Origin of the sequence: Formosa haliotis (genome assembly GCF_001685485.1) — a bacterium.
Lineage (GTDB): Bacteria > Bacteroidota > Bacteroidia > Flavobacteriales > Flavobacteriaceae > Formosa > Formosa haliotis.
Window position 1 is genome coordinate 4,199,558 of sequence record NZ_BDEL01000001.1, and the last position, 57,671, is coordinate 4,257,228.

General features: G+C 34.3%; 51 protein-coding genes, 1 tRNA gene and 1 pseudogene (2 of these 53 running past the window's edge). 34 read left to right on the forward strand and 19 right to left on the reverse strand.

Annotated elements, in window-relative coordinates; translation table 11 throughout:
• On the reverse strand, window positions 1-517 hold the 5' portion of the coding sequence (locus tag A9D35_RS17795; RefSeq protein WP_066225500.1) for a transcriptional regulator. The gene continues 80 nt to the left of window position 1, outside the view; only the first 517 of its 597 coding nucleotides appear in the window; the start codon lies at window positions 515-517; the stop codon falls past the left edge of the window.
• A gap of 191 nt (window positions 518-708) precedes the next feature.
• Here A9D35_RS17795 and mscL point away from each other — a divergent pair, with 191 nt between their 5' ends.
• The 11 genes from mscL to A9D35_RS17850 all read left to right on the forward strand — a co-directional run bounded on the left by mscL (window position 709) and on the right by A9D35_RS17850 (window position 11,042).
• Window positions 709-1,158, forward strand: coding sequence for a large-conductance mechanosensitive channel protein MscL (gene mscL / locus A9D35_RS17800; RefSeq protein WP_066225502.1), 450 nt, complete (start codon window positions 709-711; stop codon window positions 1,156-1,158).
• Window positions 1,159-1,380: 222 nt separating this feature from the next.
• Entirely contained in the window at window positions 1,381-1,986 is a 606-nt protein-coding gene (locus A9D35_RS17805; RefSeq protein ID WP_066225503.1) for a glutathione peroxidase, read from the forward strand.
• Between the two features lie 4 nt (window positions 1,987-1,990).
• Window positions 1,991-3,142 carry a trans-sulfuration enzyme family protein gene (locus tag A9D35_RS17810; protein WP_066225505.1) on the forward strand — a complete coding sequence of 384 codons (1,152 nt, stop codon included), beginning with the start codon at window positions 1,991-1,993 and terminating at the stop codon, window positions 3,140-3,142.
• Between the two features lie 46 nt (window positions 3,143-3,188).
• Window positions 3,189-3,905, forward strand: a complete 717-nt coding sequence (bshB1, locus tag A9D35_RS17815; protein ID WP_066225509.1) for a bacillithiol biosynthesis deacetylase BshB1 — start codon at window positions 3,189-3,191, stop codon at window positions 3,903-3,905.
• 77 nt (window positions 3,906-3,982) lie between these two features.
• Window positions 3,983-4,058 (forward strand) — tRNA-His (locus A9D35_RS17820).
• A 202-nt stretch (window positions 4,059-4,260) separates the two neighbouring features.
• The gene (locus A9D35_RS17825; RefSeq protein WP_066225511.1) at window positions 4,261-5,010 is read left to right on the forward strand and encodes a Crp/Fnr family transcriptional regulator; all 750 of its coding nucleotides are present in this window, start codon (window positions 4,261-4,263) and stop codon (window positions 5,008-5,010) included.
• A 324-nt stretch (window positions 5,011-5,334) separates the two neighbouring features.
• On the forward strand, window positions 5,335-6,729 hold the full coding sequence (locus A9D35_RS17830; protein ID WP_066225512.1) for a CmpA/NrtA family ABC transporter substrate-binding protein: 1,395 nt from the start codon (window positions 5,335-5,337) through the stop codon (window positions 6,727-6,729).
• A gap of 27 nt (window positions 6,730-6,756) precedes the next feature.
• On the forward strand, window positions 6,757-7,863 hold the full coding sequence (locus tag A9D35_RS17835) for an ABC transporter permease (protein WP_066225514.1): 1,107 nt from the start codon (window positions 6,757-6,759) through the stop codon (window positions 7,861-7,863).
• A 17-nt stretch (window positions 7,864-7,880) separates the two neighbouring features.
• The gene (locus tag A9D35_RS17840; protein ID WP_066225516.1) at window positions 7,881-8,726 is read left to right on the forward strand and encodes an ABC transporter ATP-binding protein; all 846 of its coding nucleotides are present in this window, start codon (window positions 7,881-7,883) and stop codon (window positions 8,724-8,726) included.
• A gap of 10 nt (window positions 8,727-8,736) precedes the next feature.
• Window positions 8,737-9,570, forward strand: coding sequence for an ABC transporter ATP-binding protein (locus tag A9D35_RS17845; protein ID WP_066225518.1), 834 nt, complete (start codon window positions 8,737-8,739; stop codon window positions 9,568-9,570).
• Between the two features lie 164 nt (window positions 9,571-9,734).
• Complete coding sequence (locus A9D35_RS17850) at window positions 9,735-11,042, forward strand: alginate export family protein (protein ID WP_066225519.1); 1,308 nt, start codon at window positions 9,735-9,737, stop codon at window positions 11,040-11,042.
• Between the two features lie 166 nt (window positions 11,043-11,208).
• Here A9D35_RS17850 and A9D35_RS17855 read toward each other — a convergent pair whose 3' ends face one another.
• Complete coding sequence (locus A9D35_RS17855; protein WP_066225520.1) at window positions 11,209-12,627, reverse strand: TlpA family protein disulfide reductase; 1,419 nt, start codon at window positions 12,625-12,627, stop codon at window positions 11,209-11,211.
• Window positions 12,628-12,792: 165 nt separating this feature from the next.
• Here A9D35_RS17855 and A9D35_RS17860 point away from each other — a divergent pair, with 165 nt between their 5' ends.
• A complete protein-coding gene (locus A9D35_RS17860) occupies window positions 12,793-14,412 on the forward strand; it encodes an ABC-F family ATP-binding cassette domain-containing protein (protein WP_066225522.1) in 1,620 nt (539 codons plus the stop codon).
• Window positions 14,413-14,554: 142 nt separating this feature from the next.
• Here A9D35_RS17860 and A9D35_RS17865 read toward each other — a convergent pair whose 3' ends face one another.
• Window positions 14,555-14,791: a putative signal transducing protein gene (locus A9D35_RS17865; RefSeq protein WP_066225525.1), complete on the reverse strand. Its 237-nt coding sequence runs from the start codon at window positions 14,789-14,791 to the stop codon at window positions 14,555-14,557.
• A 184-nt stretch (window positions 14,792-14,975) separates the two neighbouring features.
• On the opposite strand from A9D35_RS17865, the gene A9D35_RS17870 reads away from it, so the two are divergent.
• The 6 genes from A9D35_RS17870 (at window position 14,976) to A9D35_RS17890 (ending at window position 19,978) form a co-directional block, all read left to right on the forward strand.
• Window positions 14,976-15,167, forward strand: coding sequence for a cold-shock protein (locus A9D35_RS17870; protein WP_038528380.1), 192 nt, complete (start codon window positions 14,976-14,978; stop codon window positions 15,165-15,167).
• Window positions 15,168-15,452: 285 nt separating this feature from the next.
• The gene (locus A9D35_RS18740; protein WP_159427078.1) at window positions 15,453-15,626 is read left to right on the forward strand and encodes a hypothetical protein; all 174 of its coding nucleotides are present in this window, start codon (window positions 15,453-15,455) and stop codon (window positions 15,624-15,626) included.
• Between the two features lie 73 nt (window positions 15,627-15,699).
• Complete coding sequence (locus A9D35_RS17875; RefSeq protein WP_066225527.1) at window positions 15,700-17,034, forward strand: 2TM domain-containing protein; 1,335 nt, start codon at window positions 15,700-15,702, stop codon at window positions 17,032-17,034.
• Window positions 17,034-17,348, forward strand: a complete 315-nt coding sequence (locus A9D35_RS17880; RefSeq protein WP_066226237.1) for a 2TM domain-containing protein — start codon at window positions 17,034-17,036, stop codon at window positions 17,346-17,348. The genes A9D35_RS17875 and A9D35_RS17880 overlap by 1 nt, the downstream gene beginning before the upstream one ends.
• Window positions 17,349-17,500: 152 nt before the next feature.
• Window positions 17,501-18,256, forward strand: coding sequence for a LytR/AlgR family response regulator transcription factor (locus A9D35_RS17885; protein WP_066225529.1), 756 nt, complete (start codon window positions 17,501-17,503; stop codon window positions 18,254-18,256).
• Window positions 18,257-18,364: 108 nt separating this feature from the next.
• Window positions 18,365-19,978, forward strand: coding sequence for a lipocalin-like domain-containing protein (locus tag A9D35_RS17890; RefSeq protein ID WP_066225531.1), 1,614 nt, complete (start codon window positions 18,365-18,367; stop codon window positions 19,976-19,978).
• A gap of 1 nt (window position 19,979) precedes the next feature.
• On the opposite strand, the gene A9D35_RS17895 is transcribed toward A9D35_RS17890, so the two are convergent.
• Window positions 19,980-21,155: an LETM1-related biofilm-associated protein gene (locus tag A9D35_RS17895; protein WP_066225533.1), complete on the reverse strand. Its 1,176-nt coding sequence runs from the start codon at window positions 21,153-21,155 to the stop codon at window positions 19,980-19,982.
• Window positions 21,156-21,303: 148 nt separating this feature from the next.
• Between A9D35_RS17895 and A9D35_RS19535 the strand changes: the two genes are divergently transcribed.
• The 3 genes from A9D35_RS19535 (at window position 21,304) to A9D35_RS17910 (ending at window position 23,875) form a co-directional block, all read left to right on the forward strand.
• Window positions 21,304-21,954: a DUF4331 family protein gene (locus tag A9D35_RS19535; RefSeq protein ID WP_066225535.1), complete on the forward strand. Its 651-nt coding sequence runs from the start codon at window positions 21,304-21,306 to the stop codon at window positions 21,952-21,954.
• Between the two features lie 20 nt (window positions 21,955-21,974).
• A complete protein-coding gene (locus A9D35_RS17905; protein WP_066225537.1) occupies window positions 21,975-22,532 on the forward strand; it encodes a DUF4331 family protein in 558 nt (185 codons plus the stop codon).
• 71 nt (window positions 22,533-22,603) lie between these two features.
• On the forward strand, window positions 22,604-23,875 hold the full coding sequence (locus A9D35_RS17910; protein WP_235817922.1) for a tetratricopeptide repeat protein: 1,272 nt from the start codon (window positions 22,604-22,606) through the stop codon (window positions 23,873-23,875).
• Between the two features lie 222 nt (window positions 23,876-24,097).
• On the opposite strand, the gene A9D35_RS17915 is transcribed toward A9D35_RS17910, so the two are convergent.
• The 3 genes from A9D35_RS17915 to A9D35_RS17925 form a co-directional block, all read right to left on the reverse strand.
• Entirely contained in the window at window positions 24,098-24,910 is an 813-nt protein-coding gene (locus A9D35_RS17915; RefSeq protein WP_066225538.1) for an anti-sigma factor, read from the reverse strand.
• Window position 24,911: 1 nt separating this feature from the next.
• The gene (locus A9D35_RS17920) at window positions 24,912-25,442 is read right to left on the reverse strand and encodes an RNA polymerase sigma factor (protein ID WP_066226240.1); all 531 of its coding nucleotides are present in this window, start codon (window positions 25,440-25,442) and stop codon (window positions 24,912-24,914) included.
• A 93-nt stretch (window positions 25,443-25,535) separates the two neighbouring features.
• Complete coding sequence (locus tag A9D35_RS17925) at window positions 25,536-26,123, reverse strand: superoxide dismutase family protein (RefSeq protein ID WP_066225540.1); 588 nt, start codon at window positions 26,121-26,123, stop codon at window positions 25,536-25,538.
• Window positions 26,124-26,889: 766 nt separating this feature from the next.
• Between A9D35_RS17925 and A9D35_RS17930 the strand changes: the two genes are divergently transcribed.
• From A9D35_RS17930 to A9D35_RS17965, 8 genes are all read left to right on the forward strand, one after another.
• Entirely contained in the window at window positions 26,890-27,390 is a 501-nt protein-coding gene (locus tag A9D35_RS17930) for a cytochrome c (protein ID WP_066225542.1), read from the forward strand.
• Window positions 27,391-27,400: 10 nt separating this feature from the next.
• A complete protein-coding gene (locus A9D35_RS17935; RefSeq protein ID WP_066225545.1) occupies window positions 27,401-27,982 on the forward strand; it encodes a fasciclin domain-containing protein in 582 nt (193 codons plus the stop codon).
• Between the two features lie 26 nt (window positions 27,983-28,008).
• Window positions 28,009-29,979: a Sec-dependent nitrous-oxide reductase gene (gene nosZ, locus A9D35_RS17940; RefSeq protein WP_066225547.1), complete on the forward strand. Its 1,971-nt coding sequence runs from the start codon at window positions 28,009-28,011 to the stop codon at window positions 29,977-29,979.
• Between the two features lie 127 nt (window positions 29,980-30,106).
• Complete coding sequence (locus tag A9D35_RS17945; RefSeq protein ID WP_066225549.1) at window positions 30,107-30,727, forward strand: hypothetical protein; 621 nt, start codon at window positions 30,107-30,109, stop codon at window positions 30,725-30,727.
• Window positions 30,728-30,758: 31 nt separating this feature from the next.
• On the forward strand, window positions 30,759-31,196 hold the full coding sequence (locus A9D35_RS17950) for a nitrous oxide reductase accessory protein NosL (RefSeq protein WP_066225551.1): 438 nt from the start codon (window positions 30,759-30,761) through the stop codon (window positions 31,194-31,196).
• Between the two features lie 3 nt (window positions 31,197-31,199).
• Complete coding sequence (locus tag A9D35_RS17955) at window positions 31,200-32,435, forward strand: nitrous oxide reductase family maturation protein NosD (protein WP_066225553.1); 1,236 nt, start codon at window positions 31,200-31,202, stop codon at window positions 32,433-32,435.
• On the forward strand, window positions 32,429-33,136 hold the full coding sequence (locus A9D35_RS17960; protein WP_066225554.1) for an ABC transporter ATP-binding protein: 708 nt from the start codon (window positions 32,429-32,431) through the stop codon (window positions 33,134-33,136). Before A9D35_RS17955 ends, A9D35_RS17960 begins: the two co-directional genes overlap by 7 nt.
• The gene (locus tag A9D35_RS17965; RefSeq protein WP_066225556.1) at window positions 33,129-33,911 is read left to right on the forward strand and encodes an ABC transporter permease; all 783 of its coding nucleotides are present in this window, start codon (window positions 33,129-33,131) and stop codon (window positions 33,909-33,911) included. Before A9D35_RS17960 ends, A9D35_RS17965 begins: the two co-directional genes overlap by 8 nt.
• 184 nt (window positions 33,912-34,095) lie before the next feature.
• Here A9D35_RS17965 and A9D35_RS17970 read toward each other — a convergent pair whose 3' ends face one another.
• From A9D35_RS17970 to A9D35_RS18005, 8 genes are all read right to left on the reverse strand, one after another.
• Window positions 34,096-34,797, reverse strand: coding sequence for a sulfite exporter TauE/SafE family protein (locus tag A9D35_RS17970; protein ID WP_066225558.1), 702 nt, complete (start codon window positions 34,795-34,797; stop codon window positions 34,096-34,098).
• A complete protein-coding gene (locus tag A9D35_RS17975; RefSeq protein ID WP_066225560.1) occupies window positions 34,798-35,244 on the reverse strand; it encodes a FixH family protein in 447 nt (148 codons plus the stop codon). It abuts the gene before it with no gap.
• Between the two features lie 24 nt (window positions 35,245-35,268).
• Window positions 35,269-36,693 carry a cytochrome c oxidase accessory protein CcoG gene (ccoG, locus tag A9D35_RS17980; RefSeq protein WP_066225562.1) on the reverse strand — a complete coding sequence of 475 codons (1,425 nt, stop codon included), beginning with the start codon at window positions 36,691-36,693 and terminating at the stop codon, window positions 35,269-35,271.
• Window positions 36,694-36,723: 30 nt separating this feature from the next.
• A complete protein-coding gene (locus A9D35_RS17985) occupies window positions 36,724-37,611 on the reverse strand; it encodes a cbb3-type cytochrome c oxidase N-terminal domain-containing protein (RefSeq protein ID WP_066225564.1) in 888 nt (295 codons plus the stop codon).
• Window positions 37,608-37,802, reverse strand: coding sequence for a cytochrome C oxidase subunit IV (locus A9D35_RS17990; protein WP_066225566.1), 195 nt, complete (start codon window positions 37,800-37,802; stop codon window positions 37,608-37,610). Before A9D35_RS17990 ends, A9D35_RS17985 begins: the two co-directional genes overlap by 4 nt.
• Before the next feature lie 14 nt (window positions 37,803-37,816).
• The gene (gene ccoN / locus A9D35_RS17995; protein ID WP_066225568.1) at window positions 37,817-39,997 is read right to left on the reverse strand and encodes a cytochrome-c oxidase, cbb3-type subunit I; all 2,181 of its coding nucleotides are present in this window, start codon (window positions 39,995-39,997) and stop codon (window positions 37,817-37,819) included.
• 12 nt (window positions 39,998-40,009) lie between these two features.
• Window positions 40,010-40,195 carry a cbb3-type cytochrome oxidase assembly protein CcoS gene (gene ccoS, locus A9D35_RS18000; protein ID WP_066225570.1) on the reverse strand — a complete coding sequence of 62 codons (186 nt, stop codon included), beginning with the start codon at window positions 40,193-40,195 and terminating at the stop codon, window positions 40,010-40,012.
• Between the two features lie 81 nt (window positions 40,196-40,276).
• Complete coding sequence (locus A9D35_RS18005) at window positions 40,277-42,661, reverse strand: heavy metal translocating P-type ATPase (RefSeq protein ID WP_066225572.1); 2,385 nt, start codon at window positions 42,659-42,661, stop codon at window positions 40,277-40,279.
• Window positions 42,662-42,755: 94 nt separating this feature from the next.
• On the opposite strand from A9D35_RS18005, the gene A9D35_RS18010 reads away from it, so the two are divergent.
• The 5 genes from A9D35_RS18010 to A9D35_RS18030 all read left to right on the forward strand — a co-directional run bounded on the left by A9D35_RS18010 (window position 42,756) and on the right by A9D35_RS18030 (window position 51,405).
• Complete coding sequence (locus A9D35_RS18010) at window positions 42,756-43,433, forward strand: Crp/Fnr family transcriptional regulator (protein WP_066225574.1); 678 nt, start codon at window positions 42,756-42,758, stop codon at window positions 43,431-43,433.
• A 150-nt stretch (window positions 43,434-43,583) separates the two neighbouring features.
• A complete protein-coding gene (locus tag A9D35_RS18015) occupies window positions 43,584-44,708 on the forward strand; it encodes a vWA domain-containing protein (protein ID WP_066225575.1) in 1,125 nt (374 codons plus the stop codon).
• A 94-nt stretch (window positions 44,709-44,802) separates the two neighbouring features.
• Window positions 44,803-46,263, forward strand: a complete 1,461-nt coding sequence (locus A9D35_RS18020; RefSeq protein WP_066225576.1) for a sigma 54-interacting transcriptional regulator — start codon at window positions 44,803-44,805, stop codon at window positions 46,261-46,263.
• 464 nt (window positions 46,264-46,727) lie between these two features.
• Entirely contained in the window at window positions 46,728-47,198 is a 471-nt protein-coding gene (locus A9D35_RS18815; RefSeq protein ID WP_174545279.1) for a hypothetical protein, read from the forward strand.
• Between the two features lie 373 nt (window positions 47,199-47,571).
• Window positions 47,572-51,405 (forward strand): DUF7619 domain-containing protein, encoded by a 3,834-nt coding sequence (locus A9D35_RS18030; protein WP_159427079.1) that lies wholly within the window; start codon window positions 47,572-47,574, stop codon window positions 51,403-51,405.
• A 114-nt stretch (window positions 51,406-51,519) separates the two neighbouring features.
• Here A9D35_RS18030 and A9D35_RS18035 read toward each other — a convergent pair whose 3' ends face one another.
• The 4 genes and pseudogenes from A9D35_RS18035 to A9D35_RS18050 form a co-directional block, all read right to left on the reverse strand.
• Window positions 51,520-52,629 (reverse strand): polysaccharide lyase family protein, encoded by a 1,110-nt coding sequence (locus tag A9D35_RS18035; protein WP_141675579.1) that lies wholly within the window; start codon window positions 52,627-52,629, stop codon window positions 51,520-51,522.
• A 78-nt stretch (window positions 52,630-52,707) separates the two neighbouring features.
• Window positions 52,708-54,354 (reverse strand): M1 family metallopeptidase, encoded by a 1,647-nt coding sequence (locus A9D35_RS18040; protein WP_439951248.1) that lies wholly within the window; start codon window positions 54,352-54,354, stop codon window positions 52,708-52,710.
• 20 nt (window positions 54,355-54,374) lie between these two features.
• Window positions 54,375-55,691 carry a M28 family metallopeptidase gene (locus A9D35_RS18045; RefSeq protein ID WP_066225579.1) on the reverse strand — a complete coding sequence of 439 codons (1,317 nt, stop codon included), beginning with the start codon at window positions 55,689-55,691 and terminating at the stop codon, window positions 54,375-54,377.
• 39 nt (window positions 55,692-55,730) lie between these two features.
• Window positions 55,731-57,671 (reverse strand): annotated as a pseudogene (locus A9D35_RS18050) (bifunctional alpha,alpha-trehalose-phosphate synthase (UDP-forming)/trehalose-phosphatase) (it continues 268 nt past the right edge of the window).

Sequence of the window (57,671 nt, forward strand, 5' to 3'; positions counted from 1 at the left end):
TGTTACCTTGTGTGCTTTGTGTTAATTCGGCCAATTCCATTTGGTTGGCTTGCGGATGTGTAAAAGCTAGTTTTAGTAAAGTTGCCGAAGTGGGTGTCCATGTGTTCATGGTTAATAACGCTAATTCCAGCATTATATTTATGGCCGAATCAAATTCTGGTCGGTTTGATTTTATAGCCATATTTATTTTTTTTAACTGCTCAAAGCACTCTCCAGAATTTATAAAAGCACTGCCATTTGCTTGGGTAATATGGTCTGCATCGTATGTTTTTTCGCCTAAACCAATAGCGATTCGTACATCTATAGTTTTAAATTGTTTTAAACTCGCTTTTATAAGTATTGCAGCTTTTAAAGCCTCTTCTGGTGGTACTTCCAATTGAAAGCTATCGCCTCGGTATATTTCCCAATGTTTAGGAGTGCTTCCATAAGTGCTCAATTCCGTTTTTAATTGGGTTAGCCAATCTTTGGTGTCGTGCGCTCTAGAATTTATAATATCCCCTGTAATAATACTCGTCATAGTTATGGCTTTGTATCAAATATATTCTAATTCTTTTTAAATTCAAAAAATATTAGCTTAAAAACTAATATTTAAAATTATAATTGTAATAGCTAATAATTTGGCTTATAATTAAAAAGGCTAATAGTAACTTGATGTAATTGCTGTTGTTAAACAGCAGATTAAAAAATATATTTGTTAAAAAAGAAATTATGAAGTTAATACAAGAATTTAAGGAGTTTGCTGTAAAAGGAAACATGATTGATATGGCTGTGGGTATTATTATCGGGGCCTCATTTAATAAGGTTATCGATGTGTTGGTAAAAAAAATATTTATGCCACCCTTATCTTTACTCTCGGAAGGAATTAATTTTCAGGACAAAGTTTGGGTCCTTCGCGACGAAGTAAAAGATGCTAGTGGAGAGGTTGTAGTCGAAGCTGTGTCGTTAGGCTACGGCGCTTTAATTGAGGCCTTTTTAGATTTTTTAATCATAGGATTTACGGTGTTTATAGTAGTGAAATTCATGAACAGACTGCGAAAAAAATCACAAGACCCTAAAGATAAAACTGTAGAGACTCCTAAAGATATTCAGTTATTATCGGGTATTACAGATTTAATGAAAGAACAAAATGCATTATTAAAATCTAAACTTAAAGAATAAAAAAACAACTATAATAACATGTATCATAGCTGTTTTCTTCACAGGTAATTAATAGCATTTTTATATGGTAATCTTTAAAAATTAAAGATGTCATAATCAGATTGTACATTCAAATGTAGGTTAGATAGGTTAGGCGTGCAATACCCAATTTTGGGTATATTTTAGCAGTTATGATAACTTAGGTTTTATAATTAAGATTAAATATTTTTATACCTTTAGCTAATGAAAACATTAGTCGTACTTATGCTTGCTATTATGGTATGTAGTTGTAAGCAAAACACAAAAGCACAGCCTGAATTAGCAATTCATGAATCGGGTATAGAAGTTAAAAATATCGAAGCCACAGCTGTAGAGACCATTTATCAATTTAAGGTAAAGGATTTGTATGGGAATCCGTTTGATTTTTCAACTTTAAAAGGAAAGAAAATCATGGTGGTAAATACCGCGAGTAAATGTGGTTTAACTCCGCAATACAAAAACCTTCAAGAGTTATATAAAACGTATAAAGATGCCAACTTTACAATAATAGGTTTTCCTGCCAATAATTTTAAATCGCAAGAGCCGGGGAGTAATGCTGAAATCGCCGAATTTTGTGAGGCAAATTATGGAGTAACTTTTCCTATGATGAGTAAAATTTCTGTAAAAGGAAACGATATGGATGAGGTGTACAAATTTTTAACTCAGAAAAGTAGAAATGGTTTAGAAGATTCTGAGGTAGAGTGGAATTTCCAAAAGTATTTAATTAATGAAGAAGGGCATGTTGTACGTGTCGTTTCACCAAAAACATTACCTACAGACGAATCAATTATTTCATGGATTAAAAGCTAAAAAAATGACTAAAAAAATAGGATTACAAACCATTTGTACCCATGTGGGAGAAGTGAAGGACGAACAGTTTAAAGGAGCTGTTTCGCCAATTTATATGTCAACCTCTTACCAGTTTGACGATGTAGATGTAAAACGATATCCGCGTTATTTTAATACGCCAAATCAAGAGAGTTTATCGAAAAAAATTGCTGCTTTAGAGCATGCAGAAGCAGGAATGATTTTTGGTTCGGGTATGGCTGCTATTAGTACAACCTTATTAGCATTTTTAAAAACTGGTGATCATGTTGTGGTGCAAAATACATTATATGGCGGTACCAGTAATTTTATACGCGAAGAATTTCCGAAGTATGGTATCGAGTTTTCGTTTACAAAAGGGTATGATGTAGCCGATTTTGAAGCTGAAATAAAAGAAAACACCAAGGTACTTTATATAGAAACACCTTCAAATCCGTTACTAACAATTACCGACTTAAAAGGGATTTCCAATTTAGCGAAAGCGAAAGGATTATTGTCTATAATAGATAATACCTTTGCTAGTCCAGTGAATCAAAACCCAATCGATTTTGGGATTGACATTGTAGTGCATTCAGCAACAAAATATCTTGGTGGACATAGCGATATCTTGGCAGGAGCTGTAGCATGTTCAGATCTGCATATGAAAGCTATTTGGAATGTGGCTAAAAATTTAGGTGGTAGTTTAAGCGACTTTATGGTTTGGATGTTAGAGCGTAGCATAAAAACCTTAGTTCTTCGTGTTAAAGCTCAAAACAGAAATGCTAAGAAATTGGCGAAGTTTTTAAGCAGTCATCCAGATGTAAAAAATGTCTATTATCCAGGGCTGAAAAGTCATCCGCAATACGAATTAGCAAAATCCCAAATGCGTGGTTTTGGCGGGATGTTATCTTTCGAGCTTAATGAAAATTTAGATGCTTTGGCTTTTCAAAAAGCCTTAAAATTAATAAAATCATCCATGAGTTTAGCAGGTGTAGAGAGTACTATGTTATCACCTTATTTAACCTCTCATGCCTTATTAACACAGGAAGAACGTGATAGTATTGGGGTTACCAACGGATTGATTCGTTTTTCGGTAGGGATAGAAACTAAAGCCGACTTGATAGACGATATAGAACAAGCCATTCAACAAGTGAAAGCATAGAGTAGCATTTCAGGTTCAAAGGAAGTGCTTAAAAAATATAATATAAATGAAATTAGATATACTTGCTATTGGAGCGCATCCCGATGATGTTGAACTGGGGTGTGGGGCAACCATAGCTAAAGAAATTGCCAACGGGAAAAAAGTTGGTATTTTAGATTTAACGCGAGGAGAATTAGGAACTCGAGGAACCGTCTTAACTCGCGCTGCGGAAGCAAAAGATGCAGCCGAAATATTGGGGGTGTCCATTCGAGAGAATTTAGGATTTGCTGATGCGTTTTTTGTGAATAACAAAGAACATCAATTAGAAATTATTAAAATAATTCGGAAATATCAGCCGGAAATTGTGCTGTGTAACGCTATAGACGACCGGCATATCGATCATGGAAAAGGAAGTAGTTTGGTAAGTGATGCTTGTTTTTTAAGCGGATTAAAAAGAATTGAAACCACACTAGAAGGGGAGCAACAACTACAATGGCGGCCAAAACATGTTTATCATTACATACAATGGAAGCCTATAGAGCCTGATTTTGTAGTGGATGTTACTGGGTTTATGGAAACGAAAGAACAAGCCGTTTTAGCGTATAAAACGCAATTTTTCGATCCGGCGAGTAAAGAGCCAGAAACACCAATATCTAGTAAAAACTTTACCGAGAGTGTAAATTATCGCGCAAAAGATTTAGGACGCCTCATTGGGGTGGAATATGCAGAAGGCTTTACATCAGAGCGTTATGTTGCCGTTGAAAATTTATTTAAATTAAAATAAAAATTTTTTAAAAAAAGGTTTGGAATATCTGTTATTTCGTTTAAATTTGCACTCGCATTACAGAATGCACGTCACATGGTGGTTGTAGCTCAGTTGGTTAGAGCATTGGTTTGTGGTACCAAGGGTCGCCGGTTCGAATCCGGTCTTCCACCCAAAAAGCAAAAGCCTTTCGATTTTTCGAAAGGCTTTTTTTGTGGAGTTAATTTTGTTAATTTCATTAATTTCATAATTATCCGATCTTAAAGTTCTAATTATTTAATTTTTTAATAGAATATTGCGAAGCTCATAAAAATGTACACAGTATGGTGTAAACTAAGTATAATTACTTAATTTTATATCAAATACTTATTTTTTAATGACATTAATCGCTTCACATCAAACTTTTAAACGGCAAGCACTTTCTAGTGTAGCGTGTGGAGCGTGTATCAATGAAAATTGTTTAATAAAGCGAAATTTTCAATCGCTCTCCGATTCTAAATTTGTCGACCAGAAAACCACATTACGCTGTAAAAAAGGGCAGCAATTTATTATGGAGGGAGCACCAGTTCACGGTTTATATTTTGTGATGAAAGGCAAAGTAAAGGTGTTTAGAACTGGGATTAATGGTAAAGAGCATATTGTTCGTTTTTCTAAAGAAGGTGAAATAATTGGGCATCGCGGTTTTGGTACAGAAGAGTGTTATTCTATAGGAGCTATTGCGTTAGAACATACCGTTTTGTGTTATTTTTCGAAAGATGTCTTACAGGGCATATTACTTGAAAACCCTCGGTTTGCCTACGATATGATGTTGTTTTATGCTAACGAACTGAATAGAAGTGAGTCTAAGGTGAAATCCTTATCGCAAATGACTGTTCGTGAGCGTGTCGCCGATATGTTACTGTATATAAATCGAAAATTTGGTTCGACTAATGGCTTCTTAAATCTTCCTTTAAGTAGAAAAGAGTATGCCGATTATACCGGAACTTCCGAAGAGCAAATTATAAGAATTTTTTCAACTTTGAAAAAAGAAAAGTTAATTAATGCTAGCGGAAAAAAAATAGGGATCAACGATATTAATCGTCTTAAAAATGAAATTAGCGAGCACAATTTCTTCTTAGATAGCTAGTTTTATATTTTCAATTGTTTTACTATTTAGTTTATTTATTCAAAACTCACGAAGGGTAAATGGTCTTGTTGTATTCGTGTGTTTCTTCACTTTTTCAAATAATTACGTAGTTTTTTTACTAAAATATCTTTTTCTAAGTACATCTTATTTTGATTGTATTTTACTGTAAATCAGTATTTTGTATTGAAAATATGTTTTTTGTCAGGTTTTTATATGTTGTAAAAAGTGGTTTGTTTATGGGGTATCTCATGAAATAGATTTAAGACTACTTATATATTTGTTGAAAACTAAGTATTACTACTTAATATTATTAAACCAATAGATATGAAAACAGTATTAAAAAAATCGCTCTTTATTTTACCATTAGCCATTATGCTAGGGTCTTGTGGAGGAAAGGACAAACAAAAAACAATAGCCGAAAATGTAACTCCTGAAGTTTCAAAAACTAAATCTTTAGCGATTGAGAAGCCTCAATTAACTTTCGGGTTTATCAAATTAACAGATATGGCGCCTCTAGCTATTGCTAAAGAAAAAGGTTTCTTTGAAGATGAAGGCCTTTTTGTGTCGGTAGAAGCACAATCTAACTGGAAAAATGTTTTAGATCGTGTGATCGATGGGCAATTAGATGGTTCGCATATGTTAGCAGGACAACCTATAGCGGCAGGAGCAGGGTTTGGAAGACAAGCAGAATTAGTAACGGCCTTTTCAATGGACTTAAATGGAAACGGTATTACAGTGTCTAACGATGTATGGTCTAAAATGAAACCCAATGTTCCGATGGATTCAGATGGTAAGCCTGTTCATCCTATAAAAGCGGATGCTTTAAAACCTGTAATAGATGAATACAGGAAAGAAGGTAAAGCATTTAAAATGGGAATGGTGTTTCCGGTATCGACCCATAATTATGAAATAAGATATTGGCTAGCAGCTGCAGGAATAAATCCGGGGATGTATACGGCCGACAATGTTCAAGGACAAATTGATGCTGAGGTTTTATTATCGGTTACTCCACCGCCACAAATGCCAGCAACGCTAGAAGCAGGAACCATTTTTGGATATTGCGTAGGAGAGCCATGGAACCAACAAGCCGTATTTAAAGGTATTGGAGTACCTGTAGTTACCAATTATGATATCTGGAAGAATAATCCTGAGAAGGTTTTTGTAATGACAAAAAAGTTTGTAGAAGATAACCCTAACACTGCAATTGCAGTAACCAAAGCATTAATTAGAGCTGGTAAATGGTTAGATGAACCAAGCAACAGAGCAGAAGCTGTTAAAATTTTATCGATGTCTCAATATGTAGGTGCAGACGAAGCTGTAATTGCAAACTCTATGACAGGGACTTTTGAGTTTGAAAAAGGAGATAAACGCGATATGCCAGATTTTAATGTGTTTTATAAGTACAATGCAACCTATCCGTTTTATTCTGATGGTATTTGGTTTTTAACTCAAATGAGAAGATGGGGGCAAATTCCAGAATCAAAATCATCAGACTGGTATGCTGAAACCATTAAAGATATTTACCGTCCAGATATTTGGAAAAAAGCGGCTGCGCTGTTAGTTGAAGAAGGTCATATTCCAGCTGCCGATATTCCTACAACCGATGGGTATAAGCCAGCTACAGCAGATTTTATAGATGGCACTTTGTACGATGCGAAACATCCAATTGAGTATATAAATAGTTTTAAAATAGGAAACAAGGACGAACCTATTCAGTAATTAAGTAATCATTTAAAGTACGTCATCATGAAGCAAAGCATAACATTAGGAAACGTTGGTAGATTTATGGGCTTGGGGTTTTTAGGCACCTTAAAAGATTTGTTCACAGGGAATTTACAACGTGAAGATTTTATAAGCTTTTTACGAAAAGTTATAGTTCCACTAGCCTCGATACTCTTATTTATAGGTTTATGGCACCTGGGCGCAAAGGCATTATACCAAAGAGAAGCAAATTTTAAAATTGAAAAAGCCTTAGCAGATCAAGGGCCAGAAGCCGCAGATGCTATGCGTGCTTGCATTGCATCTGGAGATCTTAGTTGCCAGCCTAATACCTTACCAGCACCTAGTCAAGTTTGGGATTCGTATAAATCTTTATTAAAAGATCACAGAGCAATTAGCGCAGATAAAGCCGAGTTTAAACAAAAAACAGCAGCCTTAAACAAAAAACGTGTGGCTGCCGGCGAAGCACCAATAACATATACAGGAAGACCATCATTTATCGATCAGATTATTATGAGTTTAAAAACAGTATTTGCTGGGTTCCTTTTAGCCTTGGTAATTGCTGTGCCGCTAGGAGTATTAATAGGATTAAGTCCTACCTTAAAAAGCGCTTTTAATTGGTTTATTCAAATTTTTAAACCGGTTTCGCCAGTTGTTTGGTATTTGCTAGTCTTCATGATTGTAAAAACTATTTTAATAGATTCTAACGACGATAGTTCCTTTATCATCTCGTTTATAAGTGTTGGGTTTTGTTCTATGTGGGCAACCTTAGTTAATACGGCTATGGGCGTGTCTTCGGTAGATAAAGATTATTTAAATGTGGCTAAAGTTTTAAAACTAGGGCCAATTCAAAATGTGTTTAAAGTGATTTTACCTTCGGCTTTACCTTTAATTTTTACAGGTTTAAAAATTACCTTATCGGTGGCCTGGATGGTGTTAATCGCCATAGAATTATTAGCGCAAAGTCCAGGTTTAGGATCGTTTGTTTGGGAAGAATTTCAGAATGGTGCCAACGATTCAAATTCAAAAATTATAGTCGCTATGTTCGTAATTGGAATCATCGGGTTTCTATTAGATCGCATAATGCTTACCATTCAAAATGCCGTGTCGTTCAATAAAAATGAAGGTATTTAATCTGAAAAAATAAAGTTATGGCATATTTAGAATTGAATAATATTTATAAATCTTATGGGCAGGCTCACGATGCCACCGAAGTGCTTTCAAACATTAATTTAACTATTGAAGAAGGCGAGTTTGTAGCCATTGTAGGGTTTACGGGAAGTGGAAAAACCACATTAGTAAATTTAATAAACGGACTTGTAGAACCAACAAAAGGGGAGGTGTTATTTAAAGGTGAACCGGTGTCTGGAACTAGTCACGAACGCGGTGTTATTTTTCAGAATTACTCGCTTTTACCCTGGTTAACTGTAGGACAAAATATTTATATGGCAGTTAAAGAAGTGTTTCCAAAGATGAAAAAATTAGAATTACAAGCCTTAGTTGCCGAGTATGTGGAAATGGTAAGTTTAACCCCGGCAATTAATAAACGTCCAAAAGAATTATCTGGAGGAATGCGTCAGCGTGTTGCCGTAGCTCGAGCTTTAGCGATGAAACCCGAAATGATTATAATGGATGAACCGCTTGGCGCTTTAGATGCTTTAACGCGGGGAAACCTTCAGGATGAAATTTTAAACATCTGGGGCAAAGATAAACGTACCGCCTTGTTAATTACCAACGATGTAGATGAAGGTATTTACATGGCAGATCGTATTATTCCGTTGCGGCCAGGACCCAATGCCACACTTGGTCCAGAGTTTAAAATAGATATTGAACGCCCTCGCGATAAAACGGCTTTAAACGATAACCCGAATTTTAAATCGACTCGAAATGCAATTATCGAATATTTAATGGATATCGGGAATCAAAGAAAACAGGAGGTAACCCAAGAGTATATTTTACCAGATTTACAACCAAAAAGTTTTGTCGGACACTTTTAAAATTGAAAACATGAATACAGAATCAACTATAGAACCACAAATGATGCAAGGCGAAAATGGTATTGTTTACCCTTCGGCTAATGTGATGTTAGATTTAAACAATCTGAAAAAAGTGTACCCAACTCCTAAAGGCGATTATACCGTTTTAGAAGATTTAAATCTTCAAATTATGAAAGAGGAATTTGTTACCATTATCGGGCATTCGGGATGTGGAAAAACAACCATGCTTTCTATGATTGCAGGTTTAAACGATATTTCGGGCGGATCCATTTCTGTTTTAGGAAATAGAATTAAAGGTCCTGGTCCAGATCGTGGTGTTATTTTTCAATCGCCAAGTTTAATGCCTTGGATGACTGCGCTTCAAAATGTAATGTTAGGCGTAAATCAAGTTTTTCCCGATGCTACAAAAGCGCAACGTAACGATATTGCTAAATACTACCTTCAAAAAGTAGGTTTAGAAGATGCCTTTCATAAAAAAGCATCGGCATTATCGCAGGGGATGCAGCAGCGCGTGGGTATAGCCAGAGCTTTTGCCATAAAACCTAAAGTGTTGTTATTAGATGAACCTTTTGGAATGTTAGATTCTCTAACACGTGGCGAGCTACAAGATATTTTAATAGAAATCTGGAATAAAGAAAAAATTACAGCTGTAATGATTACGCATGATGTAGATGAAGCCATCTTTTTGGCCGATCGTGTGGTGATGATGACCAGCGGACCTAAAGCTAAAATAGGGGATATTTTAAATATCGATTTTGAGCGTCCAAGAACTCGAAAGGCCGTGCTTGAGCATAGCGATTATTACACCTATAGAAAACATCTTATCGACTTTCTAGAGCATTAAAAGGGAAGTCAATTCAGTTAAACCGTTATAATTTAAGTCAGCCTAATTGTAGTTAGGTCCCTTTGGTGTGTCAAATATTAAGCATTCCAAAATAAAAAATACTTGTGCGATTAAAGTGAGCACAAAACAACCAATAATAAAAACAATCAACCAAAAAGAAAATAATGAAAAAGCAATTATTAATTTTAGCGCTACTACTTAGCGGATTTCAAAGCATTCAAGCACAATTTACTTTAGATGGCGAATTTAGGCCACGAACAGAATACCGCCATGGTTATGGTAGTATTTTTCCGGAAGACGCAGAACCAGGTTTTGCTATTAGTACAAGAGCCCGATTAAATGCGGGATATAAAACAGAAGCTTATAATTTTTATTTAAGTCTGCAAGATGTTTTAGTTTGGGGAGAAAACAGGCAAATAGATCCAGTAGATGTAAATAATTCGTTTGCCATTTTTCAGGCTTGGGCCGATATTCGTTTAGGAAACGGATTCTCTACAAAATTAGGACGTCAAATCTTGTCTTACGATGATCAGCGTATCATGGGAGGATTAGACTGGGCGCAACAAGGACGTAACCATGATGCGGCATTAATTCGCTATAAAAAGGACAGCTTTATGTTCGATGTAGGATTAGCTTTTAATCAGGATTTAGATAATGCAACGGGTAATGTTAGCGGATTTGTTAGTGTTGGAAATGAATATACCGAAGACCCAAATTTCTTCACATATAAAGCCATGCAATATCTGTATTTAAAGAAGGAATGGAAAGGATTTTCTGCAAGTGTTTTGGCTATGAATAATACCTTCCAAAACTTTGTGTTAGTTGATGGCGTAAGGACGTATGATGGTTATGGGGTAAGTAGTTTACAAACTATAGGAACGCATTTACAGTTTAAATCTGGTGCTTTTGGATTAGAAGGAAATGCATTTTTCCAGACAGGTGAGCGTGTGAATGAATTGGCTGTAAAAGGCGCTTTTTTATTAGGATTAGATGCTAGTTTTAAAGTTACAGAAGGTATAGGTTTAGGTGCCGGATTAGAAGTGATTAGTGGTAACGATGCCGATGCAGGAGAAACTGGAGCATTCTTTCCGTTATACGGAACAAACCATAAATTTAATGGGTTTATGGATTATTTCTACGTAGGTAATCATGCCAATTCAATAGGTTTAGTAGATATTCATTTAAGTGCAAATTTTGCTTTTAATGAGACCTCGAGTTTAATGGTGAAGATTTTAAATTTTAAGGGTGAACAAGAATTACCTAGTGGAGATAGTTCTTTAGGAACAGAAGTAGATTTAGTATATTCTAAGGCATTTAAAGGATTTGCGTTAAAGTTAGGATACTCGCAAATGTTTGCTAACGATGGTATGTACGAGTTAAAAGGTGTGCCAAAAGATGAAGCTTCAGACATTCAAAACTGGGCTTGGGCCATGTTAGTGATGAAACCAAAATTCTTGAATGGGACTAATTAAATTCTAAAAAGGAGGCTGTTTAAAGCGTTTTGAAATTCATTATTCTGAATGTATTTCAGAATCTCATTAAATTATTAACCCATAATATGAGAAGCTGAATCAAGTTCAGACTGACAAAAACTCAACTTCTAGACAGCCTCATTTTTTTCGATTATTAAACTTTGCTTTATTGGTTAAGCATGCCTAATAATTGTTCTTCAAAATCTTTAGAGAACATATTGGTATTGCTATTAATAATAGTTCTGTCTGCATTTATAAGCATAACTCTATTAATAGAATTTAAAGCTAAAATTTGTCTTGAAATATCTGGATTTTTAAAATGATATTCATTTTTAAGCGGATATTGATATTGTTGTAAATAGTTCACCCAGTTTACATCATCTTTATCAATATTCATGGCAATGAAATCTATTTCAGGATACTTTTTCATGAGTTCCTGAACTTTTTTATGACTATCTAAAAAGTGATTTTTAAGATTAAAAGACCAAAAATAAATAACAGTTGGTCGTTTTATAAAATCGCTTAAATGTAATTCTTCATTCTTATTGTTGGTAACAATAGTATTGGGTAGGAGGTTACCAGGTTTCAAGTTTTTAAGAGATGTAACCAGTTTTTTTATGTATGCGTCATTTTCTGGCGAAGTACTTTTTTCGAGATAAGAATTTAAATATGGTGTAAAATCATCTATCCGATTACATGAATTTATATATCGTAAAGCTGCAAAGTTTAAAAGGAAATTTTTAATCGATGAGTTAGTCACCAAACTATCTATTACCTCGAGTTTATCTAAATTGTAATGCAGCGATCTTTTATTGAAAACACTATCCTTAGAATGGTTAAAATGTCTTTGTAAAGCTAGATTATTTACATTGTATTTTAAAAAAGTATAATACGGGAAATAGTCTTTTAAGTCGTTGTCGTTATAATCAATTTTAGAGCGGTAATCGTAAAAATCTTCGGGTAAAGATTGTAAATTTTTTAATTCATTATTGCCGTAATAAGCAAAAGGATAAAGTTCTTTCTGAGCATAAAAATTATAGTCAATATTAGCTTGAGCAATTTTTTTGAATAAATCCGATGTTGTGTATTTAGATTCAAATTCGTCTAAATTTTCTTGAAGTACAGATTTAATAGAATCTAAATGTTTTTCGAAAATTTCTGGAGACGACTGACTAAGTCTTAATACTTTATTATTAATGCGTTCGTTTTCTAAGAACATATTAATAAGATAATTATTTTCTTTGGCGCCTTTTCCTGTAAAAACTAAAGATTCATCAAAATCTAAATTGTTAAGTCTAAAAATAATACTGTCGTTAGGTTCAAGAAAAATCATTTGAATTTCTCCGCCATGCGAAAAGGTGTATAAACCAGACTCTACCGGGTTTATTTTATATAAAAATCGATTATTTTGGTCTAAATCGACCGTATCTAAAACTTTGTTTTCTCTAGAAATAATAACAAATTTATCGCTCGGATTAATTATTTCTCCACCTAAAAAGGCCGAAGACCCAGTACCGTTTTTAGAATTTTTATTGCAGGCCGTAAAACATATTGAAAGTAAGATAATTAGGTAAAGGTGCTTCATAGATTAGGACGCTCTTAATATAAAAGAAACAAGATTGTTAATAACAAAAATATGGCATGCAGTCAACTTGGGCTGTTAATGGCTTGTTAAATATTATTAAGATGTTATTTCTTTCGTGTAATGGATGATATTTTCTACTTTTGCAGCAAATTAAAAAAACAATTTATGTTATCAGTTTCAAATCTTTCCGTTCAGTTTGGGAAGCGTGTACTTTTCGATGAAGTAAGTACAGTTTTTAATCAGGGAAATTGCTACGGGATTATTGGTGCTAATGGTGCTGGAAAATCTACTTTTCTTAATATTATAGCAGGCAAGCAAGAGCCAACTTCTGGACACGTCCATTTAGAAGCAGGAAAGCGTATGTCGGTTTTAGAACAAAACCACAATTTATACGATGAGCATACGGTTTTAGAAACGGTTATAATGGGGAATAAACCCTTATTTAAAATCAAGACCGAAATAGATGCTTTATATGCTGATTATACAGATGAAAATGCTGAAAAAATTGGAGAGCTTCAAGTCCAGTTTGAGGAGATGAATGGTTGGAATGCCGATAGCGATGCTGCAGCATTATTATCTAACTTGGGTATCAATGAAGATTTTCATTATACCCTAATGAAAGACCTAGATGGTAAGCAAAAAGTACGTGTGTTATTAGCTCAAGCCCTTTTTGGAAATCCAGATGTGTTGATTATGGATGAGCCTACCAACGATTTGGATTACGAAACCATTACGTGGTTAGAGAATTTTATTGCTAACTTCGATAACTGTGTAATTGTTGTATCGCACGATAGACACTTTTTAGATGCGGTATGTACTCATATTTCCGATATCGATTTTGCTAAAATCAATCATTATTCTGGTAATTATACTTTTTGGTACGAGTCTTCTCAATTAGCAGCAAGGCAGCATGCACAACAAAACAAAAAGGCTGAAGAGAAAAAGAAAGAATTAGAAGAATTTATTCGTCGTTTTTCTGCAAACGTTGCAAAAAGTAAACAAGCAACAAGTAGAAAGAAAATGATTGATAAATTAAATATAGAAGATATTAGACGTACAAGTAGACGTTATCCTGCTATTATTTTTGAACGTGATAGAGAAGCTGGAGATCAGATTTTAAACGTAGAAAATCTTTCGGCATCGATAGATGGTGAAGTACTTTTTAAAGATATAAACCTAAATTTAAATAAAGGCGATAAAGTTGTGGTATACTCTAAAGACTCTAGAGCAACTACAGCATTTTATCAAATATTAAATAATAAAGAGCAACCAGATTCAGGATCTTTTGATTGGGGAGTAACAACAACACAATCCTATTTACCTTTAGATAATAGCGAGTTCTTTAAAAATGATTTAAGTTTAGTAGACTGGTTACGCCAATGGGCTACTACCGAAGAAGAACGCGAAGAAGTATATGTTCGTGGATTTTTAGGTAAAATGATTTTTAGTGGAGAAGAAGCCTTAAAGAAATCGAATGTATTATCTGGAGGAGAAAAAGTGCGTTGTATGTTAAGTCGTATGATGATGGTTAGAGCGAATGTTTTAATGTTAGACGAACCTACAAACCATTTAGATTTAGAGAGTATTACAGCATTTAATAACTCTTTAAAGAACTTTAAGGGTACGATATTATTTTCTACTCACGATCATGAATTTGCACAAACGGTAGCTAACCGTGTTATAGAATTAACGCCTTCTGGTATTATAGACCGTTACACTACGTTTGATGAATATATGCAAGACCCTAAAATAAAAGAACAGCGTACAAAAATGTACACTGTTTAATAACTTATAAAAAAGCTGTATTAGACTTAGAGGTTTCGTCAATATGAATTTTATTCAGGTTCTCACATGTTTGGTTATCCAAGTGATGAGATTTTGAAATACATTCAGAATGATGAATTACAATATTTTTTAGACAGTTTTTTTATGCCTCTAATTCTGAAGTTACCGCGGTAATAATTTTTAAAGCCGCTTGTTCTTCTTCTTTATTAACAAAAATTTCTTGTTGCCCTTGAATCGAAGAGCCAAATCCTGCTAGTCTTCCAGACTCACTTTCGTCTTTTATTATAGCATTAATATTTGCTGTTTCTAGTTCGTTTGTTAATCGCTGAACCAGTATGAAGCTTCCGGTAAACACCTTTACATAGTTAGAATCTTTCATAATTTTAAGTCCTTAAAGTTGATTATTAAAGATACGAACTTTTAAATAAAATTTAAAAAACTATTTAAATCATTCAGTAAAATTGAAGATTTTCTTTTATTTCTAAAATAAAAATGAAAACATAGCTGAATATCTCATATATAATCTTACATTTGTATCAATTATAATTATTTAATTTATTACAATGAACAAAGGAACAGTAAAATTCTTTAACGACTCAAAAGGATTTGGATTCATTATTGAAGACGACACAAACAAAGAACATTTCGTACACATCTCTGGATTAATTGACGAAATTCGTGAAGGAGATGCAGTAGAATTCGATTTACAAGAAGGTAAAAAAGGATTAAACGCAGTAAATGTAAAAGTAATCTAATACTTCTGGTAAGTATATACTTTTTATGATCTTAAAACCTATCAATGTATTGATAGGTTTTTTTTATGCCTTATACCGAAGTCCTCTACAACTCTTTTTATAATCTTATAAGTTTAGCTAATAGGTTTTTACTTCTTAAATACTTCTTGTTTTTATCAGATTACAAGGGGCATGAGTGCTAAACTACAGTTCAGACTTTAAAAACTACAGTTCGGTAATTACTTTTTTTTATTACATGTCTTTCCATAGATATTTGTTTCATAATAATTTTAAAACCAATATAATATGAAACATTTAGTTTATCTCGCAGTGTTTTTGGCAAGCTTAATTACCCAAGCCCACCAAAACCTTAACTCAAAACAGAACCCTTCCTTAGTAACTGCTCATAATTTAACCGAGAAGGAGTCGCATTTTCACTATTCTTTAGAACTTTTTTCTAACTTTAAACAGGACATTTAATTTTATCTAATGTCTATAGAAAGATCTCTAAAGCACAAGTAGAAAGCATTAGGTTATTAATTTTAGAAGTATCATGACAGAGTCAGTAAAAAATATAGTTATAACATTTGGATTAGGTTGCGTTATTTTCTTAATCGGGAATATTTTCTTTGATGGGTTTAATTTCGAATCGGTAAGCGATTTTTTTATCGACTTTATATTTTATCAGTTATATGCTTTTGTGTTAGGCTATTCAAATATGACATTTTTTGCTATGCTAGCTAAGCGACCATGGCGAAAGGAACAAGGTGTTTTAAGAATAATATTAGGATTTATAGGCGCGGCCCTAATTACCTTATTAGGCTTGTTTGTATTGCATGGTTTTACCAGTATGGTGTATCATGGCAATACTTTTTCCGAATTTATTGCTCATGAAAAACTATCGCATTATAGCTTTGGTTTTTGGGTCACTATAAATATTGTTATTATTTATCATTTTGTGTATTACTACAATGCATATCAGCAACGAAAAATTAAAGAGCAGAAGGTAATTGCCGGTACCGCAAGTGCACAATTCGAGAGTTTAAAAAACCAAATCGATCCACATTTCTTATTTAATAGTTTAAATGTATTAAGTGCCTTAATCGAAGAAAATCCAGACAATGCGCAACGCTTTACGGTTTCATTATCTAAAATTTACCGCTATGTTTTAGAGCAAAAAGATAAGGAGTTGGTAACGGTAGAAGAGGAATTAAGTTTTGCTAAAACGTATATGAATTTGCTTAATATGCGATTCGAAAACAGCATCATCTACTCGCCACCAGTACATTTTGATAATCCAGATGCTAAAGTCGTGCCGCTCTCTTTGCAATTGTTATTAGAGAATACGATAAAACACAATATAGTAAGTGAGCAAAAACCCTTAAAAATAAGCATTACTGTAGAAGATAATTATTTAATAGTAACCAATAATTTACAAAAGAAAGACGTATTAAAAACCCGAGAGGGCGTGGGTTTACAAAATATTGTAAATCGTTATGCTATTCTAACTAAACGACATGTTTTAGTAAGTGAAACGGCAGATGCTTTCAGTGTTAAAATACCAATATTAACCAAACAAATTTCAATTATGGAAACAACAAAACAACAATATAACGAACAAGACGCGTATTACCGCGCAAAAAAACGCGTAGAAGAAATAAAAGGATTTTATGGAAATTTAGTCTCTTATTGTGTTGTCATACCTTTTTTAATATTTATAAATTACAAAACCTCGTGGGGCTTTCAATGGTTTTGGTTCCCAATGTTGGGTTGGGGAATGGGCCTAATTTTTCATGCTTTTTCTGTGTTCGGATATGGAAAAACATGGGAAGAACGTAAAATTCAAGAAATTTTAGAAAAAGAAAAACAACAAAAAAAATGGAACTAATGGAACAGTCATATTTTGAAAAAGAACGATACGAACGAGCTAAAAAACAAGTAAAACGCATCAGAGGTTTTTATTCACATGCCTTAGTTTACATTGTCATAAATCTCATGTTAGTCGTAATAAACATTCAGCATTTGGAACCCGGAGAGAGTTATTTTCAATGGCGTAATTTTATAACTCTAGGGTCGTGGGGTATAGGCTTGCTCGCTCATGGTTTATCTGTATTTCTACCCACTTTAGTAATTGGTAAAAATTGGGAAGACGAGAAAATTAAAGAACTCATGGAAAAGGAGAAAAAACATACTTGGGAGTAATAGTATATTAAAATTTTAGAACTATTTTGGGCGTATTTTTCTCCGCTACCGCTTCAAAAAACCGCGCTTTCCGCGCTACATGGTAGCTTGCTGCAATCGCTCACGCGAGGATACCCGAAAAATTTAGTTTAATACACAAAACTCAGTTTATAATGAAAGTCATTATTATAGAAGACGAAAAACCATCAGCACGGCGCTTGCAACGCATGTTGTTACAACTAAACCTAGAGGTAGAAACGATGTTACATTCTGTAGAAGCTTCCATCCAGTGGTTTCAAGAGAATACCCATCCCGATTTAATATTTTTAGACATCCAGCTTAGCGATGGTTTATCGTTCGAAATCTTTGATGCTGTTACCATTCAATCAGCAATAATTTTCACCACGGCTTACGATGAATATGCACTTAAAGCATTTAAATTAAATAGCATAGATTATCTGCTTAAACCCATAGATGAGGACGATTTAATACAAGCTGTAGATAAGTTTAAAATGCGAATTCCTAAACAGGAGCAAGTGGTTTTAAATTTTAACGATATAAAAAATTTGTTAGTTAACCCTCTAGATAGATCATATAAAAAGCGGTTTTCTGTACAAGTTGGTCAGCATTTAAAACTTATAAATAGCGACGATGTAGAGTGCTTTTATAGCGAAAATAAAGGGACGTATGTGCATACCCAAAACGGAAGAAATTATTTGTTAAACACAACTTTAGATCAGTTAGAAAATGATTTAGAACCCGAAACTTTTTTTCGCGTTAACCGTAAGTTTATTATAAATATTAATGCAATAGGAGACATGTTAAACTTTACAAATTCTAGATTAGAAATAAAATTAAAGTCCTTTAGAGGAGATCAAGTTATTGTTGCTAGAGAACGTGTAAAAACGTTTAAAGATTGGTTGGTGTAAAATATACGTAATTACTTAACAGTTAGGCTTTAAAACGAGTAGCTTGGCAGATTTTTTTTTATAGTAAGTTGTAAAACAACTACATTTAGTCTTTAAAAATCAATCGCTATGAAAACCAACCTAACCACTTTACTATTAGTATGTTTAGTCTGTTATTTTACACAGGCCCAAGACTGGAAAACTTATCCTTATTCACCAGAAGGCAGTTTAATATCCTTTCCCAAAGATGAAGGAGCTCATACTGCCGAAGCCGTTGAATGGTGGTATACAGCAGGCGAAGTTGTAGGAGAAACTTCTGGTAAACATTATGCCTATATGTTAAGTTATTTCGATTATAGTTATGGAGGTTTTGATGGGTTTAGAATTTTTAACCTTAGAGATTTAAGTACGGGAGCATTTTATCAAAGTACCCTTCCTTTATACTATAAAACCTTATCTACCGAGGCTTTAAGCATCGAGGCTGCAGTGGTTTTAGGAACCACTGAAACGTGGAGCAATACCGTTGATGGAGATAATAAAATTATCCCTTTTGAATATACCGTTAAAGCCAGTTCTGATGCTGGTAGTATAGACTTTTTGTATGAAAGCGTTAAGCGACCTCTAATTATTGGTGGTACAGGGAAGATCGATCAAGGATCATCTAAATATTCGTATTATTATTCTCAAACAAAGAATGAAGTATCTGGTAAAATTACCCTAAACGGTATAACAGAGAATGTTATAGGAACAGCCTGGATAGATAGACAATATGGTAATTTTAATCCGTTATCTAGTGAAAAGTATGAGTGGTTTAGTCTACAGCTTTCTAATGGAATGGATTTAAATCTCTGGAATATTTTTACTCCAGAGAATACCGTTCCAAACAATTCTAAATATAAAATTCTTTCGGCTTATGTTAATGAAGACACACGGTTTACCATTCACGATTTCAACATCGAGCGATTAGCGTTTAACTGGATGCCTGATGAAGCTAAGTGCTATTCTAAAAAATGGCACTTAACGGCAGCATCTAAAGGTATAGATTTAACCATAGAAAACCGATATACCGATGCAGAAATTCAATTGCCTTTTAGGTTTTACGAAGGGGCAACCACTATAACAGGAACAATTAATGGTGTGGAGGTTACAGGAATAGGTTTCTCAGAACTTGTGCATTCTTACGAGCACCCAGAAATTTCCATCTCTAGTTTGCCAGACCAAATGTATACCCCGGGGATTCCAGTAACGTGGGAGTTAGAAAACCCAGACGATGGCCGGCCAATATATTACGATATTTTATTTTCTACTGATGAAACGAACTTTATGGAAATTGCTTCAAATCTAACCGACACTAGCTTTACCTGGGACTCGCCTACCTTGGAACAAGGAGACACGGTGACCTTTAAAGTAGTTGCACATTCTATAGATAATGCCTTAATAAGTGAAACAACTTCTGACCCTTGGGTGTTTTCAACCTTATCTGTAGAAGAATCAGTTTTAAACCAAATTAATATATTTCCAAACCCCGTTCAATCGCAATTGCATTTACATGTACCACAACAATTAAAAAATTTAAACGTACAGGTTATAGATATTAGTGGACGTATTGTTTCTCAGATTAAAGTGCCTGCAGGCTCTTCTAAAATAGTTGCTATAGATACTAAGAATTTTCATTCAGGGTTTTATTACTTGCATTGTATAAGTAATGGCGCAAAAAAGAGTTTTAAATTTATAAAGAAGTAAATTACTCGTCTTCTATACGGTTATCATCAAAGGCAGCAGGTAGTAATTTCGGAATAAATTTAATTACAATTGGTAACAAAATAGCACCTCCAGGAAGCAAGAATATAGCTAGGCTAGGTATGGTTTTAAAAATATCTAACAATTGCTCATTTACTTTTTTGTGTTCCTGTGGGGTTAAATCGCGTACGGTAGATTTTGTTAAAAGCACCATTAATTCTTTGCTTCCTCTTAATTCTTTTAAAAGTCTATGACGGTTTCTTGAGATTAGTTTACTAACCATTTGTGTAGACCTGTGGTAAAAACTTTTTACCACATTTTTAGAACTTAGTAAAGGAATGTTACTTCGGTTATCGTTAAAAAATGCATTTATAGTATATAACGAATCAGCTCGTTCTTTATCTGTTATATGAAGCGAGAGGCTTAATGTATTTAAAAATTCAACTTCTATAGGTTCTATGGTTTTGTCGCTCCAGGCTGCCATACAAGCAATATCGAAATAATATAGTGTATGCTGATCGCCATTTGCCATGGCAAGGGCTTCATTAAAAGTTAAGGGTTTAGTTTGTTGATACCGGATGGAGGATTCAAACAATTCAATTAAACTATTGTCGTAACTACTTTTAAAAGATTTTAAATTTAAGGCATGAAGCACAATTGTAATTATAGAAGATTCTAGGTGCTCTAAGTAAGATTTCGAAATTTTATTTTGTTCTAGAAAATGCTGGTAGGCTATTATGTCAATATACAACAAGACGTTTGTAATGTAGTGATTAAAGTTTTTTGTAATCACGTTGTCATTAATTTGAACGCGCTTATGCATTATTTTTTCAACCAAAATCTCAACAGAATCTCGCCCCAATATATCATCTAGAAAAGACGATTTATTTTCGTTTATGGCCGAATAAAACTCAACGATACTCTCAAATAATGGTTTTGCGGTATTACTTTCTTTATGGATATGTATAAAGGCTATAAAAAAGTTTACTTTACATAGCTCTTCTTCAGTTAAATCTGCATTTATAATATAGTCGTTTACAACTTTTATGTTATAACCATAAATAAATCCAGTTTCACGAAAAGCAGTATAGAAATTTTCATCAGAAGGATTATCTAATAACGTTTGTTGCGATAATTCTTTAATTAATTTCTTAATCCAGCCACTTGCCGATGGGTTCATTCAAATTGAGTTTAATGATGCAAATGTAATTTTTAAAGGTTAATCCTGCAATTAATTGTATTAACAAAATTTTAACAAAACCGATCTATTCATTTTTGCGTAGGTATGTGTGAGAATCAAAAAAATCATTAACTAAATCTCAAACATTATGAAAACAATGAAAATTATTTTAGGAATCGGAGCGTTGTCAATAGCCGGATTCTTTATGGTAGCAGCCGATCATATCGATGCGCCAGCAGTACAGGGAGGTTCAAGCGATATTACCGACTTTTATGCCTTTCAAGGAGAAAACACAGACAATTTAGTATTTGTTGCCAATGTCCAAGGATTATTAAGTCCGTCGGCTTCAGAAAAAGCTATGTTTAGTGAAAACACCTTAATAGAAATTAACATCGATACCAACGATGACAAAATTGAAGATTGGGTTATTCAAGCCATTCCTCGCGATGGGAAAATGTATTTCTTCGGTCCTGTAAAACCATCGGCAACAGGATTAACAAGTAAAATTGAAACTATGGGAACTTCGGCTATGGTAGATATTACACCTTACGGCTCTGAAGCTATAATTGCGAACAGTAATGGAATGTCATTTTTTGCAGGTCCAAGAGACGATCCTTTTTTTATGGATTTCGCACAATACACCGAAATTATTAATGGAAATGCCTCCGGCTTTAACGCCATGGGGAGCGACACTTTTGCAGGAACCAATGTTATGGCTGTAGTCGTAGAAGTACCAAAAAATATGATTGGTGGTTCTGGAACTATAAACACTTGGGTAGAATCTAAAACAAAACAATAATCAATTAAAAACTTACACATATGAAAACTTTAAAATATTTAATTGTAGCAGTAGGGGTTTCAATACTTTCTTTTAACTGTTCTAACGACGACGATAATATGATGGTAGATGAATCGGGTCCTGATTTTTCTGGAATCTACATGCAAGCCGATCAAATGGGGCGCCCAGCAGTAAACACGGTTTTTGTGTCGCCTTCGGCCAAAGATCAATTCAATGTTACTATTCCGTCTAAACAAGGAGCCGCTTTTCAAAGCATGTTTCAAACCAATTTAGAAGGTTTAAGTCCGGCCTATGCTATGCCCGGTGATAAAAATGCATTGGGATTAGATGCGGCAACATTTACCAGTGTTTTAGCAACCGATGTGTTAACCGTGTCATTAGATGGAAAAACTACATTTTACGACGGTACCAATGTATTAACGGGGCGCGCTTTACAAGATGATGTTATTACGGTAGAATTGTTATTAATTTTTGGAGGAGAAGACTTTTCAGAAAATCCAGGATTATCTAACGACAATGTAGATGCCAACGATAAGGCGTTCTTAAGTTCATTTCCGTACCTAGCCTCAGCTTGGTAGATACCTAATACGCCAATAGAACGAATTTAGATTGGTTCTATTGGTTTCTTACTAACACAAAACACACCATCATGAAAACAATTCAATACATACATTTATTGGTATTAGCACTAATTTGTTTTAGCTGTAATCATACCAAAACGACTCAAAAAATAGCTCAATCGAGCGACTATAACACCTATGTAGAAGTAGAAGATACTAAGGCGCTGGCAAGTGTGCAAGCTGATTATGCGTTTTGGAGGGATAAGTTAATTGCGCATCCAAATCAGTTTCCATATTTATCGAAGAAGGCAGCGTCTTTATCTTCTATATTTAAAATTACAGGAAATATAGATTATTTAGTAGAAGCCGAGCGTGATTTAGTTGAAGCGAATCAGCGCACGAACTATAAAAACTCGGCGTATTTAAGAGCCTTGGCGAGAACCTATATTTCGCAACATCGTTTTAAAGAAGCTTTAGAACTTTTAGAAAAGGCTGAAAAGGAAGGTGAACATTTAAAAGGAACACAACATATGCTTTTTGATGTACATTTAGAATTAGGAAATGCTACGGAGGCCAAAAAATATTTGCTAGCTGTTCAGGATTTTACTGATTTCGATTATGTAATTCGATTGGCAAAATGGCAAGATCACCAAGGCGATTTAAAATCGGCAATAACATATATGGAAAAGGCTTTGCAAATGGCCGAATCATCTAATAATATAGCGTTAAAACAATGGGTATATACTAATATAGCCGATTTTTATGGTCACGATGGGCAGGTTGAAAAATCTTATCGGTATTATTTAAAAACCTTAGCTATAGAACCGTCTGATGCTTATGCGAAAAAAGGCATTGCATGGATAGTCTATTCTCACGATAAGAATCCTACAGAAGCTTTACGTATTTTAAACAAGATATCACAGTCTCATAAAACTCCAGATTACGAGTTATTAAAGGCCGAAATTGCAGAGTACATGGGAGATAATGTTTCTAAATCCAATTATCTGAATGCGTATTTAAAAGCTGTAAAAAATGATAAATACGGAGATATGTACAACGCATATAATACATTAGTATATACTGACGATTTAGAAATTTTTGATGCTGCCTTGAAATTAGCAGAACAAGAGGTTGAAAATAGACCAACCCCAAATGCTTACGATTTGTTGGCTTGGAGTTATTTTAAAAATGGCCAGACTAAAAAAGCACTATATATCATTGAAAATCATGTAAAAGATAAAAGTTTCGAACCTACTATTTTATACCATATGGCTCAAATTTATAAAGAAAATGGTAATGTAAAAGAGGCTAAAAATTTAAAAAAGAATTACTTACCGCTACTTATGAGTTGGGTCCATTAGTGGCAAAACAAGTTAAGAATATTTAAAAAAGAAATGGTTTTTTGGTGGTTTTTGTTGAGAAGAGGGTTTGCTATTATGGCAAACCTTTTTTTGTGTAATAGCTGTATCACTCGATATCCGAATGAATAAAAAAAGCTCAGAATTAAGATGACATTTTTAACCCTGAGCATTTAATTTTAATATTAAAGATTTCTTATAGTATTTTAATTTTTTTATGATTATTTACGATACAGATTCTACAGTTCCTAAAGTGTAAAGTTGTTCTAGAGTAGGAGAGTCGCTTCCTCCAGCTGGTTCTAATGTAATACCAAAGGCTTCAGAAGCATTTGTGTTTTCAATAGTAAAAATCTTATTATCATCTGATGCGAAATCATCTAAAGTTCCTAAACTTGTTGGTGTTAACGGATTTAAAGTTAAAGACCAAACTTGGTATACTTTACCTTGCGGTGGTTCTGGTAAACCTTGAACGTCTAAATAAATGGTATTGTCATGTTTATCCCAATAGACTTTTGCGTAAGATTCTGGCGAAACGGTTTGCCCTCCTAACGGAATGGCTAAAATATTTTTATCTCTAAGAATAGTATTTAATTTTTTTACTTCTTTTAAATCTTTATTAGCAATATCAATTTGTTGTTCTAAAAATTGTTTGTCGGTTTCCACAACATTCATTTTAGATTGTAATTCTGTGTTCTGCTCTATAGCCCAAAATAATCCTCCAGCTAATAAAATGGCCGCTGCCCAACCCGTGTAAGTAAACCAAAGTGTTCTGCTATTAGATTTCTGAATGGAAACAACTTTAGATGACGTGTTTGGTTGACGAATTTTTTCAGCTATCGTATTAAAATCTAATGTACTGTCTTTTGGAGCAGTGGCCGCAGTTAACTTTAAAATGGCCGCTTCAATGTGTAGCACTTCATTTAAAACTTCAGGATGTTTTTGCATCATGGCATATACTGCCTTATTTTCTTCATCAGAAAGTGCGCCAGCAACATAGAGTTCTAAGATTCCGGAATTTATGTAGGTGTTAATATCCATATTAGTTTAAAACCATTGCGCGTAATTCGTTAATACAATTTCTATTTCTCGTTTTTATAGTGCCAATAGGCATGTCTAAAGTTTCTGAAGCTTCTTTTTGAGTATAGCCCTTAAAGTAAAGCAATTCTATAACTTCTATACATTTTTTAGCCAATTTGCTTACAAATTTTCCAATGCCAATAGCATCGGTTTTATCGTTTAAGTTATCGCTGTGCTGTAGGATATCTACGAAAAATTGAGCATTTAGGTTTTGCTTTTTATTTTTATAAGCTTTAGATCTAGTTTTATCTATGGCGGCATTTCGAGCAATATTTAAAAGCCACGTAAAGAAACGTCCTTTTTCTGCAGAATACGAATCTGCTTTGTGCCAAGCTTTAATAAAAACATCCTGCATAATTTCTTCGGCCGTGTCTTGATCGCGAACAATATTGTAAATAACACCTTGAATGTTTTGGGCATACATCTCATATAAAGACGCAAAAGCTTTTTCGTCCTTTTGTTTAAATTGTTCAATAAGCGTTTCTAACTGCATAGGCTTGGTTTGTAATTGTTGAAAGTAAGACATTTAACCGACATAAAAAAAACTGCACCAGGCAGCTTTTTTATAATTTGATTTTTTGAAATATTATTCAATAATACCACCACAACTAACACGTCCGCCAGCATCACCTGTAGGTTGAGTTTTAAAGTCGTCTTCGCCTTGGTGTACAATAATACCTTTCCCTATAATGTTTTTGTTTACATCTCCGCAACCAATACACCATTCATCTGTAGTAAAAGTTATAGTACCATTACCATTTTCGTCTGCGGTAAAATTACCAATATCTCCTTTATGATATCCACCTGCAGTATCACCCCATTTTCCATGGTTTTGTGCAGTTGGATTCCAGTGTCCTCCAGTCGATTTTCCATCAGGTGAAGAGCAGTCTGCTTTTTCGTGTAAATGAATCGCGTGCACCCCTGGAGTTAATCCTTCAAAAACGGCAACCATAGTTACTGTTCCGTTTTCTTCGGTAAATACAGCATTTCCTGATACACCACTATCGCTTTTAGCTTCTAATGCAACTTTTACTTTTTTAACTACAGGTTCTGCTTTTTGTTCTGTAGGAGGAGGAGTAGGCGTATCTGCGACTTTGGTTTCTTTTTTATCAGATTTACAACTAGTCGCAAAAACTAATGCTAGAGCGGCTATTAAAATTGTTCCTTTTTTCATTTTTAATTGTTTTTAATGATTGTAATTGGAAATTTACAGAATATTTAAACCAATTCAAATTTTACAGCATTCTAATTAATTGTTATATAAAATAGAATTACCTAAAAAATATTTTTAAACATGCTATTCATGTTAATTTTTTGTGAGAAATCAAGAAAATGAAATAAAACGTTTTGATTGCTTTAACAATCCGTGTTAAATAAAATGTAAAGTTTAATAAATCAATTGTTTGCTATTAACTATCTGATTACATTTACAATATAAATAGTTAGTTAGTTTTTTTTCAAATAATTCTATGATATAGTTTGGTTGGTTATTAAATAGAATTTATAGTTTGTTAGTTAATTTTTAGTTGAAAAGGGAGTTGTTTTTATAATAAAAATAATTCCCTTTTTTTATGCGCTTTTTTAGAAAATCTACCCTCCATTCTTATTCAACTTATTTTCTAAATCCACTTTGCACAGGTTACGATAAATCACATTAGGTTTCATCTTAGGTTAAACAACTTGGTTTTTTCACTAGAAATGGGTGTGTTGTAAATTGTTGTAAGACGCATATTTTGGTGCATAGATTACCCAAAAAGGCAGGGTTAAATCCTTATATTTGTGGGACTTGGGGATTAATATGAGTTTTAATATTTCGTCAGTTAATTTTTTGTAATGTAAAGTATTATGTTTAATAAGGACTTTTTTGTCTGAAATATGATAAATGTCATGTTTTTTAAGCCCAAGCTCACTTAAATTTGCTAATAAAATCTTAATTAATTATGAAGACAGGATTAAAACTATTAACCTTATTATTCGCTACTCTAATTATGAGTTGTGGAGGAAAAGAAGAAAAGAAAACAGAAAAATTTAGTTACGACAAAAAAGCTCCAGCCACAGAAAAACCGGTAGCAAAGGAAGAAGTAGTTCCTGCCTCTAAACGTGTCGATTTAACGAATAAGGGGATTGGCCCAATAACTTCTGTGACTTTAGATGCTGAAGTTAATCAAGAAATGGCAACTCGTGGTGCAGATATTTTCAAGAAGAATTGTACAGCTTGTCATAGAACCGACAAAAAATTCATTGGTCCAGCTCCAAAAGGTGTTTTAGATATTAGAACTCCAGAGTGGGTAATGAATATGATTTTAAATCCGGAAGTTATGGTAAAAGAAGATCCGTTAGCTAAAGATTTATTAATAGAATTTAATGGCGCACCTATGGCAAACCAACATTTGTCTGAAGAAGAAGCTAGAGCAATATTAGAATATTTCAGAACACTTTAATATTAGGCTTATGAAATCATTAAAAATTTCATTCTTAATTGTAGTAACATTTGGGTTTCTTTTGTCATGTAAAAATGACAAAGAAACCTCTGTAAGTAATTCAACTTCAGCGGCCGAGGCCACAAGATCTAATTCAACTGCAGATCAAGGTCAAGCTTTTATTAAGGACGACGAAGGTAAACCAACAGTACTGAGTATTGCCATGGAATCTCCAGACCATACCACTTTAGTTGCTGCGGTTAAAGCGGCAGGTCTGGAAAATGTATTAGTAAATGCAGGACCGTTAATGGTTTTTGCCCCTACAAACGAAGCTTTTGCAGCTTTACCAGAAGGCACTTTAGAGACCTTATTAAAGCCAGAAAATAAAGATGCTTTGGCTAATATTTTAAAGTATCATGTAACACCAGGAAATTATTCAAAAGACTTTTTAAAGAAATTTAAAGAATTAGGTCAAGCCAACAACCAATATGTAAAGGTAGAAGTTGTAGACGGCGAGCCGGTAATTGGTGGTGCTAAAATTTTAGCTAGTATTCCTGCCGGGAATGGGATTGTGCATGTTATAGACAAGGTATTGCTACCTCCAACCGAATAAATCAAACTATTAAATTATTGACGATAATGATAAAAATTACCAAACTACCTCTTGCTATTCTAGCCATGTTTATGGTGCTTTCAAGTTGTAATGACGCTAAAAAATCTGATGGAAAATCGGGAGCCTTATCAAGTAATGTTGCCGAGAGAGTTTATGTTGCTCCAGGACAGCACGACGAATATTATGCTTTTATTTCTGGAGGTTATAGCGGAAACTTAACCGTATATGGATTGCCATCGGGAAGAATGTTTAAGGAAATTCCTGTGTTCTCTCAATTTCCAACTTCTGGATATGGATATTCTGAAGAAACAAAACCAATGTTGAATACCTCTCACGGCTTTGTGCCTTGGGGAGATGCACATCACCCAGACATTTCTCAAACCAATGGTGAAACAGATGGTCGTTTTGTTTTTATTAACGAAAATAATACGCCTAGAATTGCGAAAGTAGATCTAACAACTTTTGAAACGACAGAGATTATTGAGATTCCTAACAGTGCAGGAAATCATAGTTCTTCTTTCGTAACCGAGAATACAGAGTATGTGGTAGCAGGAACACGTTTTTCTGTTCCAATTCCACAACGCGATATGCCAATTAAAGATTACAAAGGAAATTTTAAAGGCGCCTTATCTTTTTTATCGGTAGAACCAGAGCATGGAACTATGGATCTTTCTTTCCAGATTTTAATGCCTGGATTTAACTACGATTTAGCCCACCCAGGTCGTGGCGAATCTCATGGTTGGTTCTTCTTTTCAACATATAATACAGAAGAAGCAAGCACACTTTTAGAAGTTAATGCCTCGCAAAACGATAAAGATTTTATCGCTGCTGTAAACTGGAAAAAAGCAGAAGAATACATTAAAGCTGGAAAATTTAAAACAATGCCAGCGAATTACGCACACAATGTTTACGATGAAGCTACGCATACGGCAACATCAACAATGAAAAAAGAAGTTCGTGTATTAAATGCATCAGAATTACCAGGATTGGTATATTTATTACCAACACCAAAATCACCTCACGGTTGTGATGTAGATCCTTCTGGACAATACATTGTAGGGAATGGTAAACTTTCTGCTAACTTAACCGTGCATTCATTCACTAAAATGATAGATGCTATTGAAAATAAAAAGTTTGATGGTGAAGCTTACGGTATTCCAATTTTGAAATTTGAAGATGTTCTTGCAGGTGTTGTAGAGCAAGCAGGTTTAGGCCCATTACATACAGAATTTGACGATAAAGGAAATGGTTATACTACGTTCTTTATTTCTTCGGAAGTTGTAAAATGGAAATTAGGTACTTGGGAGGTGTTAGACAGACAACCAACATTTTACTCGGTGGGTCACCTAACAATTCCTGGAGGAAATTCTAGAAAACCTACTGGTAAATATATGTTTGCCATGAATAAAATTACAAAGGACCGTTATTTACCAACGGGACCAGAATTAGAGCATTCAGCACAATTGTATGATATTTCTGGAGATAAAATGGAATTGTTATTAGATTTTCCAACACACGGAGAACCGCATTATGCTGCTGCCATTCTAGCATCTAAAGTAGCTCCTAACTCTAAGAAAATTTATAAGTTAGAAGATAACGAGCATCCTTTTGCTGCCAAAAGCGATAGCGAAACTAAAGTGGTTCGCGATGGTAATACTGTTCATATATACATGACGACTATTAGAAGTCATTTCTCACCAGATAATATCGAGGGGATAAAAGTAGGAGATAAGGTTTACTTCCATGTTACCAATCTCGAACAAGATTTTGATGTGCCTCATGGCTTCGCTGTTATCGGACAAAATACATCAGAGCTTTTAATTATGCCTGGACAAACAAAAACATCGGTTTGGGAGCCTAAACAAGTAGGCGTTTGGCCGTTCTATTGTACAGATTTCTGTTCTGCATTACACCAAGAGATGCAAGGCTATATTCGTGTTTCTGCTGCCGGTGCCGATACCCCACTAAAATGGTCTATGGGTGAAGATATAGAATAAATATATGCTTAGGAGAATTTTATTTTAAGGTTTATTTTCCTACTAAAGGCGGGAGTTGTGTTATCGCTCCCGCCTTTCTTTTTTACAGAGTAATTGATAACTAACCTAAAACTAATCTGTATGTGTTATGAAAAAAGCAGGTATTATAATGATAGTAGGTTCCTTACTTTTATTAGGACTTTTTAAATTTCCATTATGGAACATCATGCTTGGCGCCCCACAATATCCAGATCCCCTGGGAATGAATATTTATGTTGACGGTATTCGAGGGGTATCTGAATTTGATATTCAAAATTTAGACGGATTAAATCATTATATTGGCATGAAAAAAATTCCGAAACCTGAAGAGATGTGGGAGTTTTCCGTGTTTCCAAAGGTGGTTTTAGGCATGTCATTACTTGGTGTTTTATTAGGAATTCTGGGGTTTATGAAAAAAATCAGTCCAAAGTATTTCTTAGGATGGTTTGTGTTAATGGCTGTTTTAGGTATTTTAGGGATGTACGATTTTAATAATTGGTTAATAGATTATGGTAGCAATTTAGATCCGAAAGCGATCATTAAAGCTTATAATCCAGATGGATCGCCAATGGCTTATAAACCACCATTATTAGGCCATAAACAATTATTAAATTTTCATGTAACCTCTTTACCACACACGGGCGGATATTTAATGTTTGTGGGAATGACACTAACACTTATTGCCTATTGGGTAGGTAAAAAATCAACTCAAATGCAATCTAAACGATAAGCGATTTGCAAAACTTTTAAAAATCGAAATTATGCAAACTTTAAAAAAATATTCAGTTTTAGCCTTACTATTATTTTTTCTTGGCTGTAATGTGTCTCCAAAAGCTATAGATTATGGTAATGAAGGCTGTCATTATTGTAGTATGACTATAGTCGATAAAATTCACGCTGCAGAGGTTGTTACAAATAAAGGTAAAGTCTATAAATTCGATGCTACAGAGTGTATGGCTCATTTTATGGAAGATTTTAATCGTTCAGAAATAGCACTTTATTTAGTAAATCATTATTCAAAACCGGAAGTTCTTATAGATGCTACTCAAGCCACTTTTTTGGTAAGTAAAAATATTCCAAGTCCGATGGGAGCCTTTGTAACTGCTTTCCAAGACCATAACATTGCGGAAAAGGTAAAATCGGAACAAGGCGGAACGCTATATACTTGGAACGAAATTTTAGAGCATTTAAAGCAGTAGTTAATGTATAAAAAATTAGCTTGTTTAGTCGTTATGTTTATAACGTGTTACAGTAATGCACAACAAATCGAGGTATGTAGCAACTGTAATATTTCTTCCATTAAAGAGGCTATTGCACAAGCAAAGGATTTTGATACCATTCTTATTCAAAAGGGTACTTATAAGGATCATAATATAGTAGTCGATAAACCTTTAACCATAATCGGAAAAAATTACCCAGTAATTGATGGAGAACTTAAAGGTGAAATTTTTACTATAACGTCAAATCATGTCACTCTAGATGGATTATTCATTATTAATGTTGGTACAAGTTATACAACAGATTTTGCTGCGGTTCGCGTAAAACGTAGCAATCATTTTATAATTAAAAATCTAGTATTAGAGAAGTTGTTCTTTGGTATTTATCTAGAAAAATCGAACAACGGAAAAGTATTTCACAATAAAATAATTGGAGACGCCGTAGAAGAGTATAATTCTGGAAATGGTATTCAATTATGGTATTGTAAAAATGTCGAGATAGAACGCAATCATATAGAACATGTTCGCGATGGTATTTACCTTGAATTTTCAGACCACTGTGTGATTAAAAATAACGTAAGTGTTAATAATGTTAGGTATGGTTTACATTTCATGTTTTCTAACGACGATGATTATATCGATAATACCTTCGAAAATAACGGTGCCGGTGTAGCCGTAATGTTCTCTAAGCGGATTAAAATGATAAATAATCTCTTTAAAGAAAATTGGGGACCAGCGTCTTATGGTATGCTTTTAAAAGAAATAAATGATTCTGAAATTAGGGGTAATACTTTTCAAAAAAACACCATAGGTATAAACATTGAAGGCTCTAATAGAATAAAGTATACCAATAATAATTTTATGAATAACGGTTGGGCTATTAAAGTTCGCGGAGCGTGTTACACCAATAGTTTTACTCAAAACAACTTTTTGTATAACTCCTTCGATATCGCCTACAACAGTCGTGTAAACGACAATACCTTTGAAGGTAATTTTTGGAGCAATTATACCGGATACGATTTAAATAAGGATGGTGTGGGCGATGTACCGTATCGTCCTGTAAAACTGTTTTCTTATATTGTAAATAGAACTCCAGAAACTATCATTTTAATGCGGAGCATGTTTATAGACCTTATCGATTTTTCAGAAAAAGTATCACCCGTCTTTACACCAGATAATTTAATGGATAACGCACCTGCAATACAACAAATAACATGGTAAATATTCAAGACCTACATAAGAGATTTGGAAAAAACAACGTGCTTAAAGGCATCGATTTAGAAATTAAGGAAGGTGGAATCTTCGCGGTGCTTGGCCCTAACGGATCGGGAAAAACGACCTTAATTAAATCGATATTAGGGATGGTAATTCCCGATAAAGGAAACATAACGGTATTAGGAGAAAGCATTAAGAAGAACCCAAATTACCGTCATGAAATTGATTATTTACCACAAATTGCAAATTTTCCGAGCAATTTGAAGGTAAAGGAATTGATTAAAATGATAAAAGATTTACGTAAAAATACCAATCAAGACCTGCATCTTATAGAATTATTGAAACTGGGACCTTTTTTAGATAAAAAATTAGGTAACCTTTCTGGAGGAACAAAACAAAAAGTGAATTTGGTGTTAGCCTTTATGTTCGATAGTCCTATTATTATTTTAGACGAACCAACTACTGGCTTAGACCCAATATCGCTAATCCGTTTAAAAGAACTTATTTTATCGGAAAAGGCGAAAGGAAAAACTATACTCATTACCTCTCATATTATGAGTTTTGTTGAAGAAATGTCAGATGAAATTGTATTTCTTTTAGAAGGTAAGATTTACTTTAAAGGAAGCATTTCAGAATTAAAAACTAAGACAAATCAGCTCGATTTTGAACATGCTATTGCGTCTATATTAAACGAAAATAATGCTTAAAATATTAAAATATAGTTTCTACGATTTAATGCGTAGCCGTTGGAGTTACGTTTACTTTGCGTTCTATTTGTTACTAGGGGTGGTGCTCTTGTTTTTAAACCACGACCTTTCAAAAGCAGTTATAACTTTAATGAATGTTATAATTGTTTTAGTCCCATTAATAGGAACTATTTTTGGAGTCATGTACTATTACAATTCCCAAGAATTTACAGAACTCTTACTCGCACAGCCCTTAAAACGATCTTCCATATTTATGGGACAATATTTAGGAGTCGCTTTATCGCTATCCTTAAGTTTAATTTTAGGATTAGGAATTCCGTTTGTATTCTACGGTTTGTTTAAAAGTAACGCCATTTGGGACTTTTCTTTACTACTAATAACAGGAACTTTTTTAACCTTAATCTTTACGGCATTAGCGTTTAATATCGCGCTGTCTAACGAGAATAAAATTAAAGGTTTTGGCTATGCTATTTTATTATGGCTGTTTCTGGCCATTATTTACGATGGTGTGTTTTTAATGACACTAGTGTATTTTGAAAGCTATCCTTTAGATAAATTATCGCTTATAGGTACTATGTTAAATCCGATCGATTTATCGCGAACCCTTATTTTGTTGAAGTTAGATATCTCGGCTTTATTAGGATATACTGGAGCCGTATTTAAACAATTTTTTGGAACTAACTACGGGCTTATCGTATCGTTAATTACGCTTACTATTTGGGTTATTGTTCCTGTGTTAAGAATTATGCAAAAAGCTAAGAAAAAGGATTTTTAACCGTTTCATTGTGTTGCTAACTTTAGTGGTCTAGAAGATATTGAAAACACTATTTTATAATGAGGAGATATGAATAGACTTAGTGTCACATTTTAGTTATCATCTTGAATTCTGTTTAGAGTCTTCCTAAGTAAGTAAAGCTGTATTGAAGTTGAAATGCGTTCCTGTAAAATTCTTTGCAGTACTAATGACACTCTATTTCACTACTAATAACAGGATTTACTGGAGCGGGAGAGAGGTAGGGAATGCCTAGGCCTAGACCTCTAATAATAAAAAGGATTCCAATTATAATTACAAATACCGGAATGAGTTTCTGGATTCGTTTTTTTGCCAAACTACTCAATAGGTTTCCAAAATAAATGGCTGTCGTCATTAAAGGAATTGTACCTAATCCGAAAAGGAACATATACAAGCTCCCTTGTAAAGGTTCAGCTGTAGCGATAGACGATAGAACCGCCATATACACTAAGCCACAAGGTAGAAATCCGTTTAAAAAACCGATGGTTAAAAAGGTATCTGCTGTTTTTTTCTGAAGTGCAACACCCATTCCTTTTTTTACTTTGGAAATTATACTGAAAATGGGCTTCGAGAAATTGTATTTGCTAAAGGTTTTATAGGGCAATAAAACCACAATAATTAAACACACTCCAATAAGTATTGATAGCTTTTGCTGAAGTCCGAAAATGTATAACCCCTTACCAATAAACCCGAAAATTAATCCAATAATGCTGTAGGCTAATAATCGGCCAAAGTGATAGGTGAATATCTGGCTTACTTTTTTCAACGTATTACTACGATCTACAGGAAGCATAAAGGCGATTGGCCCACACATGCCAATACAATGAAAACTTCCTAATAGGCCAAATATAAACGCTGAAAGAAACATTTAATAGGTTATTGATTCCTTAAAAAGATAACTCGAGTCGTTATTTTTCCAATCGACTTTCATATCCCAACGGCCATCCAAAAGGCGGTCTTTTGGGATGAGAAAAGTGTGATTTTCTACCTTAATTGGTAATTGAAAATCTAATGCTTTATTTGAAGGACGATATAAGGACACCGTTCCAGAGATATTAGAGGCTTTAAATGCCGTAGGGAACTGTATTAAAATCCCTTTATCTGTAGACGTCCATGTAACATCATCTTCAAGTGTTCTGGCATTTTGTTCTTTAGTAATATCATTTTGGAAGCTTAATTCTTGTTTGTAATAATCGTCGACTACTAAATCGTGATTAAAACGATCGCCAACCATCATATTATATACAAAATATAATATAAACGATATAAAACACACAAAAGCAATAACAATTCCTGTTCCCCAATTTATTTTCATAATGATAAGCTTTAGTCTTTTTAATTATTTGTAGCTTCTTGGTCCTAAGAAACTAACAGTAGTGGTTTCAATCAATTTATCGTGACTGTAAACTTCAAGGGTAAGTTCGTTTTTATCTCCTTTTAAATCAGATTGTTTGATTTCGATAAATAAAGTACCTTCTGCCAAACCTTGACCAGGAACAACAAAAGTATCTGAAGCTGAAACTAATTTAATTTCGCCAGGATAATCCGCGAGTTTAAACGTTACATCGTCAATATCGTCGTTAGTTTTATTGATCAATTTATAGGTGAAAACGTTACTAATAATGTTGTTCTCTTTGTGTTGATATAACTGGCCTGGTAATCTTAACACTGTAGCTTCTAAAGCATTTCTAGAAAACAGCATACCACCCCAAACCACGAGTAGAACGATTAAAACAGCACTGTAACCTTTTAAACGTGCTGTAAATTTAAATTTCTCCTTTTTCTCAATTTCGTCTTCACTAGCATATCTAATAAGTCCACGCGGAAAACCTACGCTATCCATTATGGTATCACACTCGTCTATACAAGCGGTACAATTAACACATTCTAATTGTGTACCATTTCTAATATCTATACCAGTAGGGCAGACGTTTACACATTGAAAACAGTCTATACAATCGCCATGGCCAAGGGCTTCGCGATCTTCATTTTTACGGAATTTTTTTCTTCCATTTTCACCTTCACCACGTTTATGGTCGTAGGCCACAATTATAGATTTATCGTCTAGTAATACACCTTGAAGTCGGCCGTACGGACAAGCAATTATGCACACTTGTTCTCTAAACCAAGCAAATACAAAGTAGAATACTGCGGTAAATATTATTAATGAAATTAAGGTGCTAAAGTGGTTGGCAGGGCCTTCTTTAATATAACTAATAACCTCGTCTCCACCTATTAAATACGCAAGGAATACATTTGCAATAATAAATGAAATGAGAAGGAAAAGAAACCATTTTATAAGTCGTTTTCTTATTTTTTCTGCGTTCCAAGGCTGACGATCTAAACGCATTTGTTTTCCGCGGTCGCCATCGATCCAGAATTCTATTCTTCGGAAAACCATTTCCATAAAAATAGTTTGCGGACAAATCCATCCACAAAAAATACGTCCGAACGCTACTGTAAATAAGGCGAGAAAAACCACGCCAATAAGTAAGGAAACAACAAAGAGTTTAAAATCTTGAGGCCAGAACGGAAATCCGAAAATATTAAATCTACGCTCTAATACATTAAACATTAAAAATTGATTTCCGTGAATTTTAATAAACGGAGAAACCAATAAAATGATTAATAGAATATAACTAACAATTTTACGCTTGTCGTAATACCTACCACTAGGTTTTTTAGGAAACACCCAAGCCCGTTTACCTTCTTCGGTTATTGTTCCAATAGAATCTCGAAAGACTTCGTGATCGGGAGTTTCCATAAATTATAATTGTTCTAAACTATTAAATATTTATTGAGCTGAGTCATCAACCCACACTTCGCCTTCAGCCTCTTTTGGGTTTGCAGGAGTAGTACCTTGCAAACTTAAAACATAACTGGCTACTTGAGCAATTTCGGCAGGTTTTAAACTTTGTTTCCATGCAATCATACCTTTACCAGCACGACCACCTTCGCTAATCGTGTGGAATACATGTTTAATACCTCCACCTATAATCCAATGATCATCGGTAAGGTTAGGACCAATTCCACCACCACCATCGGCCATATGGCACGCCACACAGTTAGCTTGGAAAATGGCTTTACCAGCACTTAAATCAGATTTATCTGTTAAAAGCGTTACCGAGTCGGCATCTACTAAATCTTTTGCTGTTTTTTTGTATTCCGCAATGGCTATTTTAGCTTCGGCTAATTCTGTTTCGTATTCATCTATTTGAGAATCTCCATTAAAGACTTCATATTTTAATAGATATACAATAGCAAATACTATAGAAATGTAAAACGCATATTTCCACCATGGCGGAAGCGAATTGTCTAATTCTCGAATACCATCATAATTATGGTCTAAGATGATTTCATTTTCTTGCGCTATAGGTTTCTGACCTAATAATTTAATATACGTGTCTTTTGCCCATTGTACAATTCGAGGTGTTTTGGATGCATTAGCAATATATCTCGCTTGTTCAGTTTCATCTAAACTTTGAAACAATACATTGTCTAACGCAGAAACAATAGCTTCTATAGCAATAAGTACAACTAATACTAGAAGTAAGAATAGTAAAACAACAGGATATTTTATAAAAGCAGGCTCATTTCCAGAATCAACAAAGTATTCTACTATCCCGGCGATGATAAAAAAGAGTACAGGTATTCTAACGTACGATGGTATATATTTTCTCATAATGTGGTTTCGTTTTGGTGGTTATCGTTTTCAAAAGGAATTTGGCTTACCTTATCGATATAATCTTTTTTAGCAGTTAAAACCCACCAAAAGAGTACAACAAAAAAGCCAAAAAATATTAATAGAGACAGTATCGGGTATATTTCTATTCCCGAGATACTATCCATATAGTTTTTTACGAAGCTTAACATGATTCTTGTTTTATTTATTCTACTTCTTTTACTTTAATATCTGTTCCTAATCGTTGTAAATATGCGATAATAGCTACGATTTCACGATTTCTCATCTCGACAAAGTCGGCACCACTTTCGGCAGCTGCTTTCTTATCACTTTCGTAAGTGGCAGCAAAATCGGGATCGTTATATAAATTCTTTTCTATGGCTGTTCCTTGTTCTAACATGCTTTGTTGTGCATTGGCAATGTCTTCTTCTGTATAAGGTACACCTAAGCTAACCATGGCTTTCATTTTACCTTCGGTGTTAGATTTGTCTAATTCATCTCTAACAATCCATTGGTATGCAGGCATAATAGATCCACTAGAAGTACTTTGAGGATCGTACATGTGGTTTAAGTGCCAGTTATCTGAATATTTACCACCAACGCGATGTAAATCTGGTCCGGTACGTTTACTTCCCCAAAGGAATGGGTGATCGTAAACATATTCTCCTGCTTTAGAATATTCTCCGTAACGCTCTACTTCACTTCTAAATGGTCTAATCATTTGTGAGTGACAACCCACACAACCTTCACGAATATAAATATCGCGACCTTCAAGTTCTAACGGCGTATATGGTTTTACACTACTAATAGTAGGGATGTTAGATTTTACCATTATAGTTGGTACTATTTGAATAATACCACCAATTAATATAGCGATAGTTGCTAAAATAGTTAACTGAATTGGTTTACGCTCTAACCAAGTATGGAAGCCTTCGCCTGCAAGTCTACGTTTAGAAACACGTTCTAAAGCAGGAGCTTCAGCTAATTCGTCTGATACTGTTGTACCGCGTTTAACCGTTGCAATTACGTTATACACTAATACTAACATTCCGGTTAAGTAAAGCGTTCCACCCACAGCACGCATCGCGTACATCGGAATGATTTCGGTTACGGTTTCTAAAAAGTTACCATAAACTAAAGTTCCGTCAGGGTTAAATTGATTCCACATACTTGCTTGTAAGAAACCAGCAACATATAGCGGAAGTGCGTACATTACGATACCTAAAGTACCTATCCAGAAATGAAGGTTTGCAAGCTTTAAAGAGTATAATTTTGTTTTAAATAATTTTGGTACTAACCAATAAATCATTCCAAAAGTAAAGAATCCGTTCCATGCTAAAGCACCAACATGTACGTGAGCAATAATCCAATCGGTAAAGTGACCAACGGCATTTACATTTTTAAGCGATAATAATGGACCTTCGAAAGTCGCCATACCATAACCTGTAATGGCAACAACCATAAACTTTAAAACAGGATCTGTACGTACTTTATCCCAAGCCCCTCTTAAGGTTAAGAGTCCGTTTATCATACCTCCCCAAGAAGGCATTAATAACATTACAGAGAAGGCTACACCTAAGTTTTGTGCCCATTCTGGTAGAGCGGTGTATAATAAATGGTGAGGTCCTGCCCAGATATAAATAAAGATTAAAGACCAAAAGTGAACGATAGATAGTTTATAAGAATATACAGGTCTGTTCGCTGCTTTTGGAACAAAATAATACATTAATCCTAAGAACGGTGTTGTTAAAAAGAAGGCTACCGCGTTGTGCCCGTACCACCATTGTACTAAGGCATCTTGAACACCAGCGTACACCGAGTAGCTTTTCATTCCGCTAACAGGAAGTTCTAAACTGTTGAAAATATGTAACACCGCAACGGTAACAAATGTGGCTAAATAAAACCAAATAGCAACATATAAATGGCGTTGTCTACGTTTTAAAATGGTTGCAATTAAGTTCCATCCAAATACAACCCAAACCAAGGCTATAGCAATATCTATAGGCCATTCTAACTCGGCATATTCTTTAGACGATGTATACCCTAGCGGTAATGAAATGGCTGCTGCAACAATAATAAGTTGCCATCCCCAAAAGTTTATACTACTTAAAAGATCGCTCGCCATTCTGGCTTTAAGAAGCCGTTGAGAGGAGTAATATACTCCGGCAAAAATGGCATTACCAACAAAAGCGAAAATAATAGCATTTGTATGTAATGGTCTTAATCTACCAAAACTTAGCCAAGAAATGCCATCGGTAAGATTAGGAAACAAAAAGAAAAATGCCAGTAATAAACCCACTGCCATTCCAACTACACCCCAAAAAATGGTTGCATAAATGAATTTTTTAACGATTTTATTATCGTAGTAGAATTGTTGTATTTCCATAGTAAGAGTTGATTATTCTTTTTTAGTTAGTATAGGTTTTTTAGGTTTTTCTGTTATTAGTTCGTCTTCAAAGAGCATCCGAACCGAAGGGGTGTAACTATCATCAAATTGCCCATTTTTTACAGCAAAAATAAACGCAACAAAAAAGATTAATGCTACGATGATGCTGACTCCCAGTAAAATGTAAATTACACTCATATATATTTATAATAATTCGTAAAAGTAATAGGCTCTAACGCTTCAAAATATGACATTTGTCATATTTTTAGAATTCGATTCCTACAATTTTCTTCCTACCCAATTTGTTGTAATGGTTGTAAAAACAACAATACTAATTGAACTTAGCGGCATAAGTATGGCTGCGACTACAGGTGCAAGTTGTCCTGTTACAGCAAAATAGAGCCCAATGCAATTATAGAATAAAGATAATAAAAAACTCCATTTAATAATCTTAATTGCTGATTTTGATGCTTTAATAAACCGATTTAACTTGTCAAAAACGCTCGCATCCATAATACCATCGCAGGCCGGCGAGAAAATATTTATGTTTTCAGAAAGGGCAATCCCAACATCACTTTGGGCTAAAGCACCAGAATCGTTTAATCCATCTCCAACCATGAGTACTTTTGCACCTTCGGTTTGATGGTATTTTATATATTCTAATTTATCTTCGGGTTTTTGGTTAAATAGCAATTTTGTTTTTGTGGGTAATAATTTGGTTAGGTTTTCTAATTCACCTTCATTATCTCCCGATAAAATAACCAAATCGTAAGCTGCTTTCAAGCTGTTAAAAAGTTTAGATAAGCCCGTTCTGTAGCTATTATAAAACGTAAACTTCCCTTTGTATGCATTATTACTACTTATATGTACACTTGTATTTAATGATTTCTGAAGTTCCTTTTGTCCGACGAAATTTGCAGACCCTACTTTTATCGCATTATTTTTAATCGAGGCCTCTAAACCTAGTCCAATATGCTCTTCAAAAGTGTCTAAAGAGATAATATCGTTAGTTTTTAAAATATCGTAAAGTGTTCTGCTTAATGGATGATTAGATCCTCGCAATGTATTTTTTAATAGGCGCTCTTCCTCCTGATTAAGCGGTGTGCCATGATAGGTTGCCGTACTTTTTTTATTCGATGTTATGGTTCCAGTTTTATCAAAAATAATGGTGTTTATAGCTGCTAATTGTTCTATAACACTGGCATTTTTTAAATAGAATTTATGCTTACCAAAAATACGAAGGATGTTACCAAAGGTAAACGGAGCTGCTAAAGCAAGAGCGCACGGGCAAGCAATTATAAGCACAGCAGTAAAAACATTCATGGCTTTACTGGCATCGTAAAATAGCCAAAATGTTGTAGCAATAACCGCAATAGAGAGGATAGAAATGGTAAAACGTTTGCTTATGGTGTTGGTTAAGTTTACAAAACTATCTTCTTTGTTTTTATTGAAAATATCGTGGCTCCAAAGTTGTGTTAAATAACTTTGTTTCACTTCTTTTAAGGCTTCCATTTCAATACTTCCAGAGGTTTGTTTTCCTCCAGCGAATAATTTATCGCCCGAAATTTTTGTAATGGTTTCCGATTCTCCGGTTACAAAACTATAATCGATTGCCGCTTTGCCTTTTATTAAAATTCCGTCTACAGGAATAAGTTCTTCATTGCGAATAAGTAATCGATCTCCTTTTTTAATATCGTAAATCTGAATTGGGATTTCTTCGGTTTCCGAAACAATTTTAGTCACCGCAATAGGGAAATACGATTTGTAATCGCGCTCAAAAGATAAAAACGAATAAGTTTTCTGCTGAAAAAACTTTCCTAATAATAAGAAGAACACCAGTCCAGTTAAACTATCAAAAAAGCCTTGCCCTAAATCGAACATAATTTCTATGGTGCTCCTTACAAAAAGAACTAGAATTCCAATAGCAATAGGAACATCTATATTTAGCAGATTTGCACGCAATCCTTTATAGGCAGAAATAAAATAATCGCGCCCGGCATAAAATACAACCGGAAGAGAAAAAGCAAACATTAACCACCTAAACACAGGTTTATACTGGTCTAACCAAAATTCGTTCACTTCAAAATATTCTGGAAACGATAAAAACATTACATTTCCGAAGGCAAAACCAGCAATTCCTAATTTGTAAATTATAGAACGATTTATTTGTTTTTTAGTCGAGCTATAATCGTCTAAACTAATATAGGGTTCGTAACCAATGCTACTTAATAAGATAACTACTTCTTGAAGACTAGTGTGCTGAGATTGATAAGTAATTCGGACTGTTTTTTTATTGAAATCGACTTGCGAACTGGTTATTTCGGGTTTCAGTTTGTGTAAATTTTCTAAAATCCAAATACAAGAACTACAATGAATATGCGGAATATATAAACTAGCAATTTGTACGTTTTCGTCGTTAAATTCTAAAAGCTTTTCTAAAATGTGTTCATCTTTTAAAAAGTCGTATTTGCCTTCATTTATAATCGGAATGGCTCCAGGCGCATTCTGTATGTCGTAATATGCTGTAAGATTACTTTCAGAAAAAATTTCATAAACCGTTTTACAGCCATTACAGCAAAACCATTTGTCATCGAAAGGGATGGCAACAGCGTCACAGCTATTCCCACAGTGATAACAGGTATTTTTATCTGAAAGTTTACTCATTATTTTTTGGCCAAAGGTTTAAAATAGCATGCTGCAAAAATATGATATTTGTCATGGTTTCACTACTTTTGCTAAGAATTAAATTATTTTTGGAATGAGCGATTGCGAGCAATGCATGGTGAGAAAGCTTAGTGCTTTACAAATGTTAAAAGGCGAAGAAATTAAAGCAATTTCTGGGTGTAAAATAACAAAGCAGGTAAAAAGAGGGGAAGTTATTTTTAAGGAAGGAGAGATGTTGAATGGCGTGTATTGCATAAGCTCTGGAGTTTGTAAGTTAACCAAGTTAACAGAGAAAGGTAAAGAGCAAGTTGTAAAACTGGTTATTAAGGGTGAGCTTTTAGGGCAACGTTCTGTAATTATAAATCAGGTTGCTAATTTAACTGCAACTGCTTTAAACGATATGGAGGTTTGTTTTATTCCGAAACAAGAAATATTAGAAGATTTATTGCAAAACTCTGAGTTTTCATTCAACGTGTTAAAACGCATGGCTACCGATTTAAAGGAAGCCGAAACTGCAATTATTAACATGGCTCAAAATTCGGTTAGACGACGCTTAGCTGATATTATACTGTACTTACAAGATAATTTTGGGAAAGATGAAGAAGGATATTTAAGTGTAACCTTGTCTAGAGACGATTTTGCTAGTATTGTTGGTACAGCTACCGAGTCGGTAATAAGGACCTTGTCTCAGTTTAAAAAAGAAGGTTTAATTAAAACCTCTGGTAAAAGAATAAAAATTTCAGATTATCAGGGTTTTGAAGCCTTAGAATAATTTTTATTTCTGAATTGTAATCCTCGATTATTTATATCGAGTTAATATTTATAAAGTTGAATGGCAGTTATTGCGATTCAACTTTTTTCGTTTATAATAATATCTTAAAGGCTCTAAGGTTTACCAATAAATTAGTATTTTTATAAGGCTATGAAAAGATCAATACATAAAAAAGGGTTTGTATTTAAAACATATGAAGCTAAAAATCAGTCGCCTTTCGATAAGCTTTTTGATATTTTTAAAGAGCTTATTACACATACTTCGGGCGATTTCGATGAAGCCATAAGTTGGCTACGCGAATTAGATAAGGAATACAAACTTACAGATGCCAATTATACCATAGACGATTTTATTGAAGACCTTAAAAAGAAAGGTTACATTAAAGACGATGTTGATCCCGACGGGAAAGGTGGTACCAAAATTACGGCAAAAACGGAGCGCGCTATTAGGCAGCAAGCTTTAAATCAAATTTTCGGAAAATTAAAACGCAGTGGTTCTGGAAACCATAAAAGTAAATCTCCAGGCGTTGGCGATGAACATACAGGAGAATTTAGGAATTATCAGTTTGGCGATGCTCTAGATAAAGTATCCATCACCGAAAGTTTAAAAAATGCCCAAATAAATCATGGTATTGGAAGCTTTAATCTTAGCGAAGAAGATTTAGTAGTTGAAGAAACGTTGCATAAATCGCAGATGAGTACAGTGCTGATGATTGATATTAGTCATAGTATGATTTTGTATGGAGAAGATAGAATTACACCAGCTAAAAAAGTTGCCATGGCTCTAGCCGAATTAATCACGACTCGTTATCCAAAAGATTCTTTAGATATTTTGGTGTTTGGAAATGATGCCTGGCTTATAGAAATTAAAGATTTACCTTATTTACAAGTTGGGCCTTACCATACCAATACTGTAGCAGGATTGCAATTGGCCATGGATGTATTACGAAGAAAGCGACATACCAATAAGCAAATTTTTATGATTACAGACGGAAAGCCGAGTTGCCTGCGAATGCCAGGTGGCGAGTATTATAAAAATAGTATGGGTTTAGACGATTTTATTGTAAACAAGTGTTACGATTCTGCCCAACAAGCCAGACGTTTACACATTCCCATTACCACATTTATGATTGCTAAAGATCCTTATCTAACCCAATTTGTTAGGGAATTTACACGGGCTAATCAAGGCAAGGCGTTTTATACAGGATTAAAAGGCTTGGGAGAAATGATTTTTGAAGATTACGAATCTAATAGAAAGAAAAGAATTCGAGGATGATCGCATCCCAATCTTCCCAAAGGGAAAAAGAAAAATTTATTTAAAAACATTGCAGTGCTCTTTCTAAAGGAGTACGTTAGATAACAGAAAAACTATGAAAAATATAAAGACCCTTGGCGAATTAAAAAAATCGGGTTATAAAAGCAAATCTATTAAAGACGAATTACGGGATAATTTAATTGAAAAATTAAAACATAATGAAGTGACTTTTGAAGGTGTTCACGGGTATGAAAATACGGTTGTTCCGGAGTTGGAACGTGCCATTCTATCGCGACATAATATTAATTTATTAGGATTACGTGGTCAAGCCAAAACACGTTTAGCGCGATTAATGGTGAATTTACTCGACGCGTATATTCCTGTGGTTGAAGGTTCAGAAATTAATGACGATCCGTTGCAACCCATTTCAAGATTTGCTATCGAGCTTATAAAAGAAAAGGGCGATGATACTCCTATTTCATGGATGCATAAGAGTGAACGTTTTGCAGAAAAATTGGCCACCCCAGATGTTACCGTTGCCGATATTATTGGTGATGTAGACCCAATAAAAGCGGCACATTTAAAACTGAGTTATGCCGACGATCGCGTGATTCATTACGGAATGATTCCTAGAGCAAATCGCTGTATTTTTGTAATTAATGAATTACCAGATTTACAAGCTAGAATACAAGTAGCCTTATTTAATATTCTTCAGGAAGGCGATATTCAAATTCGCGGATTCAAACTCCGATTAGCTTTAGATATCCAATTTGTATTTACAGCAAACCCTGAAGATTATACAAATCGCGGAAGTATAGTTACACCATTAAAAGATAGAATTGGCTCGCAGATTATTACGCATTATCCTTATGATATTGAAATAGCCAAAAAGATTACGCAACAAGAAGCAAAAATTAATGCAGACCAGGTAGACCTAGTAACAGTGCCTGAGTTAGCAAAAGATTTATTAGAACAAATTGTTTTTGAAGCTCGCGATAACGAATTTATAGATGCCAAAAGTGGGGTTAGTGCCCGATTAGGAATTACGGCACTAGAAAATTTGGTAAGTACAGCCGAGCGTAGGAGCTTAATATCAGGAGATGCTAAAACCAATATCAGATTAAGTGATTTTGTAGGTATTATTCCTGCTATAACGGGAAAGGTTGAGTTGGTTTACGAAGGTGAGCAAGAAGGGGCTTCTGTGGTAGCTTTTAATTTAATTGGAGATGCGGTAGAAACCATATTCCCTAAGTTATTTCCGAAAATAAAAAAATTAGAAAAGCAAAGTGAAGAATCGCCTTATGACGGGGTTGCTTCCTGGTTTTTTAATACCGAAGAAGATTTTGAATTGCTAGACGATTTGGACGAAGCTACGTACAAATCAACTTTAGATCGTATTGCTCCATTAGACGATTTTATTAATACCTATCAACCCGAATTAAAAGTCGAGGAGCGTTATTTTGTTAAAGAGTTTGTGCTTTGGGGCTTGGTTCAGTTTAGTAAATTAAGTAAATTTCGTTATACAGAAGGTATCCAATTTAAAGATCCTTATGGGAGTTATATAAAAGGATTGTAGGGAGATTGTTGTTTGTTTTTAGTTGTTCGTTATTTGCCGTTTTCAATTTTAAATTTTCAAATCTTCAAATTGATAATTATTACATTGTCACATTAATCAATTGTTACATTATTAACCCGGCAAAGGAGTGCTGTAATGTGGAGGAGTGGAATTGCAGGGTATCGAAATGGTTTTTGTATTTAGGTATTTTATATTTTCTATTCTGTAACTATTGTTAAAACAGGCATAGTATTTTTACTTTAAAATTGAATAATCACGGGTGTTCCCAAGGTATAAAAGATTGTATATGAACATAAAGGAAGATACAGTGATGACCTTAACAGCGGCATAAACATTAGATAATTAACTGCTAGTCTTTTTCCTTCATTATTTAATATATTGAAAAAAGGGAATAACAATTAGTAGTTAAAAATACTGAGGTCAACGCTTTCAACATAAAATAACGCAATTAAAACCTTCAAAAAATGGAAAGAACTATAGTAACACTATTATTTACGGCCGTTTTAATGTCTTGTAATTCATCAGACAAAACGAAAATTAATACCGCGTCATCTTCTAATACAGAAATTGTAGCAGACAGCACATTAAATATAGTTAAAACGGAATACACTGCAATCGACACCGATGCTGCTCTAATTGCAACGGCACTTCTGGCTGCTCCAGAAGACAGCAGAGCAAATTGCAAAGTTATAGGGTATAATATGGCTGGAGATTTTGTAACACTAAAGGAAGGAGATAACGAATTTATTGTCTTGGCAGACGATCCTAAAATACCCGGATTTAGTGCAGCCTGTTACCACAAAAGCCTAGAGCCTTTTATGGCCCGAGGCCGAGTACTTAAAGCCGAAGGCAAGTCATCATCGGAAATCTTTGAGATTCGAGAAGCAGAAGCCAAAACAACTACGAAAAAGTCGGGTTTAATCATAAGAATTTAAACGATATATAATTAAGGATTTTAACTCAGGAACCTATTTTAAAATTCAAAACAGGATTAGATTTTAATAAAAATCTAATCCTGTTTTGCTTTTGTAAACGATGAAATATCTAGAATATCATAATTATTTTAAAAAGTAAATATACGTAGTACTGTGTATTTTATTCTTCAATTACTTGTTGTAATTTGAAAGAGCTATTAATCAAGGGTTTATTCCTAAAACATTACTACTTTTTAAACCATATTCTTCAAGTGTTTTTATTAGTATAAAAACTATTTGTACTACTTACCTAGAAAACCATTGGGTGAGTTCAGATTTTGTGAATATGCTAAAAGCAATTTTGTTTTGTTTTAAATCTTTCAAACCAAAAATTATGAAAACAAAATTACTGGTATTAGTGCTCTTTTTTTTAATGAGCCAAGTAGGAAAATCACAAGTAGAGAAAATTGAAACGTATAAGGTTGGCACAAAAATAACGTACTACCCAGGGCAATGTGCTAAAGATATTCCTGAGGCAAAAGGGAAAATATCGTTTTGCGATAAAATTAGTAATTTAGGTGTAGTAGAAGCGAGTTACGGATTAAATTCTAGAGTTCTAAAAAAGATGGTTGAGAACTATTTTAATAAGGATGAGGTGTTTTTAACTTCGGAAGGGATTTCTATACGTAAAGAAAATGGGAGTTGGGATAATATCCCTAATCTTGCCATTCCCAAAGCAATTGTGTCATCATCATTTTCTCATGGGGTTGATGAAGCTTTATTATCTAAATCTGGATTTCTTTTTTTTAAGGCCAATTTTTATCGCTCGGTTAATTACATCGATATGAATACTAAAACCTTTAAAAGTGTGTCTTTACCTAGTAATAGTAATGGGACAACTTATACGCATTCTTTTGCGTATGATGAAATTACGGATGCCACTTATATTTTAACGACTAACACCCCAGAGAAGGAGTTTAACGTTTTTAAATTTCAAAACGGAAATTTATCTGTGATGGGTAGCTTAGGGATATCCGCTACAGGATCTAATAATCATAGTCAATTGCTCTTTACTAATGATGCTCTATATTTTGGAACTGATACAGGTTTGTATAAATATAACAAAAACACTTTAGACCTAGAAGCATCTTATTTTACAGATAACACGAATTATGTGAATAATGTACGTGATATAGTTGTAGATAATGATGGAAATATCTGGACTGCCAATTGGGTAAATAATGGGGGCGGAGCTATATACAAGTTAAACACCCAAACAGAAGCAATTACAACTTTTGAACTAGCGCTTACTGAAGTTACAAATTACAGATTCGATAAATTGGCTGTAGATGGTGATGGGAATGTATGGTCTACTCCAGTAAATTGGTCTGGGTTTATACACTTAAATCCTATAGAAAATAACCCAGAATGGACTTTTTTTAATATGGCTGATATTGAAAATTTAGGTTTTAAAATGGCGTATGCGCCAGACGAAATTTTTAACTTTAATAATAAAATTTATGTGATGACTACTACTGCTGGTACTACTCGTCATACAAATTTTGAGGCCATGTATAATGACCAAGGGGTTTGGCACGGTATTAATGATGATGAACCCAAAAATATTTCACATGCCATGATTACCCGTTCTCAAGTTGCCTATCCAGATGCTGATGGGGTTTGGTTTTATAATGATTATGATAGTAATGGTACGATTAGTTATATGTCTAATAGTGATACATTTAAAAGGCAATATGAAATAAATGGACATACATCTTTTTTATTAGATGCAGATGGAATCCCGGTAGTTAACGATTCTAGGGTTAAAAAATTATATATGCCTTATATAGCGAAGTTGCCAGATTTGGCACCTAATAGTGTTGAACAACTAGCTAAGTATAAGGATCAAATTTGGGTGTATAGTAGAAGGACACAAAAAATAGATATATTAAAATATGATAAATTAGTTGAAACTATCGATTTAAAAGATACAGATTACCAGAATTTTTATCACTTTACACCAGATATTTATGGTAATGCATATTTTGCTAGAGTTTATAGTGCCGATTTCTATCTTAAAAAATTCGACACCAATACACAAACTACAGAAACCTTCGAAGCTGCAGCTATAGGAGCTATAAAAAAGATTTTAGCACTTCCTAATGGTAATGTAGCTATAGTTTGTGCTAGGGGGGTGTTATTATTTAACGGAACAACACTTGTAACTATAGATAATAGCGATTATGCGGATTTAGGCAATATCGTGAATGGCGTTGTAGATATAGATGGTGACATTTTTTTACTGACTAACGATAATGCTGAACTTATTAGCATTAAGAATCCAGAATCCAACTCACCTACTTTTGAAACCATTATACTTGAAGGAGGAGAAGGTATTATTCCTGAAAGTAGTTTCTACAGACCCGTTTCTTTAGCTATAGATAATAATGGTGCATTTTGGTCTAATGCATCAGAATCTTGGCTAAAATTAACAACAGAGCATACAGCTGAACAATTTTTAAATGGTGGGGAGACCTTTGGGATTCATGGCTTAGTTTATTTTGATAAAAATGAAAACAATCAATTTGACGCGGGAGAGGGCTATGCAAATCAAAAAGTAACTATTATTACAAGTAAAAATAATATTTTCGAGACCTATACCAATGCAGATGGTAAATATTATTTCCCGTATTACGATGATGGTGGAAACTATGATATTCGCATGTCTGTTGTAAATCCTTACGTTGTTGCAACAAATAGACAAATTATATTTTCTGTTTCAAATTTGGAAGAACATACCACAGTAAATGATTTTCAATTAAAATCCAATAATATTGAAACCATAGTTGTTAAATCCTCTTCGAAATTAGGTGCATGGGCTTTTAATAGAGCAGGTTTTAACAACACTTTTACCACAGCAGTTGGAAATATGTCTGATTCTAAATCTTATAATGACATTACTTTTGATTATGTGTATTTTAATGAGGATGTTGGTAGCGATAACCAATTGCCAGAAGTTGAAGATGTTATTGTAACCAAATTAGCGCCAAAAGGGAATTTTCATCTTTTAGATTATATAACTATAGAACCAAAAGGGCATACATGGGGAGTGAAATTAGATAAAGCATTATATAGTTCTGAGGTGGTTTCAATAACGCCAAAAATTCTGTACGAATCCGATACTACCAAAGTAAAATTCACGTTACCTAAGATTGATCCTTTAGACACTTATATTATTGAGGTTAAAACGGATTTGTTCCAGTCTGAAGAAAATGGAACGGTTGTGGGGTATGGATTTTCTAAGGCGGCAAGTAAAGACTTTGAAGATGATGGAAATGGCTCAATAGGGGATAACATTATAGATTTAGTTCCTCCGCCAGGAGGTACAGGGAGCGGCTTTTCTGATTTGCCAGAACCATTTTGGCCTCCAAGTGTACCTAGTGTTCCTGCTCCACCTACAGTTGAAGGCAGAACTAGTCCGAGTAAATCTGATGGACCACATAGAGTACCTATTCGAAGTTCCTACGCTCCAAACGATAAATTAGTAACTCCTGGAGTTGCCGGAGTAGAAATACATGAAACACCTCTTGATTATAAGTGGTTAACTTATACAATTCGTTTTCAGAATGATGGTAATTTCTCAGCAAAGGATGTTTTTATTATTGATGTATTAGATGAAAAATTTGATCAATATTCATTAAGCTTCTTAGAAAGTTCACATCCTATGTCGATAGAAATTATTCCTTCTGAAGAAGAGAATATTGTGAAATTCAATTTCAATGATATTTACTTAGATTATACGGCAAATTCTGAAACCGAAAATCAGGGATATGTTACTTATATGATAAAGGTTAAAGATGACGTTGATGTTGGAGATATATTGGAAAATCAAGCATCCATTTATTTCGACCAAAACCCACCAATATTGACGAACGTAACACAAAATAAATTTACAGAGATGATCCTTGACGTAGATGAAATTTCCGAAAATGAGGATTCTATACAAGCATATCCAAATCCTGTAGAAGATGTTATTTATTTAAAATCGGCTAATAGTTTAGAGTTTGAAGTTGCTTTATACACATTGCTAGGTCAACATATCCTAACAAAATCCAATAATGTAGGACATGCAAGTTTGAAGGTCTCTGACTTAAAAACAGGTATGTATTTATTAAAAATAACGAGTAACAAGGACACGACCAAGACCATTAAATTCATTAAAAATTAAAACAAAAATTTTAGTCTGTATAGTAGTCATATAAAAAAAGAATACCCACAATTGAAAATATAGTGTTAAGATTAAACCAGAGGTAGTGTTTTTGTAAACATCTGCCTCTGGTTTTTATTTTTTAACTTCTTGTATACTAAAATCTGTATAGTGTAATGTTTCATCTCTGAGGTCATTTTCATTGATTAAACTTCTGTAAATCCCCCATTTTGGTCTAACAAAACTTGCCCCAGGTCTCCAGTTTACAATACCTGTCTTGGCGTAGCTAAATAACACGGTATCGTCGTTTACATTTTTTATTTCAATCTTATAATTTCCAGAAGTACTATAAGTAATAGTTTCTGTAACGTCTAACCAAACACCAGTTAATGGGGCTAAGGGAGTTTGTGCTAAAGTAATTTGTTTGTCGGTTTCGGCATACCGTAACTCTAAGCGATCAGGATTAGATTTGCGGGTGGTTAACGTATAAATTGGCATGCTTTCTAAATCGCCACCAACCGATTTTAATTGATGAATGTGTGTAAAATTGGAAGACGATTGAAAACCTTCGTCTAGTTTAAATTTCCATTTATAAACTACAGTTTCATCTTCTGTTCCTTTTAAGTTCTCTGGAGATTGATCGTAGGTTTTTATTTCGTTGCGTTGTCTATCAAAATTTATACATCTATCGTTATCTGGTGAGGTATGCATATGGAATCTAAACACATAAGCATTTAATTCGTTATCGAAAACTTCATCTATATGCCTTCCAAAGTCGGCGTGATTACAATCTGGTGTTTCAATAGGGTTTGCTCCAGGGGCTAGAACCGAGGTAATTAATTCATAAGTTTCCCCAGGACCATCTGCCTGTAATGTAACGGGAGCTAAAGGTATATTCGTTTTAACAAGCGTAATGGTTACAGCATTGTTGGTTGTGTTTTCATCGGTATATACATTTTCGAAGGCCGGTTTAAAAGCGATACTTGCAATAACCTGTGTAGTATCGGTATTGAATGTTAATGGTTTATCTACTTCGTTTTCTTTCGCCTCTCCATAATGGTAAGTCAAAGCCTCTTCTATGGCTGTTGTTAGCTCATTTGAGTTGGTCCAATGAATTTCATTTGTCGTAGTAGAAACAGAAATATCGGTAAGTACGGGTGGGTTTCCTTCATCGCTGTCATCATTACAACTTACAAATATATAATGGGCAGTGAGCCAAAGGCAAATAAATAAGAGCTTTTTCATAAGTCTAAAAATCAAAATATTAGTATTGATTTATATGTTTACAAAGGTAATTTAAGTGAAACGATTAGAACACTTTTTTTATGATTTTAGCTTGGAATACACATAAAAATCTTCATCAACTTCAAAGTCTACTTTATCATAAGATACTGGTAAGGTTTTCCATGCCGCTGTGGGGTATAGCCATTGTTCTTTTTTATCTATTGTCACTTGAATCGGCATGTCGAAGTTATCTACAATTTCTGTCCAACGGTATTTTAAAGTGTTGTTCTCAATGGAATACTCTAAAGTAGGAATGCGAACATCTCTTAAATACTGATTGAAAAAGGCCGTTAAATCGATGCCTGTTTCCTTGCTTAAATAGGTTTCAATTTGTTGCGTATTTACCGTTTGGTGGTAGAATGTTTTATTCATTCCTCGTAAAATGTGTCGCCATTTTTCATCATCCTCTATCAATTGTCTTAAGGTGTGTAACATGTTTGCACCCTTATAGTACATATCTCCAGAACCTTCGTGGTTTACATTGTAAACGCCTATAATAGGTTTGTCGTTTTGTATGGCATTACGTGTGCCTATAACATATTCTGCCGAGGCCTTTTTACCGTAATAATAGTCTAAAAATAAATTTTCGGAATAGGCAGTAAAACTTTCATGAATCCACATATCTGCGATATCGATATTGGTAATATTATTAGCAAACCATTCGTGGCCGGCTTCATGAATAATTATAAAATCAAATTTTAATCCCCATCCGGTTCCCGATAAATCACGGCCTAAATACCCATTTTCGTATTTATTACCATAGGTTACAGAGCTTTGGTGTTCCATGCCTAAATACGGTACTTCTACCAGTTTAAAGCTGTCTTCGTAAAACGGATACGGGCCAAACCAATGTTCGAAAGCTTTCATCATACGTGGTGCATCTTTAAAATGGACTTTGGCCTTTTCAAGATTCTCTTTTAGCACGTAATAATTCATGTCTAAAGGTCCTTTTTCTCCTTGATAAACTTCAGAAAAATGCGCGTAATTCCCAATGTTTACATTTACTCCATAATTGTTTATAGGATTTTTTACCGACCAAGTATATGTCTTCGTACCGTTGGTATGTATTTTTGTGTCGGTTAATCGCCCATTAGACACATCCATTAAACCTTTTGGTGTTTTAACAGAAATATCCATACTATCTACTTCGTCGTACATATGGTCTTTACAAGGCCACCAAACACTAGCTCCCAAACCTTGGCAAGAGGTTGCTACAAAATCATTTCCGTTATCGTCTTTTTTCCAAGAAAAACCACCATCCCAAGGTGCTCTTACAGCTTCTTTGGGGTGACCTTCGTAATGCACAATAATCTGGTTTACGGCTCCTTTATCTTGCGGTTTTAAAAGCGTAACAAAATGTGCATTTCCATCATTTACAACATTTAATTCCTCCTTATCTTGAGTAACTTTTGTGATTTTTAAAGGAGCTTGCAAATCGATTTGTAAGACGTTGGCAGGCTCTAAAACAGTATATTGAATGATGTTTTGTCCCGAAATAAATTTCTCTGTAGGTTGAACTTCAACATTTAAATGATAATAGGTTAAATCCCACCAAGCCCGTTCTGGAGTAATACTACCACGTAGGGTGTCTTGATGTGTAAATTTATTTTTTTCAGATAATTCTTGTCCGTAACTGGAAACGGTAAAAATTAGGAAGGCTAATAAAAGTAAATTGTGTTTTTTCAAGTGTATTAGTTTTAGAGAATTTAGTTTTTTATAATGCTGTTGGGGAAAACAACAGGACTCTCAAAGCCCGCTTTGTTAATAGATGCGACGCCAAAATAATAATTATCAATTACAATACCTTGTAAAGTAAATTCCGTTACATTACCTACAGGTCGGCTATAATCCCAAGTCGGAGAGGTTGTATCTCTCCAATAAATTTTATATCCAACCGCACCGTCTACTGCGTCCCATTTTAATTTAGCCGAAGCTTCAACAATCCCGCCTATGGCAACCGCAGATGGGGCAGGAGCAGCCGAGGCTAGGGAAGCAAGGTTAATCGCATTTACAGCTGTTAATTTTTTAGCATAATCGAAATTAACATGCTCGAACGTATCTCCATAATCTATACCGTGTTCTGTACGAATGTCTTGATGTTGTTGGGTGTAGTTTTCGTGTGCTTCCATAATCCGGATCCCTGCAAATCCTAGATCGTTAAATGGCCGATGATGACCACCTCTTCCAAACCGATCTAATCTATAAATAAGCATGGGGTTCATTTCGGGCATATAAGTTTTAGTTGTTTTATATACATAGCGGGTTAATTGCCGTGAAATGCCATCGACTTCACCACCGTAAAAACGACGTAATTTACGCTCTTTTTCTGTTTCTGTAGGTGGAACGGGTTCAGAAAAAATTCGAAACGATCTGTTGTCTATAACACCATCTACACCTTCAATATTGCCAATCATGTCGTTGTTAAACACACCAATAATATCCCAATTGTTGGCTTTGGCATAAGCTGCAAATCCAGCACCACCAAATAGCCCTTGTTCTTCGCCAGATAATCCTAAATACACAATACTATTTTCGAAGGTGTACTGCGATAACACACGTGCAGCTTCAATGGTACCTGCCATTCCGGAAGCATTGTCGTTTGCTCCGGGAGCATCTGTTGTAAAATCCATAGTATCACTAGCACGAGAATCAATATCACCAGTCATTATAATATATCGATTAGGGTAGGTTGTCCCTTTTTGAATGGCAACAACATTAACCACCCAGGCATCGTGTGGCACTCTTGTATGATTCGCTTTGGTTACAAAATCTTTTTGGTAAAATACGTTTAAACAAGAGTTACAAGTTTTCGAAATAGACTCGAATTCGGCTTTAATCCAACGTCTTGCAGCTCCAATTCCCCGAGTTTGAGATACAGTATCGCTAAAGGTGTTTCTTGTGCCAAATTCGGTTAATGTTTTTACATCGTTTTTTATGCGATTGGCCGAAACCGCATCAATTATATCGTATAATTTTTGATGATTTTGCCCCGACATTAACATCGTACTGCAGGCGAAACCCATACATAAATATAAACGCCATGTCATAATTTTACGGTTGAATTAATGAGTTGCAAATGTATTTAATAAGTCGCGAACTTCGTCTGTGTCTTTAACGTGATATTTGGCACTTGTTTTTTTGAAACCAACCTTAACGGTAAACGCCGATTCTGGTAATTCTTCAAACATATATTCGTCTGTCCAATCATCGCCAATAGCAAACATAAAATCGTAATTATCTTGTGTTAAAAGACGTGCTGCAGCACGACCTTTATTAACATTACTGCTTTTAATTTCGGTTACTTTATTACCTTTTAAAACGGTAAGGTCGTTGTTTTCAATTAAGCTGTTTAATACGGTATTTAATTCAGTAGTTCGTATTTGAGCCAGTTCTGGGTCTGTTTTTCTGTAATGCCAGGCCAGCGAATATTTTTCTTTTCTACAAAGGTTCCTGGGGTTCTGTCTACAAAATCTTCTAATACTGGTAAAATGCTGGCCATCCAATCATTTTTTATATGTTCTAGCATTTGCCAATCTTCATCTTTTTGTTTTAGCCAAACGCCATGATCGGTTATTAAGGTGTAATCTTTTCCTGCAAACCAATCTTCAAAGGTTTCTCGATCTCTTCCGCTAATAATAACCAGTTTCACATCTTTGTTAGTATTTATTTTATCTAATAATTTAAATAATTCGGCGTCGGGTTTCGCATCTTTAGGGTTGTTTTTAAAACCTACTAAAGTGCCATCAAAATCTAATAATAATAGTTTCTTTTTGCTTTTTTAAAGGATTTCGAAATGTCTTTTTTTAATGAAGAGTTTAACCGTTTAGAAATGAATATATCTTCTTTTTGTTTTGTAGATTCTAAAGTTTTTAAGAATTCTTCCGCCCATTTTTCAACCGTATAACGTCCCAATCTATTTTGAAGAATTTTAATTCTGTTTTGTTGTTCTTCAAGCGGCATTTCTATGGCTTGTTTAATGGTATTGGCGATTTGTTCAAAATTATTAGGATTAATTAAAAGGGCCTCATTCATTTCTTTTGAAGCTCCAGCCATTTCACTCAAAATTAAAACCCCATCTTGATGAATTCGGGTAGCGATGTATTCTTTGGCCACTAAATTCATTCCATCACGGATAGGGGTAATAAGTGCGATATCGGAAGTAGTATATAAATCAATTAAATTTTCGAAAGGCATAGAGCGGTAAAAGTACCAAACAGGTGTCCAGCTTACGGTTGCAAACTCCCCATTAATTCTACCCACTAACTCATCGGTTTCACGTTTTAGTTTTTGGTATTGCGGCACATTAGATCGAGAAGGTACAGCTAATAAAATAAGACGTACTTTCTCCTTATATTCTGGGAATTTATTTAAAAAATATTCGAAGGCCCGTAAGCGTTTCGGAATCCCTTTAGTATAATCTAAACGGTCTATAGACAGAATGATTTTCGCATTAGAATCCGATTTCACATGCTCGTCTAAACGACGTTGTAATTCCGATCGTTCTTTACTTTGCTGATTATCGTTTACTAACGCGGCATTATAAAATTTGTCGTAATCAATTCCCATAGGAAAGGAGTCTACTTTTATAGTGCGATCGTGATAATCTATATTATTGAATTTAACTTCTAGTCTAAGAATACGTTTTACAGAACTTAAAAAATGACGTTCGTAATCGTAGGTATGGAATCCAATTAAATCGGCACCAAGCATGCCTTCTAATAATTCTTCACGCCATGGAAAGGTTCTAAAAATCTCGAAGGATGGAAATGGAATATGTAAAAAGAATCCTATCGAGATATTCGGTTTTTTGTCTCGAATTAATTTAGGTAGTAGCAATAATTGATAGTCATGAACCCAAACGGTGTCGCCATCATTAACATTCGCGAGAACAACATCGGCAAATTTCTGATTTACCTCTTTATAGGCTTCCCATTCTGAACTTTCAAAAGTGGTGTATTCCATAAAATAATGAAATAATGGCCAAAGGGTTTTATTACTAAAGC

What these genes read in the sequence shown, in the direction of transcription:
- A9D35_RS17885 (WP_066225529.1), top strand. Translation starts at nt 17,501, where the DNA reads ATGAAAGTCATTATTATAGAAGACGAAAAACCATCAGCACGGCGCTTG.
- A9D35_RS17930 (WP_066225542.1), top strand. Translation starts at nt 26,890, where the DNA reads ATGAAGACAGGATTAAAACTATTAACCTTATTATTCGCTACTCTAATT.
- A9D35_RS17975 (WP_066225560.1), bottom strand. Translation starts at nt 35,244, where the DNA reads ATGAAAATAAATTGGGGAACAGGAATTGTTATTGCTTTTGTGTGTTTT.
- A9D35_RS17895 (WP_066225533.1), bottom strand. Translation starts at nt 21,155, where the DNA reads ATGAACCCATCGGCAAGTGGCTGGATTAAGAAATTAATTAAAGAATTA.
- A9D35_RS18020 (WP_066225576.1), top strand. Translation starts at nt 44,803, where the DNA reads ATGAAAAATATAAAGACCCTTGGCGAATTAAAAAAATCGGGTTATAAA.
- A9D35_RS17985 (WP_066225564.1), bottom strand. Translation starts at nt 37,611, where the DNA reads ATGAGAAAATATATACCATCGTACGTTAGAATACCTGTACTCTTTTTT.
- A9D35_RS18035 (WP_141675579.1), bottom strand. Translation starts at nt 52,629, where the DNA reads ATGAAAAAGCTCTTATTTATTTGCCTTTGGCTCACTGCCCATTATATA.
- A9D35_RS18005 (WP_066225572.1), bottom strand. Translation starts at nt 42,661, where the DNA reads ATGAGTAAACTTTCAGATAAAAATACCTGTTATCACTGTGGGAATAGC.
- A9D35_RS17955 (WP_066225553.1), top strand. Translation starts at nt 31,200, where the DNA reads ATGTATAAAAAATTAGCTTGTTTAGTCGTTATGTTTATAACGTGTTAC.
- A9D35_RS17970 (WP_066225558.1), bottom strand. Translation starts at nt 34,797, where the DNA reads ATGTTTCTTTCAGCGTTTATATTTGGCCTATTAGGAAGTTTTCATTGT.
- A9D35_RS18030 (WP_159427079.1), top strand. Translation starts at nt 47,572, where the DNA reads ATGAAAACAAAATTACTGGTATTAGTGCTCTTTTTTTTAATGAGCCAA.
- A9D35_RS17855 (WP_066225520.1), bottom strand. Translation starts at nt 12,627, where the DNA reads ATGAAGCACCTTTACCTAATTATCTTACTTTCAATATGTTTTACGGCC.
- A9D35_RS18815 (WP_174545279.1), top strand. Translation starts at nt 46,728, where the DNA reads ATGGAAAGAACTATAGTAACACTATTATTTACGGCCGTTTTAATGTCT.
- ccoG (WP_066225562.1), bottom strand. Translation starts at nt 36,693, where the DNA reads ATGGAAACTCCCGATCACGAAGTCTTTCGAGATTCTATTGGAACAATA.
- bshB1 (WP_066225509.1), top strand. Translation starts at nt 3,189, where the DNA reads ATGAAATTAGATATACTTGCTATTGGAGCGCATCCCGATGATGTTGAA.
- A9D35_RS17920 (WP_066226240.1), bottom strand. Translation starts at nt 25,442, where the DNA reads ATGCAGTTAGAAACGCTTATTGAACAATTTAAACAAAAGGACGAAAAA.
- ccoS (WP_066225570.1), bottom strand. Translation starts at nt 40,195, where the DNA reads ATGAGTGTAATTTACATTTTACTGGGAGTCAGCATCATCGTAGCATTA.
- A9D35_RS17965 (WP_066225556.1), top strand. Translation starts at nt 33,129, where the DNA reads ATGCTTAAAATATTAAAATATAGTTTCTACGATTTAATGCGTAGCCGT.
- A9D35_RS17810 (WP_066225505.1), top strand. Translation starts at nt 1,991, where the DNA reads ATGACTAAAAAAATAGGATTACAAACCATTTGTACCCATGTGGGAGAA.
- A9D35_RS17880 (WP_066226237.1), top strand. Translation starts at nt 17,034, where the DNA reads ATGGAACAGTCATATTTTGAAAAAGAACGATACGAACGAGCTAAAAAA.
- A9D35_RS17935 (WP_066225545.1), top strand. Translation starts at nt 27,401, where the DNA reads ATGAAATCATTAAAAATTTCATTCTTAATTGTAGTAACATTTGGGTTT.
- A9D35_RS17860 (WP_066225522.1), top strand. Translation starts at nt 12,793, where the DNA reads ATGTTATCAGTTTCAAATCTTTCCGTTCAGTTTGGGAAGCGTGTACTT.
- A9D35_RS17870 (WP_038528380.1), top strand. Translation starts at nt 14,976, where the DNA reads ATGAACAAAGGAACAGTAAAATTCTTTAACGACTCAAAAGGATTTGGA.
- A9D35_RS17850 (WP_066225519.1), top strand. Translation starts at nt 9,735, where the DNA reads ATGAAAAAGCAATTATTAATTTTAGCGCTACTACTTAGCGGATTTCAA.
- A9D35_RS17845 (WP_066225518.1), top strand. Translation starts at nt 8,737, where the DNA reads ATGAATACAGAATCAACTATAGAACCACAAATGATGCAAGGCGAAAAT.
- A9D35_RS17950 (WP_066225551.1), top strand. Translation starts at nt 30,759, where the DNA reads ATGCAAACTTTAAAAAAATATTCAGTTTTAGCCTTACTATTATTTTTT.
- ccoN (WP_066225568.1), bottom strand. Translation starts at nt 39,997, where the DNA reads ATGGAAATACAACAATTCTACTACGATAATAAAATCGTTAAAAAATTC.
- A9D35_RS18015 (WP_066225575.1), top strand. Translation starts at nt 43,584, where the DNA reads ATGAAAAGATCAATACATAAAAAAGGGTTTGTATTTAAAACATATGAA.
- A9D35_RS17830 (WP_066225512.1), top strand. Translation starts at nt 5,335, where the DNA reads ATGAAAACAGTATTAAAAAAATCGCTCTTTATTTTACCATTAGCCATT.
- A9D35_RS17925 (WP_066225540.1), bottom strand. Translation starts at nt 26,123, where the DNA reads ATGAAAAAAGGAACAATTTTAATAGCCGCTCTAGCATTAGTTTTTGCG.
- A9D35_RS17805 (WP_066225503.1), top strand. Translation starts at nt 1,381, where the DNA reads ATGAAAACATTAGTCGTACTTATGCTTGCTATTATGGTATGTAGTTGT.
- A9D35_RS17960 (WP_066225554.1), top strand. Translation starts at nt 32,429, where the DNA reads ATGGTAAATATTCAAGACCTACATAAGAGATTTGGAAAAAACAACGTG.
- A9D35_RS17915 (WP_066225538.1), bottom strand. Translation starts at nt 24,910, where the DNA reads ATGGATATTAACACCTACATAAATTCCGGAATCTTAGAACTCTATGTT.
- A9D35_RS17990 (WP_066225566.1), bottom strand. Translation starts at nt 37,802, where the DNA reads ATGTTAAGCTTCGTAAAAAACTATATGGATAGTATCTCGGGAATAGAA.
- A9D35_RS17910 (WP_235817922.1), top strand. Translation starts at nt 22,604, where the DNA reads ATGAAAACAATTCAATACATACATTTATTGGTATTAGCACTAATTTGT.
- A9D35_RS17865 (WP_066225525.1), bottom strand. Translation starts at nt 14,791, where the DNA reads ATGAAAGATTCTAACTATGTAAAGGTGTTTACCGGAAGCTTCATACTG.
- A9D35_RS18045 (WP_066225579.1), bottom strand. Translation starts at nt 55,691, where the DNA reads ATGGGTTTCGCCTGCAGTACGATGTTAATGTCGGGGCAAAATCATCAA.
- A9D35_RS17905 (WP_066225537.1), top strand. Translation starts at nt 21,975, where the DNA reads ATGAAAACTTTAAAATATTTAATTGTAGCAGTAGGGGTTTCAATACTT.
- A9D35_RS17825 (WP_066225511.1), top strand. Translation starts at nt 4,261, where the DNA reads ATGACATTAATCGCTTCACATCAAACTTTTAAACGGCAAGCACTTTCT.
- mscL (WP_066225502.1), top strand. Translation starts at nt 709, where the DNA reads ATGAAGTTAATACAAGAATTTAAGGAGTTTGCTGTAAAAGGAAACATG.
- nosZ (WP_066225547.1), top strand. Translation starts at nt 28,009, where the DNA reads ATGATAAAAATTACCAAACTACCTCTTGCTATTCTAGCCATGTTTATG.
- A9D35_RS17890 (WP_066225531.1), top strand. Translation starts at nt 18,365, where the DNA reads ATGAAAACCAACCTAACCACTTTACTATTAGTATGTTTAGTCTGTTAT.
- A9D35_RS19535 (WP_066225535.1), top strand. Translation starts at nt 21,304, where the DNA reads ATGAAAACAATGAAAATTATTTTAGGAATCGGAGCGTTGTCAATAGCC.
- A9D35_RS18740 (WP_159427078.1), top strand. Translation starts at nt 15,453, where the DNA reads ATGAAACATTTAGTTTATCTCGCAGTGTTTTTGGCAAGCTTAATTACC.
- A9D35_RS17945 (WP_066225549.1), top strand. Translation starts at nt 30,107, where the DNA reads ATGAAAAAAGCAGGTATTATAATGATAGTAGGTTCCTTACTTTTATTA.
- A9D35_RS17875 (WP_066225527.1), top strand. Translation starts at nt 15,700, where the DNA reads ATGACAGAGTCAGTAAAAAATATAGTTATAACATTTGGATTAGGTTGC.
- A9D35_RS18010 (WP_066225574.1), top strand. Translation starts at nt 42,756, where the DNA reads ATGAGCGATTGCGAGCAATGCATGGTGAGAAAGCTTAGTGCTTTACAA.
- A9D35_RS17840 (WP_066225516.1), top strand. Translation starts at nt 7,881, where the DNA reads ATGGCATATTTAGAATTGAATAATATTTATAAATCTTATGGGCAGGCT.
- A9D35_RS17835 (WP_066225514.1), top strand. Translation starts at nt 6,757, where the DNA reads ATGAAGCAAAGCATAACATTAGGAAACGTTGGTAGATTTATGGGCTTG.